The 57671-nt window shown below is 38.5% G+C and carries 53 protein-coding genes (1 of these 53 running past the window's edge); 31 read left to right on the forward strand and 22 right to left on the reverse strand.

The window, feature by feature from the left end:
* The first annotated feature begins 522 nt into the window (after positions 1–522).
* Both abc-f and LQ227_RS21885 read left to right on the forward strand, forming a co-directional pair.
* On the forward strand, positions 523–2109 hold the full coding sequence (gene abc-f / locus LQ227_RS21880) for a ribosomal protection-like ABC-F family protein (protein WP_230143182.1): 1587 nt from the start codon (positions 523–525) through the stop codon (positions 2107–2109).
* Positions 2110–2160: 51 nt separating this feature from the next.
* Positions 2161–3468: a leucine-rich repeat-containing protein kinase family protein gene (locus tag LQ227_RS21885; RefSeq protein ID WP_230151082.1), complete on the forward strand. Its 1308-nt coding sequence runs from the start codon at positions 2161–2163 to the stop codon at positions 3466–3468.
* A gap of 102 nt (positions 3469–3570) precedes the next feature.
* On the opposite strand, the gene LQ227_RS21890 is transcribed toward LQ227_RS21885, so the two are convergent.
* Positions 3571–4233: a DUF1349 domain-containing protein gene (locus LQ227_RS21890; protein ID WP_230151084.1), complete on the reverse strand. Its 663-nt coding sequence runs from the start codon at positions 4231–4233 to the stop codon at positions 3571–3573.
* Between the two features lie 162 nt (positions 4234–4395).
* On the opposite strand from LQ227_RS21890, the gene LQ227_RS21895 reads away from it, so the two are divergent.
* Complete coding sequence (locus LQ227_RS21895) at positions 4396–4962, forward strand: Crp/Fnr family transcriptional regulator (protein WP_230151087.1); 567 nt, start codon at positions 4396–4398, stop codon at positions 4960–4962.
* A 33-nt stretch (positions 4963–4995) separates the two neighbouring features.
* Here LQ227_RS21895 and LQ227_RS21900 read toward each other — a convergent pair whose 3' ends face one another.
* Both LQ227_RS21900 and LQ227_RS21905 read right to left on the reverse strand, forming a co-directional pair.
* The gene (locus tag LQ227_RS21900) at positions 4996–5421 is read right to left on the reverse strand and encodes a VOC family protein (protein ID WP_230151089.1); all 426 of its coding nucleotides are present in this window, start codon (positions 5419–5421) and stop codon (positions 4996–4998) included.
* 762 nt (positions 5422–6183) lie between these two features.
* The gene (locus LQ227_RS21905) at positions 6184–7050 is read right to left on the reverse strand and encodes an aldose 1-epimerase family protein (RefSeq protein ID WP_230151092.1); all 867 of its coding nucleotides are present in this window, start codon (positions 7048–7050) and stop codon (positions 6184–6186) included.
* A 152-nt stretch (positions 7051–7202) separates the two neighbouring features.
* Between LQ227_RS21905 and LQ227_RS21910 the strand changes: the two genes are divergently transcribed.
* Positions 7203–7532, forward strand: coding sequence for a hypothetical protein (locus tag LQ227_RS21910; protein ID WP_230151095.1), 330 nt, complete (start codon positions 7203–7205; stop codon positions 7530–7532).
* Positions 7533–7608: 76 nt separating this feature from the next.
* Here LQ227_RS21910 and pepT read toward each other — a convergent pair whose 3' ends face one another.
* Positions 7609–8862 carry a peptidase T gene (gene pepT, locus LQ227_RS21915; protein WP_230143193.1) on the reverse strand — a complete coding sequence of 418 codons (1254 nt, stop codon included), beginning with the start codon at positions 8860–8862 and terminating at the stop codon, positions 7609–7611.
* 59 nt (positions 8863–8921) lie between these two features.
* On the opposite strand from pepT, the gene LQ227_RS21920 reads away from it, so the two are divergent.
* Genes LQ227_RS21920 through LQ227_RS21930 form a run of 3 tightly spaced genes read left to right on the forward strand, consistent with a single transcriptional unit; the run spans position 8922 to position 12043 of the window.
* A complete protein-coding gene (locus LQ227_RS21920; RefSeq protein WP_230143195.1) occupies positions 8922–9653 on the forward strand; it encodes a hypothetical protein in 732 nt (243 codons plus the stop codon).
* A gap of 30 nt (positions 9654–9683) precedes the next feature.
* Positions 9684–11423, forward strand: a complete 1740-nt coding sequence (locus LQ227_RS21925; protein WP_230151097.1) for a M14 family zinc carboxypeptidase — start codon at positions 9684–9686, stop codon at positions 11421–11423.
* Between the two features lie 5 nt (positions 11424–11428).
* Entirely contained in the window at positions 11429–12043 is a 615-nt protein-coding gene (locus tag LQ227_RS21930) for a rhomboid family intramembrane serine protease (protein WP_230143199.1), read from the forward strand.
* Between the two features lie 114 nt (positions 12044–12157).
* On the opposite strand, the gene LQ227_RS21935 is transcribed toward LQ227_RS21930, so the two are convergent.
* Together LQ227_RS21935 and LQ227_RS21940 are read right to left on the reverse strand one after the other, a co-directional pair.
* Entirely contained in the window at positions 12158–13141 is a 984-nt protein-coding gene (locus LQ227_RS21935) for a hypothetical protein (protein ID WP_230151112.1), read from the reverse strand.
* Between the two features lie 161 nt (positions 13142–13302).
* Positions 13303–14439: a hypothetical protein gene (locus tag LQ227_RS21940; protein WP_230151114.1), complete on the reverse strand. Its 1137-nt coding sequence runs from the start codon at positions 14437–14439 to the stop codon at positions 13303–13305.
* A gap of 80 nt (positions 14440–14519) precedes the next feature.
* Here LQ227_RS21940 and LQ227_RS21945 point away from each other — a divergent pair, with 80 nt between their 5' ends.
* Positions 14520–15551, forward strand: a complete 1032-nt coding sequence (locus LQ227_RS21945; protein ID WP_230143205.1) for a dipeptide epimerase — start codon at positions 14520–14522, stop codon at positions 15549–15551.
* A 115-nt stretch (positions 15552–15666) separates the two neighbouring features.
* Here the strand turns inward: LQ227_RS21945 and LQ227_RS21950 are convergent, their stop codons facing one another.
* The gene (locus LQ227_RS21950; protein ID WP_230143207.1) at positions 15667–15864 is read right to left on the reverse strand and encodes a DUF6358 family protein; all 198 of its coding nucleotides are present in this window, start codon (positions 15862–15864) and stop codon (positions 15667–15669) included.
* Positions 15865–16000: 136 nt separating this feature from the next.
* Entirely contained in the window at positions 16001–16318 is a 318-nt protein-coding gene (locus LQ227_RS21955) for a rhodanese-like domain-containing protein (RefSeq protein WP_215165554.1), read from the reverse strand.
* 128 nt (positions 16319–16446) lie between these two features.
* Here LQ227_RS21955 and LQ227_RS21960 point away from each other — a divergent pair, with 128 nt between their 5' ends.
* The 3 genes from LQ227_RS21960 (at position 16447) to LQ227_RS21970 (ending at position 20925) form a co-directional block, all read left to right on the forward strand.
* Complete coding sequence (locus LQ227_RS21960; protein ID WP_230143208.1) at positions 16447–17574, forward strand: DUF4407 domain-containing protein; 1128 nt, start codon at positions 16447–16449, stop codon at positions 17572–17574.
* Positions 17575–17764: 190 nt separating this feature from the next.
* Entirely contained in the window at positions 17765–19594 is a 1830-nt protein-coding gene (locus LQ227_RS21965; RefSeq protein WP_230151116.1) for a M61 family metallopeptidase, read from the forward strand.
* Positions 19595–19617: 23 nt separating this feature from the next.
* Entirely contained in the window at positions 19618–20925 is a 1308-nt protein-coding gene (locus LQ227_RS21970) for a M20/M25/M40 family metallo-hydrolase (RefSeq protein WP_230151118.1), read from the forward strand.
* Positions 20926–21097: 172 nt separating this feature from the next.
* Here LQ227_RS21970 and carB read toward each other — a convergent pair whose 3' ends face one another.
* Both carB and LQ227_RS21980 read right to left on the reverse strand, forming a co-directional pair.
* Positions 21098–23935: a carbamoyl-phosphate synthase large subunit gene (gene carB, locus LQ227_RS21975; protein ID WP_230143214.1), complete on the reverse strand. Its 2838-nt coding sequence runs from the start codon at positions 23933–23935 to the stop codon at positions 21098–21100.
* A 210-nt stretch (positions 23936–24145) separates the two neighbouring features.
* The gene (locus LQ227_RS21980; protein ID WP_230143215.1) at positions 24146–24463 is read right to left on the reverse strand and encodes a carboxypeptidase-like regulatory domain-containing protein; all 318 of its coding nucleotides are present in this window, start codon (positions 24461–24463) and stop codon (positions 24146–24148) included.
* A 435-nt stretch (positions 24464–24898) separates the two neighbouring features.
* Between LQ227_RS21980 and LQ227_RS21985 the strand changes: the two genes are divergently transcribed.
* The 6 genes from LQ227_RS21985 to LQ227_RS22010 all read left to right on the forward strand — a co-directional run bounded on the left by LQ227_RS21985 (position 24899) and on the right by LQ227_RS22010 (position 32001).
* Positions 24899–25429 carry an AAA family ATPase gene (locus LQ227_RS21985; protein ID WP_230143217.1) on the forward strand — a complete coding sequence of 177 codons (531 nt, stop codon included), beginning with the start codon at positions 24899–24901 and terminating at the stop codon, positions 25427–25429.
* 900 nt (positions 25430–26329) lie between these two features.
* A complete protein-coding gene (locus tag LQ227_RS21990; protein ID WP_371824753.1) occupies positions 26330–28774 on the forward strand; it encodes a TonB-dependent receptor in 2445 nt (814 codons plus the stop codon).
* A 121-nt stretch (positions 28775–28895) separates the two neighbouring features.
* Positions 28896–29540, forward strand: a complete 645-nt coding sequence (locus LQ227_RS21995; RefSeq protein WP_230143219.1) for a thiamine phosphate synthase — start codon at positions 28896–28898, stop codon at positions 29538–29540.
* A 58-nt stretch (positions 29541–29598) separates the two neighbouring features.
* Positions 29599–30885: a hypothetical protein gene (locus tag LQ227_RS22000; RefSeq protein WP_230151121.1), complete on the forward strand. Its 1287-nt coding sequence runs from the start codon at positions 29599–29601 to the stop codon at positions 30883–30885.
* A 64-nt stretch (positions 30886–30949) separates the two neighbouring features.
* On the forward strand, positions 30950–31510 hold the full coding sequence (locus tag LQ227_RS22005; protein WP_230143223.1) for a thiamine pyrophosphokinase: 561 nt from the start codon (positions 30950–30952) through the stop codon (positions 31508–31510).
* Positions 31507–32001: a GNAT family N-acetyltransferase gene (locus LQ227_RS22010; protein WP_230143225.1), complete on the forward strand. Its 495-nt coding sequence runs from the start codon at positions 31507–31509 to the stop codon at positions 31999–32001. Before LQ227_RS22005 ends, LQ227_RS22010 begins: the two co-directional genes overlap by 4 nt.
* Here the strand turns inward: LQ227_RS22010 and LQ227_RS22015 are convergent.
* Both LQ227_RS22015 and LQ227_RS22020 read right to left on the reverse strand, forming a co-directional pair.
* Positions 31998–32750, reverse strand: coding sequence for a DNA alkylation repair protein (locus LQ227_RS22015; RefSeq protein ID WP_230143226.1), 753 nt, complete (start codon positions 32748–32750; stop codon positions 31998–32000). The two genes, LQ227_RS22010 and LQ227_RS22015, sit on opposite strands and share 4 nt — an antisense overlap.
* Before the next feature lie 90 nt (positions 32751–32840).
* A complete protein-coding gene (locus LQ227_RS22020) occupies positions 32841–35282 on the reverse strand; it encodes a TonB-dependent receptor (RefSeq protein ID WP_230143227.1) in 2442 nt (813 codons plus the stop codon).
* A 330-nt stretch (positions 35283–35612) separates the two neighbouring features.
* Between LQ227_RS22020 and LQ227_RS22025 the strand changes: the two genes are divergently transcribed.
* The gene (locus LQ227_RS22025) at positions 35613–37232 is read left to right on the forward strand and encodes a sensor histidine kinase (RefSeq protein WP_230151123.1); all 1620 of its coding nucleotides are present in this window, start codon (positions 35613–35615) and stop codon (positions 37230–37232) included.
* Positions 37233–37239: 7 nt separating this feature from the next.
* Positions 37240–37986, forward strand: coding sequence for a LytTR family DNA-binding domain-containing protein (locus LQ227_RS22030; RefSeq protein WP_230143229.1), 747 nt, complete (start codon positions 37240–37242; stop codon positions 37984–37986).
* 125 nt (positions 37987–38111) lie between these two features.
* Here LQ227_RS22030 and LQ227_RS22035 read toward each other — a convergent pair whose 3' ends face one another.
* Positions 38112–39791: a Zn-dependent hydrolase gene (locus tag LQ227_RS22035; RefSeq protein WP_230143230.1), complete on the reverse strand. Its 1680-nt coding sequence runs from the start codon at positions 39789–39791 to the stop codon at positions 38112–38114.
* A gap of 113 nt (positions 39792–39904) precedes the next feature.
* Between LQ227_RS22035 and LQ227_RS22040 the strand changes: the two genes are divergently transcribed.
* On the forward strand, positions 39905–40741 hold the full coding sequence (locus tag LQ227_RS22040; protein WP_230151133.1) for an N-acetylmuramoyl-L-alanine amidase: 837 nt from the start codon (positions 39905–39907) through the stop codon (positions 40739–40741).
* A 218-nt stretch (positions 40742–40959) separates the two neighbouring features.
* Here the strand turns inward: LQ227_RS22040 and LQ227_RS22045 are convergent, their stop codons facing one another.
* Positions 40960–42615 (reverse strand): glutamine--tRNA ligase/YqeY domain fusion protein, encoded by a 1656-nt coding sequence (locus LQ227_RS22045; RefSeq protein ID WP_230143232.1) that lies wholly within the window; start codon positions 42613–42615, stop codon positions 40960–40962.
* Between the two features lie 316 nt (positions 42616–42931).
* Here LQ227_RS22045 and LQ227_RS22050 point away from each other — a divergent pair, with 316 nt between their 5' ends.
* The 7 genes from LQ227_RS22050 (at position 42932) to LQ227_RS22080 (ending at position 48009) form a co-directional block, all read left to right on the forward strand.
* Complete coding sequence (locus tag LQ227_RS22050) at positions 42932–43351, forward strand: cobalamin B12-binding domain-containing protein (protein ID WP_230143234.1); 420 nt, start codon at positions 42932–42934, stop codon at positions 43349–43351.
* 3 nt (positions 43352–43354) lie between these two features.
* Positions 43355–44134 (forward strand): enoyl-CoA hydratase/isomerase family protein, encoded by a 780-nt coding sequence (locus tag LQ227_RS22055; protein ID WP_230151137.1) that lies wholly within the window; start codon positions 43355–43357, stop codon positions 44132–44134.
* 151 nt (positions 44135–44285) lie between these two features.
* The gene (locus tag LQ227_RS22060) at positions 44286–45701 is read left to right on the forward strand and encodes a sigma-54 dependent transcriptional regulator (RefSeq protein ID WP_230151139.1); all 1416 of its coding nucleotides are present in this window, start codon (positions 44286–44288) and stop codon (positions 45699–45701) included.
* Between the two features lie 65 nt (positions 45702–45766).
* Positions 45767–46816, forward strand: a complete 1050-nt coding sequence (locus tag LQ227_RS22065; RefSeq protein ID WP_057930801.1) for an AI-2E family transporter — start codon at positions 45767–45769, stop codon at positions 46814–46816.
* Between the two features lie 72 nt (positions 46817–46888).
* Positions 46889–47155 (forward strand): YtxH domain-containing protein, encoded by a 267-nt coding sequence (locus LQ227_RS22070; RefSeq protein WP_025142262.1) that lies wholly within the window; start codon positions 46889–46891, stop codon positions 47153–47155.
* Positions 47156–47207: 52 nt separating this feature from the next.
* Positions 47208–47585: a phage holin family protein gene (locus tag LQ227_RS22075; protein ID WP_215165634.1), complete on the forward strand. Its 378-nt coding sequence runs from the start codon at positions 47208–47210 to the stop codon at positions 47583–47585.
* Complete coding sequence (locus LQ227_RS22080) at positions 47572–48009, forward strand: hypothetical protein (RefSeq protein ID WP_230143240.1); 438 nt, start codon at positions 47572–47574, stop codon at positions 48007–48009. The genes LQ227_RS22075 and LQ227_RS22080 overlap by 14 nt, the downstream gene beginning before the upstream one ends.
* A 185-nt stretch (positions 48010–48194) precedes the next feature.
* Here LQ227_RS22080 and aspS read toward each other — a convergent pair whose 3' ends face one another.
* From aspS to LQ227_RS22115, 7 genes are all read right to left on the reverse strand, one after another.
* Positions 48195–49940: an aspartate--tRNA ligase gene (gene aspS / locus LQ227_RS22085; RefSeq protein WP_230143242.1), complete on the reverse strand. Its 1746-nt coding sequence runs from the start codon at positions 49938–49940 to the stop codon at positions 48195–48197.
* Between the two features lie 153 nt (positions 49941–50093).
* Positions 50094–50729: a DUF4272 domain-containing protein gene (locus LQ227_RS22090; RefSeq protein WP_230143244.1), complete on the reverse strand. Its 636-nt coding sequence runs from the start codon at positions 50727–50729 to the stop codon at positions 50094–50096.
* A 38-nt stretch (positions 50730–50767) separates the two neighbouring features.
* A complete protein-coding gene (locus LQ227_RS22095) occupies positions 50768–51337 on the reverse strand; it encodes a Crp/Fnr family transcriptional regulator (RefSeq protein WP_230143247.1) in 570 nt (189 codons plus the stop codon).
* A gap of 31 nt (positions 51338–51368) precedes the next feature.
* Entirely contained in the window at positions 51369–51593 is a 225-nt protein-coding gene (locus LQ227_RS22100; protein ID WP_057930794.1) for a DUF2798 domain-containing protein, read from the reverse strand.
* A gap of 88 nt (positions 51594–51681) precedes the next feature.
* Positions 51682–51951, reverse strand: a complete 270-nt coding sequence (locus LQ227_RS22105; protein ID WP_230143249.1) for a hypothetical protein — start codon at positions 51949–51951, stop codon at positions 51682–51684.
* A complete protein-coding gene (locus LQ227_RS22110; protein WP_230143251.1) occupies positions 51948–52415 on the reverse strand; it encodes a DUF4265 domain-containing protein in 468 nt (155 codons plus the stop codon). Before LQ227_RS22110 ends, LQ227_RS22105 begins: the two co-directional genes overlap by 4 nt.
* Positions 52415–52819, reverse strand: a complete 405-nt coding sequence (locus LQ227_RS22115) for a hypothetical protein (RefSeq protein WP_230143253.1) — start codon at positions 52817–52819, stop codon at positions 52415–52417. Before LQ227_RS22115 ends, LQ227_RS22110 begins: the two co-directional genes overlap by 1 nt.
* 1077 nt (positions 52820–53896) lie before the next feature.
* Between LQ227_RS22115 and LQ227_RS22120 the strand changes: the two genes are divergently transcribed.
* From LQ227_RS22120 to LQ227_RS22135, 4 genes are all read left to right on the forward strand, one after another.
* Positions 53897–54406, forward strand: a complete 510-nt coding sequence (locus tag LQ227_RS22120) for an RNA polymerase sigma factor (RefSeq protein ID WP_051691810.1) — start codon at positions 53897–53899, stop codon at positions 54404–54406.
* Entirely contained in the window at positions 54399–54926 is a 528-nt protein-coding gene (locus tag LQ227_RS22125) for a hypothetical protein (protein ID WP_230151142.1), read from the forward strand. Before LQ227_RS22120 ends, LQ227_RS22125 begins: the two co-directional genes overlap by 8 nt.
* A 160-nt stretch (positions 54927–55086) precedes the next feature.
* The gene (locus LQ227_RS22130; protein ID WP_230151144.1) at positions 55087–56376 is read left to right on the forward strand and encodes a hypothetical protein; all 1290 of its coding nucleotides are present in this window, start codon (positions 55087–55089) and stop codon (positions 56374–56376) included.
* A 68-nt stretch (positions 56377–56444) separates the two neighbouring features.
* On the forward strand, positions 56445–56987 hold the full coding sequence (locus LQ227_RS22135) for a TlpA disulfide reductase family protein (protein WP_230151146.1): 543 nt from the start codon (positions 56445–56447) through the stop codon (positions 56985–56987).
* A 173-nt stretch (positions 56988–57160) separates the two neighbouring features.
* Here the strand turns inward: LQ227_RS22135 and LQ227_RS22140 are convergent, their stop codons facing one another.
* Positions 57161–57671 carry the 3' portion of a bestrophin family protein gene (locus tag LQ227_RS22140; RefSeq protein ID WP_230143261.1) on the reverse strand. The gene runs 380 nt beyond the window's last position, so only the last 511 of its 891 coding nucleotides appear in the window; its start codon lies beyond the right edge, outside the window; it ends in the stop codon at positions 57161–57163.

The following is a 57671-nucleotide window of genomic DNA, read 5'->3' on the forward strand; positions in this document are numbered from 1 at the left end:
AAAGTATATTGTATATTATAACTGGGAAAGACCACACCAAGGAATTAATGGTAAAAAGCCTGTGGAAATGGTCAATATAAATAACAAAAAATAAACTAGTTCATTACCGAATTACTAAACCTTTACAATTGCGAGGCACGAAGCAATCTTAAAGCGCTCGCTACTAGCGATAGTTGTAAGATTGCTTCGTCGGCTGAAAAAGCCTTCTCGCAATGACGATAATCTGAGGAGATTTAATTTTTTAAATTCTCCTGTCATTAATATTGATTTTTATACAATAAATTACCCCTCAGGATGACAGATTAAGAGAAGTGAACGCCTAACTTTTGCTCACCGAGACTCAGACTTCGGACTAAAGACTAATGAATCCACGCCAACCGCCTTTCGCAAAACGCAAAAATTCCTTACCTTTGCAGCATTACCAAATCACCCCATACATGTAAGATTCATTTCTTTTCAGAAAATAGATAACCAGCAGAGCGGTTCCGTTCCTGCAATTATTTACCATAAAAAAAGAAATTTATGCTTATTCTACAAGGGGCTAACTATATCCATCCCAATGGAGATTTACTGTTTTCAGATTTAAATCTTACCATCAACAAATACGAAAAAATTGCACTCATTGGCCATAATGGGGCAGGGAAATCGACACTTTTAAAAATTTTGTCGGGTAAACTCAGGCCAACTGCCGGATATGTTAAAACGGAATCGGTGCCTTATTATGTGCCACAGCTTTTCGGTCAATTTAATGATTTTACCGTTGCGCAGGCCCTCGGGATTGAAGATAAACTAAAAGCGCTGAACGAAATCCTCAACGGAGAAGTAACAGACGAAAATTTGACTATACTCAACGATGACTGGACCATTGAGGAACGTTGCGTGGAAGCTTTGAGTTATTGGCGATTGGAGGGTTTAGACTTGAACCAAAAAATGGAAAGTTTAAGCGGGGGACAAAAAACCAGCGTATTTTTGGCTGGCATCACGATACACCATCCGGATATTGTTTTGATGGATGAACCGACCAATCATTTAGATCTCGAAGGCAGAAACAGGTTGTACGATTATATCCGATTGACCAGGAATACTTTGGTGGTGGTGAGTCACGACCGTACTTTATTGAACCAGATTGAGAAAGTTTGCGAGCTAAGTAAGCGGGGAATAACCATTTATGGCGGAAACTACGATTTCTATGCTGCGCAAAAGAAAATTGAAAATACTGCTTTGAACAATGATTTAAAAGCAAAGGAAAAAGCACTGCGCAAGGCTAAAGAAGTGGAGCGGGAATCGATAGAGCGGCAGCAGAAGCTTGATGCCAAAGGGAAGAAAAAACAGGAAAAAGCCGGATTGCCGACCATTTCGATGAATACGTTAAAAAATAATGCGGAAAAAAGTACGGCAAAATTAAAGGCTGTTCATACCGAAAAGCTCGATCATATTTCTGCTGAATTAAGCCAGCTCCGTTCTGCGCTGCCTGATGCAGACAAAATGAAGATCGGTTTTAACCAAGCCAGGCTGCACAAAGGGAAAAGTATTGTTGAAGCTAAGGAGGTCAATTTTGCTTTTCACGATCAGCTACTTTGGAAGGAGCCGCTTAGTTTTCAGATTTTTAGTGCTGAGCGTTACGTGATAAAGGGCAGGAACGGATCGGGCAAAACCACCTTGATCAAGCTTATTTTGGGGCAGTTCCAGCCCTCGACAGGAAGTTTAAACCAAGCAGACATTAGCTCCATGTATATTGATCAGGATTATTCGTTGATCGATAATCAACTTACAGTTTACGAACAGGCCCAGCAATACAACTCGGGTGCATTGCAGGAGCATGAAATAAAAATCCGTTTAAACCGGTTTTTGTTTGGTAAAGCCGATTGGGACAAACCTTGTTCGGCCTTAAGTGGCGGAGAGAAAATGCGGTTGATCCTTTGTTCGTTAACCATCAGCAACCAATCGCCCGACCTGATGATATTGGATGAACCTACCAATAACCTCGATATTCAGAATGTAGAAATTTTAACTGCAGCCATTAACGAATACCAGGGAACGCTTCTGGTCATATCGCACGATGAATATTTTCTTGACCAAATCTATGTGGAACACAGCATTGATCTTTAAAATAAATATATAGCCTTATCTTCGTTTTAAATTATTAAAGCCAGTATCCCTATGCAAAACCTGTTAGCATTACAAAGCGGCGAACTTAAAGGAGCAGTATCGTTAAAACTTTCTGAAAACCTAACCGAGTTTCCAAACGAAATATTCGAGTTGGCCGATACTTTGGAGGTGCTGGATTTATCTTTTAATAAATTAAGTGCATTACCGGCAGATTTTGGTCGTTTAAAGAAATTGAAGATTTTCTTCTGTTCAGAAAACCTTTTCACGGTTATGCCTGAGCAATTGGCCGACTGCCCTTCGCTGGATATTGCAGGTTTTAAATCTAACCAGATTAAAACGGTACCAGCAAAATCGCTGAATCCTAATCTTCGCTGGCTGATTTTAACAAACAATAACATTGCCGAATTGCCAAAAGAGATTGGGCTGTGTACGCGGATGCAAAAGCTGATGTTATCGGGTAACCGTTTGGTGCAATTACCCGATGAATTAAGTAATTGCCAGAATTTATCGTTACTGCGGATTGCTGCCAATAAACTACATGAGCTGCCCGAATGGATTGCTATGATGCCTAAACTTTCGTGGATTGCATTTTCGGGGAACAACTTTAGTAAAACTCCTGCTGTAGAAACACTTTCGTTAATTAATTGGCACGATTTAGAGATTAACCATTTGTTGGGTGAAGGTGCATCGGGTATTATTTCGAAAGCAAACCAGACTATTGGTGATGAAACCCAGGAGGTAGCCGTTAAAATATTTAAAGGCAATGTAACCAGCGATGGCTTGCCGGAAGATGAAATGACGGCCTACATTGCTGCGGGTTACCACCCTGGTTTGGTTAATTTAATCGGACAGATTGCCCTGCATCCAGAAGATAAAAAAGGACTGGTGATGGACCTCATTCCGCATCATTTTTATAACCTGGGTAATCCACCGAGTTTGGAAAGCTGCACCAGGGATGTTTTTCCCGAAGATATGCAGCTGTCAGAAAAACAGCTGCTGAGCATTGCCAAAACCATTGCCTCCTTAGCTGCGCAATTGCACGAGGCCGGGATTATGCATGGCGATTTATATGCGCACAATATCCTGATTGATGATGAGGGCAGTACTTTGTTCGGCGATTTTGGTGCCGCAAGTTTTTATGATCAGGCTGATATTACACTTGCCTCCGCGTTAGAGCGGATAGAAGTTAGTGCTTATGGTTACCTGCTCGATGATTTACTTTCTTTAAAAAATGAAACGGTAAGCAGCGCATGTTTGAATACTTTGACTGCCCTAAGAAATGCCTGTTTAGTTGCTTCGCCATTAAACAGGCCTGGTTTTCAGGATTTAGTTGAAGCTTTAGCGAAGATTTCATTATAACAAGTTGTTAATCTGAGTCCTTTGGAGGATAGAGCTGTGCGCTACACTTAATCATAGATTTCTCCGCTACGGTCGAAGTGACGACCACTTTATAAAAAAACATTAATTCTGCTGTTTTTTTGCCCAATCCAACCTGCGCTGATCTGGCGTGGGTGTAACCTTGAAATTTTCAAATGTGGCGTTAAAACCCTTGCCATCAGGACAGGCAGCCACAAGGCCCACCATTACAGGCGCATTATCCTTAAAATAACACGTACGGATCATGGTATATTTTTTATCATCCAAGGAGTAAAAAATCTCTACCGCATCAAGTTTTCTAACGGCTTTCATCCAGATAGATGCTGGTGCCTGTGCTAATTCAACTACGCTCCAGTCGCTTGTTTTATGCGTAACCACCGCACTTACATTTTGTTTGCCATTTACAAATTCTACTCCTGCCTTAATCCATTCTTCTTCATTAATTCGGAGCATAATACCCATCTGATCGAAGGTGGTTACATAGTTGCCTGTAATTTTTACTTTTACCTCAAATTCACCACCATAAGTGGCATAATAAAAAGGGGCATCATCCACAGTAAAGCCATAATGAGAGATCCGCCAGTAATCTGTTTTCGCGGGAACAAATAGGCTAAATGTATTTTTATTCTTGATTTCCCACTTTTCAGGTTCGTTAAACCAGTTCATTTTGGCAAGGCTCTGGGCAGCTGATTTTTGTGTGTTTAATATCGCCAGTAAGGCGATGGCGGTTAATAATTTAAGTTTCATTTGTGTGTTTGTGTATTGCAAACTTAAAGCAAGCATCAACTTTTGGAAAGGACATAGATCACTATTTTAATGTGATTATTGTCACGTTTACCGGATAAGGGCAATTGCCTCAGGTATATAAATCTTCAATAAACAGTACATTTGTACTGTTGTATCAGAAACATGGAAACAAATTTTTTAAGGGCGCATATTGATCAGATTGTTTGTTTAACAGATGAAGAATTTCAATATGCCGAATCTTTTTTTATCAAGCGGAAATATAAAAAACATCAATATATTATTCAGGCCGGTGATGCAGCCAGTTGCGAACATTTTGTACAGAAAGGAATTGTGAAGTCTTCTTATACCGACCATGAAGGCAAAGAATATATTTTACAGCTTGCCATGGAAGAATGGTGGTTCTCAGACCCGAACGCTTTTAACACCGGAGCGCCGGCAACCTTAAATGTAGATTGTATTGAAGATACCGAAACCCTTTCTATCTCTTTTGAGAACAAGGAAAAACTTTGTGCCTCTTCCCGGAAAATGGAATACTTTTTTAGGAAAAAATACACCACAGGCAACATGGCTTTGCAAAAACGGGTATTGGCGTTATTGAGTAATAATGCGGGCGAGCGTTACAAACAATGGCGCAATCAATACCCATCTTTACAAAAGAGGATTTCGAAAACCCTTATTGCGTCCTATTTGGGTGTTACCAGGGAAACTTTAAGCCGTTTATCGCTCTAGTTATGGTAAGGGGAAAACAATAAGGGCTTTGTTTTATTTGTGGCTGCTAAAATTAACCATCCATTGGATACCGAACCTGTCTTTAAAGCTACCGAAGTAATCGCCCCAGAACATATCATCCATTGGCATTTCGATATTACCGCCTGCTGAAAGGCCGTTAAATAGGCGATCGGCATCTTCGCGGCTCTCGGCATTGAGGTTAATGTACATATTGTTGCCTTCTTTAAGTACGTGCCCTGCAGAAGGTACACAGTCAGACGCCATTAAAACCGTATGCTCATTAATAGGTAAGGCTACGTGCATTACACGGTTTTTTTCCTCGTCGGTTAATTTATCCGATTCAGGTGCATCGCCCATTTTTGCAAAGAAGGTAAATTCTCCGCCAAAAACCGATTTATAAAAATTAAAAGCTTCTTCGGCCTTGCCGTCGAAGTTTAAGTAAGGGTGCATGGTTGCCATAATCTTATTTATTTTGTTTACAACTAAGTTACTGCACCTTTTAATGATAAAATGGGTGTACTTGAGACAAATGTAAGGGCGTTTTTGACATCGTCAAATTAATAATCTTGTACGGTTTCACCTTGTTGCGATGACCTTAACTCGGGTGCCGAGCTTGAGAAAATATTGTTTTTACATAGACTAAAATGTTTTATTCATTTTGCAATAACTTTTGGATAAGTTATTCTTTTACAGATGAATAAAACTGAACGAAAATAAATCCCTAATCTTTTTCATATTTGTAGCAGGGTATTAAACATTTAATGAAATAATTCTCGATCGTCCCAAAATAATTTTAGATTTGAGTAAACACGTCCTCTTTTTTGAGGGCGTGTTTTTTTTGCAAAAAAAAACCTTTCATTGCTGAAAGGTTTCGCGTTTTAATCTAAATCGTCCCGTTGATTTAATTTTAACATTATAAATATAGTTATCAACATGTTAACATCAAATTAAAAGGTAAAAATACCCCTTTATGGGTAGTGGTTTCCACTACACCGCGATAACAGAAATTTTAATGTGGATAATTATTTGTTTGCTTCAATACGCCATTTATAAGCCGGCAATGTTGCCAATAACAAACTGGAGGCAATATTACGAAAACAGAATACTTAAAAGGGCACCTGTAATTTGCAAAGAAAAAAATAAAGAGGCCAAAGGCAAATGTTAGCAAAAAACTGCCGGTAGCCAACTTAATTATGCATCCAGCAATAAGCAATAACCCATCTAGAAACACTCTACTTCCCAAAACCGCGACCAGTTTTCGCCTACACCAAGTTTTACTATACCCTCTTTGCGTGTTAATTCCTGATCGTGGTTAACGCCATCGGCCACTCCGCACCATGGCTCTAAACAAATAAAAGGGGCATCCGTAGCAGCCCAAATGCCAAAGAAAGGGAAATCATCGAAATGGAAATGTAATCCATAATCGTTTTTGTTGTTGAGCAAGCTGATGCAGTTGCTTTGAAGGGTTTTAAAAACCAGTGCATCGTTATAAAACAAATCATGTTTAAGGTTTAACCTGTGGCCACCCAGTTCAATGAGCTCCGTTTCGTCGGCTACCAAGCCGTCTTCCAGTTTCCAGAAAGTTAATTTCTCATCGCTATTAAAAGCAAGATAATAATCTTCGTAAACGGTATTGGGGGTATTGGGTACCGCAAATGCCGGGTGCGCACCAATTGAAAATAAAAGCTCGGCAGTACCGGTGTTCTCTACCTCGTAAGTTAAGCTCAGCTTTCTATCTATTAATTGATACCTCAGTTTCAGTTCGAAATAAAAAGGATATACTTTTAAGGTATCTTCATTTTGGGTTAAAGTAAAAACAGCTTCAGTTTCACTTATTTTTTCGAAATTAAAAACATGATCACGGGCGAAACCATGGCGTGGTAGCTCATAGCTTTTACCTTGGTAAGTAAAACGGTTGTTTTTTAATGAGCCAACAATAGGAAATAAAACAGGACTGTGTTTTGCCCAATATTTAGGATTGGCATTCCATAAATATTCCAACTTGGTTTCTTTACTAAATAAGCCTTGAAGTTCTGCGCCTTTAGCCGCCAGGCTAACTTTTATATAGTCGTTCTCGAGAGTTATCATTTGCAATCTAAATTAACAAAAAGATGTACTTTAAAAATATCTTTTTTATTAATTTTGATTACTACTTAAAGCTTAAGCAAATGAAAAGCTAAAAGCACTGTTTATTTTATTACCCGCGCATTTACTTTCGCTTAAAATAAAATCAGAAACCCATGGCGATAGATTTAACAAAATTATCAAATGCAAAAGTGAAGGCCGCTATTACCGCATTGCAAAAAGGCGATGAAAAAACGTGGTTTCCTTTATTTGCTATCGATGTTACCTTTTACGACGACGGAAACCAGATGAAATTTAATAACTTCTTTAAGAAAGCGCTGGGACATGAGCGTTTTACCAGTATAGATAAAGTTGAAAACAACGGATTGGAGGTATATGGCCATTTCCACTCCGACCAATGGGGTGATTTTAAAACCTGCTTTAAATTTAAGGTAAACAAAGAGGGGAAAATAGCAAGATTGGATATTGGACAAGCCTCCTATTGAGTTTGGGGGCTGGAGTTGGGCGTTTGGAGTTGGATACGGCTCCGAACTCAAAACTGCCAACTCCGAACTGTTTCAACTACCCACGCTCTTCCCAAATACAGGCAATATTAATAATGGTTTGTACCGCTTTTTCCATGTCCTGCACACTTACCCATTCTTGTTTGCTATGAAAAGCGTGTTCTCCGGCAAAAATATTGGGGCAAGGTAAGCCCATGTAAGAAAGTCGTGAGCCATCGGTTCCACCACGGATACTTTGTTGTTTTGCCACCACACCTGCCCGTTCAATGGCTTCAATTCCGTATTGTACAATTTTAGGATGCTGATCCAACACCTGTTTCATGTTGCGGTACTGTGCTTTAATATTAATTTTATAGGTAGACTTTGGGTATTTAGCCATCACATTTTTTACGGTTTCTTCTAAAAACTGCCCATGTGCGGCTAGTTTTTCATCGGTAAAATCTCTGATGATAAACTGTGCTTCTGCTTCTTCTACCTGTCCGTTCATACTCACCGGGTGGATAAATCCTTCTTTTTGATGTGTAGCTTCTGGTGTGAGTGTATCTTTTGGCAGCGAATCTAAAATTTCAGCAAGGATCTTAATGGCGCTTTCCATTTTTCCTTTGGCAAAGCCCGGATGAGTGCTTACGCCATAAATTTTAAGGGTGGCGCCATCGGCAGAAAAAGTTTCATCTTCGATTGAACCCAACGTTTCCCCATCTATGGTATAGCCAAAATCGGCACCCAGTTTCTTTAAATCGGCTTTATCTACGCCACGGCCTATTTCTTCATCAGGGGTGAAAAGTAGCTTTATGGTTCCGTGTTTTACATCAGGATTGCGCATTAAAAAGGCAGCCGCTTCCATAATTTCTGCTAACCCTGCTTTATTATCGGCACCTAATAAAGTTGTTCCGCTTGCGGTGATAATAATGTTGCCAATCTGGTGCTTTAAGTCTTTGTGCTCAGACAATTTTATGATAATATTGTTGTCATCTGGCAGAATTAAGTCTTGTCCTTGATAATTGTCATGAATAATCGGTTTAACATTTTCACCGCTACAATCGGGCGAGGTATCCATGTGCGAACAGAAGAAAATTACGGGCAACTGCTTGTTTGTAGTGGATGGGATTGTGCCATACACATAGCCATTATCATCCATTTCGGCATCAATAACGCCAATTTCTAACAGTTCCTGAACCAATTCTTTACCTAAGTTTTTTTGTTTTAAGGTTGATGGGCAAGTTGGAGAATTTGGATCAGATTGGGTATCAATCTTCGCATATTTTATAAACCGCTGCTCCAGAGATTTGTTAAAGTTGGTGTATGTGCTCATAATTCAAAGGTAAAAGTTATAGATATTCGATAAACATATTATTTTTGTAAAAAAACGATATGATTTTTAATTTGCTGAAAGCTACTTACATAACCCTTCTGCTTGTTTTTATAGGAAGTTTTTCTTTTGCCCAATCTAATTACTTTAAAATGTCGTATGGTTTTGGTGGAGGAATAAACAAATCTTATACCGATGTATACAAAGGAAGTTTTGGTTACACGGCCTATGGCGTAATCGATTATCATATCACGCCGTTTGTAACACTGGGTTTAGAAGGGCAGTATGGTAGGATTCAAGGTGGAGACATTGAAACCGATCCGCACAACCGTCAGTTTATAAATCAATATACCGCCATTACAGCCAATGTAAAGTTAATGCTTGGTGAGGTGGCGAACTACGATAAAAGCGAGTTTTTATACAATTTGAGGGGTTTGTATGTGGGTTTGGGTATTGGGGTAATTAACAACAAGATTACCGATATTGTGCGGTATAAACCAAGTTGGGCTGCATACGATCCTGGCTATGGCCCTTTCCCTGGAAAAGATAAAAGCCTTAATATGGCGGTACCTTTAAACTTCGGTTTTAACTATTACATTAACGATGGTTATGGCTACATGAGGTATGTTATCAATATTAATGCACAATCGAACTATACTTTTGGTGAAGGTTTGGATGGTTATAACGATTCGAGCGCCAAGTTTGAGAACTATTCGCCGGATGTTTACAACGTTTACACCATAGGTTTTAGATATATGTTTGGAACGATTAAATCTTATCGTAAAACCCTTTAATAACATCATTTCATTTCTTAGATTTAAGGCATGAAAAAATTCTTTGTGTTTTGTTTGCTTTCGATGAGATTAAAAGCTGCGGCACAAAAAACACCTTTCGAGCTGAGCGGAAAAATTGAAACCTCAACTTACAATGCTGCTATAACCTATTACGAAAACCTAACTAAGACCTATCCACAGGCCAAATTGTTCACCTATGGACGTACAGATTTTGGTAAGCCTTTACATGTATTGGTTTTGTCGCGCGATCGGGTTTTTGATCCTTCTGAGATTAGAAAACAGAATAAAAGGATTTTGTTGATCAACAACGGCATTCATCCGGGCGAACCAGAGGGGGTGGATGCATCGATGATGCTTGCCCGCGATCTGCTTAAGGCAGGTAAACTGCCAAAAGATGTGGTGATCTGCATTATTCCACTTTACAATATAGATGGCAGTTTTAACCGTAGCGGAACATCAAGGGCCAACCAGAACGGACCGGTTGCTTATGGTTTTAGGGGCAATAGCAAGAACCTCGATCTGAACCGTGATTTCATTAAAACCGATTCGAAAAATTCAGCAGCGTTTCAACTCATTTTTAATACCTGGCAGCCCGAAATATTTGTAGATACGCACACCAGCAATGGTGCCGATTATCAATATGTAATGACGCTTATCCCTACACAAAAAGATAAGCTGAACCCGATTCTTTCGGGTTATTTAACTAAAACATTGGTACCTGATCTATATAAGGGAATGGAGAAGATGGGTTACCCGATGATTCCCTATGTAAATTCGATAGGCGAAACGCCTGAAAGCGGAATAACCGGATTTATAGATCCCCCACGTTATTCTACCGGATATACCACGCTGCACAACACCATCGGTTTTATGCCCGAAACGCATATGCTAAAGGCATACGATTTGCGTGTGGATGCTACTTACAAGCTTTTGCAAACCTATATTCAGCTTGTAGAACGCGATGCCAAGGTTATTGGAGGGAATAAGCGGAAGGCCGATGAACTTGTTGCTGCACAACAGGAATTTCCTTTAGAATGGAAACTGAACAAAACCGAGGTAAACGATCTGACCTTTAAAGGCTTTGAGGCTGGCCAAAAACCCAGTATGGTAAGCGGTGCCGATCGTTTATATTACGACCGCAGTAAACCTTACACCAAAACCATTAAAGAATGGAACAAGTTCGAACCCGCGGTGTCTATTCAAAAACCGGTTGCCTACATTATTCCGCAAGCCTGGGACCGCGTAATTGACCTGCTTAAACTGAATAATGTTAAAATCAGGGAGCTAAAAAACGATCAGAAAATTGAAGTAGAAAGTTATTATATCGGCGATTTTAAAACCGGAACAAGGCCCTATGAAGGGCACTATCTGCACTCAGCCGTAAAATTGAATACGATAAAACAGAACCTCCAGTATTATGCAGGCGATTTTGTGGTTTATGTTAACCAGCCTGTTAACCGGTATATTGTAGAAACACTGGAGCCACAGGCTACTGATTCTTATTTCAACTGGAACTTTTTCGATTCAATTCTGGATATGAAAGAACATTATTCTGCATATGTTTTTGAAGATACCGCAACAGCATTGCTAAAAAATAATCCAGAACTACAGCATAAACTGGAGGCGAAAAAAGCTTCAGATGCCGAATTTGCGAAGAATGCGGCCGCACAACTTGATTTTGTATATAAAAATTCTGATTATTACGAAAAAACACACAATCGATATCCGGTAGCCCGTTTGGTTACAGACGTAAAACTTGATTTAAAATAACCCCCATGGAATACTTCAATATTGCACCAGTTGCCTCCGTAATTTTCGTTTTTACCATTATTACCAGCTTATATGCTTTTTACGATCACTCCATTTACGGAAAGTTTATGCTGCATCCGTATAGTGTTTCGAAAGGACAGAATGTATATACTTTGATTACCAGCGGGCTTGTACATGCAGATTGGATGCACCTGTTTTTTAATATGTTTACCTTTTATGCTTTTGCCTTTACGCTGGAAAGATTAATGGGGAGCTGGCAGTTTGGATTACTTTATTTTTTAGGACTGGTGCTGAGTGATCTACCCACCGTTATTAAACATAAAGACCATTTTAACTACAATAGCCTTGGTGCATCCGGAGCGATTAGTGCAGTGCTTTTTAGCTATATTTTATTCAATCCAATGTCTAAAATTTACATCATGTTTATCCCGATTGGAATTCCTGCTGTAGTTTTTGGGATTTTGTATTTAATTTATTGTGCTTATGCTTCCCGCAATTCGAGAGACCACATCAATCATGACGCTCACTTTTTTGGTGCCTTAACCGGATTGATTTTTACGATCATTTTTGTTCCTGGCATTTTGCAGAACTTTATTACCATGTTAACAGGAGGGAGATAGTATCCTTTGGGAAGAATCGTCTTTCCCGTGAAAACGGGAATCCTAATGCAAGAAGTTATATGTTTTTTGGCTTTAAGATACCCAGTCAAGCGGGGTATGACGAAACACCAAAAACTACCCCGCCGTTGGCAAATAGGGTTTCTCGAAGAAACTCATCGGTTCATCAGGGTTTTTTATAATCTCGAATACCACATAACCCCAGGGTTTCCAGAAGTTTTCCAACACCTGGGCATATACTTTATGTTGCCAAACATCAAAAAGCGGTTTGGTCATGTTGCCGCGTAAAGGCATAGCCTCGATATAAGTGGTGCCTTCTACTGGCATAAAAGTATATTCGGGTAAACGGTTAAACAGATAGGCAGAGTAATAAAAACGCGCACTAAGCTCTTCAAACTGTTCGGCTGTTAAAGCTTTTCCTTTTATTTCATTAATGATATCCTGATGATAGCGTTTATTGGTACCATTATCCTGTAAACAGGCGATAATCCCAAAATCTTTCATTTTTAACGAGAAGGTTAAAGTGTTTATCTCATCACGGAAACTGAACGGGGTTTCTCCGTTTTCTAATTTCACTACTGTGATAGACCATGGCGAAAAATCTTCAAACTCCAGACTGGTATACAGGTTCTGCATCATGAAATTCAGATTGGCAAATTTCATCATTAACGATTGCGACATATTTAAGCCATCTGCAGTCATTTCCTTGCGTAAAGCCGAATGCATTTCGATGTATACAAAGCCATATAAAAACTTGCCGATCCAGTTAAAAAGATCCAGTTCGGGCAATGCGGAAATGGCATCGTACCCTGTTGCAAATGCTGCTTCGATTTTGTGTTCAAGCGGGCTTAAAAACTGCTCGTTTACCTCACTGTTCACCGGGATAACCAAGGTGTTGTAGGAACGGATACTCTCATCCAAAAACTGGATCTGCTCTTCGCCACTTAAACCAGCCTGTGCTAATAACCATTTGGGGATTAACGGCACCTGAACAACAGGCGAATTAAAAGTTTTGCCACTTAGGAAGCAGATTTTGTATAAAAAATCGAAGTTTTGGAAAGGATTGTATAAGCCGGTATTCATCACTGCAATATTAGCCATTATATTTTTAGGGCTTTGCAACGATATTTTATTTTAACGCAGGGATTACAACCACCTCACCATGTTAGCAGTGGTAGTATAGCAATGTCCATCGTTTCCCTCTCCTGCAGGAGAGGGATGCACAGGTAGTGCGTAAAGCAGTTCCTCAAATAGGGTGAGGTTTAGTAATTATTATAATAATAACTGATATCATCAACCAGTTGGCTGTAAATGGGTTTGGTAAATTCTAAAAACAAAGCACTTGGTGGTGGAGGCAGTTGCTCCCTCCTTCTGGTAATGGCCAATTGCTGTTTACTCAGCGCCCTATCATCGCCTTTATAGGTTGCCCAATTATCTCTCCATACATAAGTTCCAGGAAATTTCTGCTGGCGTACCAGTTTTTTTGTACTCCAATCGGTAATGCTCATATCCAATAATCCCGATGAAGAGATGTTCTTTTCGAAAATACTTAAGGTGGCTTTTACTGTACCGTAAATTGGTTTTTTCTCACGGGTTTCGCCAATTACCACACTGTCGCGTTTCAACTTTTCTACCCTTTCTTTTACATAGGTCTGGCCTACCACGAAATCGTCAAAGTTTAAACTCAATACCTGATCCGGAACAATTTTTTGATCTGTTGCCTGTGTTTCGCCATAAAAAATCACAAACTTATTTCTCGAGTAATTTCCAATAAACTGATCGATCTGCTGCTGAAAATAATCAGCGCTTAATTTGTACATGCCGCTGTTAACAATAATCGGCTGAACAACAACCCTGGTTACCGCTGCCCAATAAGCATCCTCCATTTTGGCTTTGGCATCTTTATAATTTGGCTGAAGATTCTGTGTTTTCTCAAATTCGTAATATGCCTTTTTAGCCGATTGGCGGTTGTTTTCTCTCAAATAGCCTAAGCCTGAGTTATACCTTGCGGCAGCTGCATTGTATTTACTATCAGCAAGTTCATTGATGTATTTTTTCGGACCTGGAACAATGGTTAAGCAAGCTGGGCAACTGTTAATATCATCGGCCAATTGATTGATTTTTTGATAATCGTACATCACCGATTCCCACCTGAATAAATCGTTAGACATTTTAGCTTCTTCAATTTTTCGCAGATGGTCCTGCAGCGCTAAATCGTATGCTGTTTTTAGCACTTCCATAGCCTCACTATTTTTTGGCGAGTTTTGCAGCCTGCTTACTGCTTTGGCAACCGAAGCATCGTAATCACCTTTTTGTAAGGCTTTTTTTCCTGTGGTACATCCCCCAATAATTATTAAGGATAAATAAATAAAATACCGTAATCTTGAAATGTTTTTCATGGCAGTGGTAGTTGCGTTAATAAAAACAAAGATAATTTGCAAATCGATAATTACCTTATTTATTTAGAAGACGATTGATAATGAAGATTAGTTGCAGACAATTTGAATTAGAATTAAAACATCCTTTTTCGATCTCGAAATTTACCCGTACCAGCACCCCCTTAATGCTGTTAAAGATCGAACATGAAGGTGTTACAGGTTATGGTGAGGCTTCTATGGTACCTTATATGGGCGAGAGCTACGAAAGCGCAGCGGCTTTTCTTAGCCTTGTAGATTGGGATAAAATCCAGTATCCATTCGATTTCAAAGAAATGATTAGCTATCTGGATAGCCTTGCTCCAGGCCAGCCAGCCATTAAAGCAGCTATTGATATTGCCCTTAACGATATTAATGGAAAGCTGTTAAATAAACCCTGTTATGAAATTTACGGCGCAGATCCTGCTAATATGCCGGTAACTTCTTATACCATTGGGATTGATACACCTGAAGTAATCCGCGAAAAACTGAAAGATGCTGAAGCTTTTAAAGTGATCAAAGTTAAACTGGGGAGGGATAACGATCAGGAAATTATCGAAACGATCAGGAGCATGACCAATGTACCCTTATATGTGGATGCGAACCAGGGCTGGGCAGATAAAATTAAAGCAATTGATTTAATTTATTGGCTGCATAACCAGGGCGTGGTGTTAATCGAACAGCCTATGGATAAAAATAACCTCGATGGGAATGCCTGGCTAACCGAGCGCAGTCCGATTCCTTTGTTGGCTGATGAAGCCGTACAGCGTTTAGCCGACATGGACGACCTGAAAGGCGCTTACCATGGCATTAACGTAAAACTGATGAAAAGCTGTGGCATGTACGAAGGGCATCAGATGATTTTGAAAGCCCGTTCTTTTGGAATGAAAGTGCTGATTGGCTGTATGAGCGAAACCAGTTGTGCCACTTTGGCTGCAGCTGCTTTGGCTCCTCTATGTAACTGGGCCGATTTGGATGGGCCATGGCTCACCAAGAATAACCCCTTTACTGATCCAGCTTTCGAAAATGGTAAGTATATTTTAAAAGATCTGCCTGGTTTAGGCTTAACAGGCATTACTTCTGATCTTTTTCTTTAAAGTAGAGTAGGAATGATTTGAAGAGTCTGAGCGAGGCAATGATAGTAGCATTTTGAATAAGCGTTATATCATCATATTCACTCATTCAAGACTCACTAATTCTAACATTAAATTGCTACTTCTGATCTTTTTCTTTAAAGCTCTTTTTGATGTCTTTGGTAAGTTGATACTTAAAGTAGAACAAACAAGCCGTTGTGCCTACCAAAAAGCCAGCTGGAAGATATTTAGCATTGTTATAACACCAAACCAATCCGAAAATAGAAAGGATAATGGCCAGGTTATAGAAGATATTTAAAGCAAATTTTTTAGCCACGGTAGAAATGATTGAATGACGAAATTAGAGAGTGATTGAGTTAGAGAATTTAGAATGATTAGATTATTGAATGAAAGAATGAATTTTGAATAAGCGATAATAACATTCACTCATTCAAAACTCACTCATTCTATCATTAGTAAACCGGCATGTTCGGATCAAAAGCTTCTTGCCAAGCTAAAATACCGCCTTTTAAGTTATAAAGATTATCAAATCCGTATTGTTGCTCCAACTGCATTACTGCTGCTGCGCTTCTTTTTCCACTGCGGCACTGAATAATTACCGGCTTATCTTTCGCAACCTTATCAGCCTCAATTAAAATTCCACCTAAAGGGATATTCTCGCCTTCAAGATTGGAAACCTCATATTCGAATGTTTCACGAACATCAATCAATTGAAAATCTTCTTTGTTATCGATTTTCTCTTTTAGTTCTTGTACCGATATTTCTTTCATTTTATTAAATGTATTTATGCAAATATAGGAAAATCAACTTTACGCTCCCCATCAAAAAAATGCCATAAAATTTTGCGTAAAACTGTAACAACTTTAACCCTTAGGCGTTTAATTATAAATAGTTACAAATGGACAAACTGAACCGTTTCTTTTGGTTTTGCTCTGGCGCTCATATCCCTACACTGGAAAAGTATCCTTCAGAACAAAATAAATATACTGGCATTGGCGCCACCATATTTTTTACCGGCTTATTTGCTGCCCTTTCTGGGGGCTATGCCATGTATTTTGTTTTTAAGGGGGACGATCTGGCCGTAATTTTTGCCATTGTTTTCGGCTTTTTATGGGGGGCGGCCATCTTTAATATGGACCGCTATATCGTATCGAGCATTAACAAAAGCGCCAGTACCAATAAACAGTTGTTACAGGCTACACCGCGTATTCTGTTGGCCATTATGATTGGTATGGTAATTTCGAGACCAATAGAACTTAAAATTTTCGACAAGGAAATTAAAGAACGCCTAAAGGTAAGTTACCTAAACGGCCAGCGTTCTAAAATTGATACCCTGAACAAAGCTTTTGAGAAAAAATATCAGGTAGAATTCGGTAGGTTAAATCAACAGAAGGCCACACGCGATTCGCTTGAAAAAGGAATTAAAACGGATAGACAAAAGCTTAATTTCGAGATTTTTGGAAACAAAACCACCGAAACATCCGGCGTAATGGGCTACGGGCCGTATGCCAAGCGTAAGGAAGCTGAAATAGTACAACGCACAGCTGAATTAGATTCACTAAAAGCCGCCATCAATAAATCGGAAGGTTTTGTAGATAAACGCAAAGAATTTGATGGGCTGTTTACCGAAAAGCTGTACACTAAAAAACAGTTAGACAGTTTATCGGATATTGCTGGTTTTGCCGACCGCAACTGGGCATTAGGGCAACTTAAATTTAATGTTGATGGCACACGGGATAACAATACGGCAATTGCTGTTACTTTTATCGGGCTGCTGTTTATCTTTTTTGAATGTTTGCCGGTGTTTGTAAAACTGATGAGTGCAAGAGGACCTTATGATTATGCTATAGCGGATGGGGATGAAGTATCGATTTATCATTCTAAAAAAGATAAGGATTTCCATTTTGAAGTAGCCGATAATATTCATGAAACTAGGGTCGATTCCGAATCATCTAAAAAGAAGGAAATTATAAAAGGAAAAGCTTACCGCGATCTCGAAAAACACGATTGGGATAGCGAGGGCTAAGGGAAAATGTAAGAAGGGAGTTGGGAGCGGATGGTTCATAGATCATGGCTTAAACTATTAAACCGAAAAAAATCTACTGTGAACAATAGGCTATCAGTTATTGACTATCAGACCATCAACTATTATCCATCGTACATTTTACCTCAAACATCTTCCATTTTTATTAAATTGCCCTTATAATCCCGATTTTATGAAGAAATTTTTAGGTGCTGCGGTATTTGGTCTATTATCGTTTCAGGCTTTTGCCCAAAATGAGATCAGTTATACGGTTTCCTTTCCAAATGTTATCCATCATGAAGCTGAAATCAGCATGGTTATCCCAAATGTTCCTGCGGGTACGCTAAAGGTTAGAATGAGCAGGTCATCTCCGGGCCGTTACGCTACACATGAGTTTGGAAAAAATATATATCACCTGAAAGCTTTCGATGCATCAGGAAAACAGCTGGCCATTAAACAAACAGCAGGCGATGTTTATGAAATTCCCAATCATGGTTCCAGCGTAAAAGTAAACTATACACTTTTTGGAAACTGGATTGACGGAACCTATGCTGGTTTTGACGAAACCCATGCACACATGAATATGCCGGCAACTTTTGCTTTTCCGGTAGGCATGGATACCAGGCCGCGACTGGTGAAATTTAATTATGCCGAAAAACCGGACTGGAAAGTAGCTACACAGCTTAAGCCAATGGCCAATGGGACTTATTTCGCGCCAAATCTTCAATATTTTATGGATAGTCCTATCGAAATTGCCAATTATAAAACGGCAAGCTGGCAGGTTAAAAATACCGATGGTAAAGTACAGACCATCCATTTAATTACGCACGCTAACGACGATCAGAAAACCATCAATAATTATGCTGAAATGCTTAAAAAAATGGTTGTTGAACATTTTGCCGTTTGGGGCGAATTCCCCACTTACGATTACGGTAATTATTATTTTCTGGATGATGTGTATCCGGAGAATGCGGGCGATGGAATGGAGCATAGAAACTCCACTTCGATTGTGCAGCGCACACCAAAAATTGCGGGTTATGAATCAAACCTCCTGGGTACTTTTTCGCACGAATATTTTCACAGCTGGAATGTAGAACGTTTAAGGCCAAAAACCTTAGAACCCTTCAATTTCGAGCATGCCAATATGAGTGATGAACTTTGGCTGGCTGAAGGCTTTACCCAATATTATGGCAATCTGCTATTAACCAGGGCGGGTTTAAAAACTACCGACAATGCCATACAAACTTTTAATGGCTTGGTAAATGCTGTTTTACTCTCGCCGGGTGCAAAAAACTTTTCGCCAATTGAGGCCAGTAGGTATGCGGTGTTTGCCGATGCTGGTGTGGCTATCGATCAGACCAATAAAGGCAACATATTCACCTCGTATTACACCTATGGTGCTGCAACTGCCCTGGCTTTAGATCTTCGTTTAAGAACCGAATTTAAGCTCAGCCTTGATGATTATATGCGTGCGCTTTGGAAAGCCTATGGCAAGCCAGAAATTGCATACACTGTACCTGATTTAGAGAAAACCCTCGCGACGCTGACTAAAGATCCTGCTTTCGCTGCCGGTTTCTTTAAAAATTATATTTACGGCACCGAAAAGAACGATTATGCCAAGCTGCTTTTAAATGCAGGCCTTGTTTTGCGCAAAGCAAATCCTGCTAAAGCTTTTGCTGGCTTTGGCAAGATTAATGAGTTGGATGGAAAATTAATTTTAGGGCAAACGCTAATGTGTACGCCTGCATATGAGGCAGGTTTAGATGTTGATAATGCATTGTTGGCCATCGATGGTGTGACGGTAAAAGATGTAGCTGCGGTTGCGGCCATTACTGATGCCCACAAACCCGGCGATGTGCTGAAGGTTACTTATCTTTATCGTGGGGCGCAGAAAACGACACAATTAACCTTGATTGAAGATCCGGCTTTAGAAATTGTTCCCATTGAAAAAACAGGAGGAGATTTAACACCGGCCATGCAGACTTTTAGAGATAAATGGTTAACATCACAGGTAAAAATCTAAATCGCAAAACTAATACTTATTATATGAAGAAAATATTCTTTTTTACGCTTGTCGGGATGGCAAGCCTACAGCTTAAGGCGCAAAACATAGATAAAATCATTACCCGCGAATACACCGATCACCTGATTAAAACCTTAAGTGCCGATGATATGCAAGGGCGTGCAACCTTTACGCCCGGTATTGATAAAGCAGCTACTTTTATCGAATCTGAATTTAAAAAGATCGGTTTAAAGCCTTTAACAGGTGAGAAAACTTTCCGCCAAACCTTTAACAAATACCAGGTTACCAACCTAAGTACAAGTGTTAAGATTGATGGACAGGAAGTTACCGCAGAAAATTTAATCGTTTCAGGCGTAACTTCAGAAAGTGTTACACTAGATAAATCGAACACTACTGTTGTTAAATTAGATCCAGAAAAAGCATTTGTGCCTCAGCTAAGGGCAATGATGGGTGCTCAAAAAAATCAGATTATTCTGGTTGACAATAAATTTGCTGATCTGTTTAACCGTTATAGAAGTTACTTCGGTAAACCGGCAACCGTTGATGAGAAAGACGTTAAAGCAACTACAAGCGCTGTGCAGGTTTTTGTTTTGGGTAAAGATGCCGCAACAGATTTTTCGGCAACATTTAAAAGTAAGGTAGATAAAATGCCTTTATTTAATGTTGCAGGGGTAATTCCAGGTAAATCAAAAGCAAAAGAAATTGTGGTTTTCTCTGGCCATTATGATCATTTAGGCTTTTTAAAAAGTGTTGATGGCGATAGTATTGCCAATGGTGCAGATGATGATGCTTCAGGCACGACGGCTATGATTGCCCTTGCCAAATATTACAAAGCGCAGAAAAACAATGAACGTACTTTAATCTTTGTTGCCTTTACTGCCGAAGAAATCGGTGGTTTCGGCGCAAAATATTTCTCAGAAAAACTAAATCCTGATGATGTAGTAGCCATGTTCAATATTGAGATGATTGGTAAGGATTCGAAATTTGGCAAGAATACCGCATTTATTACCGGTTATGAGAGATCTGATTTTGGGAAGATTTTGCAGAAAAATTTAGCTGGGACTGAATTTACTTTCCATCCAGACCCATACCCAGATCAAAACTTATTCTATAGAAGTGATAATGCAACTTTAGCTGCTTTGGGCGTTCCGGCACATACCATTAGTACCGATAAAATTGATATCGATAAATTGTACCATAGTGTGAAAGACGAATATAGTTCTTTGGATGTAGAAAATATCCTTTCTACCATCAAAGCGATCGCAAAGAGCGCAATTACCATTGTAAACGGAACGGATACACCAACGAGGATTCCGAAGTTGAAGCAATAATAGCGGCAGTTATAAAACGGTCGTCATTCCCGCGCAGGCGGGAATCGTAATGCAGTAGGCTTTAAGATTCCCAATCAAGTTGGGAATGACGAGCCGCCCAATACAACTACAAAAAAAATGGCCAGTGAAATCATCACTGGCCATTGCTATTTTATAAGTATTCGTAAGCGAATTACTTACTCAAATACATTGATTTGTCTTTGTAAAGCTTGCGGAAGTAAGGATCTTCCAAATCCTTGATGAAACGGATCGCCTCACCTGTAGATTTCATTTCAGGACCTAACTCTTTCGCTACCTCAGGGAATTTCTCGTAAGAGAAAACGGGTTCTTTAATGGCGTAACCTTTAAGTTTACGAACAATCGTAAAATCTTTCAGCTTCGCTACACCCAGCATAATTTTAGCTGCGATGTTAATGTATGGAACATCGTAAGCTTTTGCGATGAAAGGAACCGTACGTGATGCCCTTGGGTTTGCCTCGATTACATAAACCTTCTCATCCTTAATGGCGAACTGAATGTTTAATAGACCACGTACATCTAATGCTTTTGCAATTTTGATCGAGTATTCTTCCATCGCTTTAGTTACCGTTTCTGATAAGCTGAATGTAGGTAATACGGCAAATGAATCTCCTGAGTGGATACCTGCAGGCTCGATGTGCTCCATCATACCCACAATGTGTACATCCTCGCCGTCAGAGATTGAATCAGATTCTGCCTCTTCTGCCCTGTCTAAAAAGTGATCGATCAATACACGGTTGCCTGGTAAATCGCCCAATAATTTTACTACTGCTTTTTCTAGGTCTTCATCGTTGATTACGATGCTCATGCCTTGTCCACCCAGTACATAACTCGGACGAACCAATACAGGATAACCTACTTCGTTTGCTACAACGATTGCTTCTTCAGCATTCTCTGCAACACCATATTTTGGATAAGGAATATCTAATTCTTTCAACAGGTCTGAGAAACGGCCACGGTCTTCAGCGATATCCATATTCTCAAAAGATGTTCCGATAATCTTGATGCCTCTTTCGGTTAATTTCTCAGCCATTTTCAAAGCTGTTTGTCCACCCAATTGAACGATAACGCCCACTGGTTTTTCCAGCTCGATAATTTCGCGAACATGTTCCCAGAAAACCGGCTCGAAATATAATTTATCGGCCATGTTAAAGTCTGTTGAAACCGTTTCAGGGTTACAGTTAATCATGATGGCCTCAAAACCTGATTCTTTTGCTGCCAATAATCCGTGCACACAAGAGTAATCGAATTCGATACCCTGACCGATACGGTTAGGGCCTGAACCCAATACAATTACCTTTTTCTTATCGGATGGAACAGATTCGTTTTCCTCTTCGAAAGTAGAGTAGTAGTATGGTGTTTTGGCCGGGAATTCTGCAGCGCAGGTATCAACCATTTTATATACCCTGTTTATACCTAAAGCTTTACGGCGATCGTAAACTTCATCTTCTGTAACATTGCCTAACAACCAGGCGATCTGGATATCAGAGAACCCTTTTTGTTTAAGTGTTACGAAGAAATCTTGAGGGATATTGTTTAGTGAATATCTCTTCAGTTCAGTTTCAAGCAATACAAGCTCCTGAATCTGGTTTAAGAACCATTTGTCGATTTTGGTTACCTTACGGATCGACTCCAAAGGTACGCCCATTGCCATGGCATCTTTTATTAAGAACAGACGGTTCCATGAAGCGTGCTCCAAACCGTCCATAATTTCTTCAATATTGCGCACCTGTCTGCCATCTGCACCTAAACCAGCGCGGTTGATCTCTAAACTCTGACAAGCTTTTTGTAGTGCTTCGATAAAAGTACGACCAATTGCCATTACCTCTCCAACCGATTTCATCTGTAGGCCAAGCTCTTTATTAGCGCCTTTAAATTTATCGAAGTTCCAGCGGGGTATCTTAACGATTACGTAATCTAAAGTAGGTTCGAAATATGCTGAAGTGGTTTTGGTAATCTGATTTTCAATTTCATCCAGGTTGTAACCGATTGCCAGTTTTGCTGCAATTTTTGCAATTGGATAACCAGTTGCTTTACTTGCCAAAGCTGATGAACGTGATACACGTGGGTTAATTTCGATGGCGATAATTTCATCGTTTGCCGGGTTAACCGAAAACTGAACATTACAGCCACCAGCGAAGTTGCCGATTGCACGCATCATTTTGATCGCCTGGTTACGCATATCCTGGTAACAACGATCAGATAAGGTCATTGCCGGAGCAACAGTGATCGAATCTCCTGTGTGGATACCCATCGGATCGAAGTTTTCGATCGAACAGATAATGATTACGTTATCATTGCTGTCTCTTAACAACTCTAACTCATATTCTTTCCAGCCTAAAACAGCTTTCTCTACTAATACTTCATGTGTTGGCGAAGCCTCTAAACCACGTTTTAAAGCAGCATCGAACTCTTCTTTTTTGTGTACGAAGCCACCACCTGAGCCACCTAAGGTGTATGAAGGGCGGATTACCAATGGGTAACCGATTTCTTGTGCTGCTTCTTTACCTTCTAAAAATGAGTTGGCAATTCTCGATTCTGCAACACCTACACCGATATCAACCATTAACTGGCGGAAAGCTTCGCGGTTTTCGGTTTTTTCGATTGCAGCAACATCTACACCAACTACTTTTACACCATATTTTTCCCAAACACCACGTTCTTCAGCTTCCTTACAGAGGTTTAATGCAGTTTGGCCTCCCATGGTAGGAAGTACCGCATCAATTCTAGGTAAATCTGCAGAGTCGATGTGCTCTTGTAAAATAACCTCTATTGAATCAACAGTTAACGGGCGCAAATAAACATGGTCGCCGATAACCTTGTCCGTCATAATTGTAGCCGGATTAGAGTTGATAATGGAAACGGTAATCCCTTCTTCTTTTAAAGAAAGAGCCGCTTGCGAACCCGAGTAATCAAATTCACAGGCTTGGCCAATAATAATTGGTCCAGATCCGATAATCAGTACTGAGCGTATGGAAGTGTCTTTAGGCATGATAAAGCTTAAACAATAATTAAAATTCTAAAGTATTGGTTCTTTTGAAACCCTGAAAGCAACGAGATTTTGTGCTTGTAAGAAGAAAAATCCCAACTGTTCTGTCGGGATGCAAAGATACATCTTTAGCATGATTTTTAGGCGTTTTTTTTAAAATAAAAAAGAGCACTATTTAAGTGCTCTTTTTAGATTTTTCTTTTGCAAAATGAACTATTGCTGTAATTTAATTTCGCCTAAATCTGTAGTGGCGCTATCTTTCACGGCAACCTTTTCTATAACAGCATCTTTGTATGGTGCATTGGCTTTTACAACGACAGTGTAAACGCCTTCTTTGAGGTTAGTGAAAGTAAAAACACCTTGACTAATCTGCGCTTTTAGCGTGTCTGTCGCCGCTACAAGCGAAACAGCAGAAGCCGCATCACCCGGTGTAATTTTTCCGATTATTCCACCCAATTTAATATTTGTAAAGGCAATTGAACCTAAAGCAAATATAATAAGCAGAGATAATACAACACATAACTTTTTCATGGTATAACGTTTTAGTTGTTGATGTCTTAAATAAATAACACCATTTAGTACAAATAGTTTTAAATAATGAACACTAATTTTTAGATTGTACTATAAATTATACATGGCTGTCAAAATCAAATGTACGGTTTTATTGCAAATGTTAATTAGTGTTAAAAGAATTTCGTAAAAGTGGCGCTACACGTCAGAATTAAGTCACGAAGTTGTGATATTGGAAATATTGGCAATAATGTTGTAATAAGCAGAACATATATGCGTTTTGTATATACTTTAGACAATGATCTAAAGCTTCCTCCGCGGATTAGTTACCCGCCATGAGGATTTCTTCATAAATAGTTTGTTTGGTTTATTATCCGGTTAGAGGAGCCCTCCTCAACCGGATTTTTTCTTTTAAGGCTTTTTCCATTACATTTGACCCTATTCAGAAAACATATCGTGAATAAAAATATTAAAAAGATCGCTATTGTTGGCCCGGAAAGTACGGGAAAATCTACTATATCTCAATTGCTGGCAAAATATTATAAAGTTTCGTGGGTGCCAGAATACGCCCGCTATTACTGCGAAAACCTGGTTGCCGATTATACGCTGCAAGATGAAGTGAACATGTATTACGGGCAGGTAGCTTTAGAGGATGCTATTTTAGTAACTACCGAAAGCGATTTTATTATTTGTGATACGACTTTTATTACGGTAAAGATCTGGAGCGATGAAGTATTAGGCGAAACACCACAGGTAGTGCTGGATGCACTGCCTGAGCGACCGTACGACCTGTATCTGTTAATGGACATCGATTTGCCCTGGCAAGATGATCCGCTGCGCGATTTCCCCGATAAGCGCGAATATTTTATGCAGGTTTGGCATAAGGAACTGAAAGCACTAAATGCGAATTATAAGGTAATTGGTGGATTGGGTGATGAAAGGTTCGAAAATGCAATTAAGGCAGTAAACGATTTTCTTGGTGTATAAGAAAATAGATGTTTCTTGACTAAATTCATGACTTTGTTTTGAAATTTGCCAAAAGCTCAGGGCGCTCATTTCCCATTAATATAAATGATTTTTTTTAGGAAATGAAAGGTTAGTATTTCATAGGTACTGTAGTCCCGCCATTCGCTAATTCCGATGAAGGATCGGAACCGCTGCTGTCGGGTTTAGTTAACAGGGGTTTGCTACCGTGGTGCCTAAAACACAAAACGTTCCTACGGAACGAAAAATAAAACATTTTTTTTCTACCTAGGAGTCGTCCCGATGGGACGGGAAAGGTAAAATAACCACAGGCCGTCCCATCGGGACGACTCCTAGGTAGCCGATTGTATAATTGGCGTTTTCGTTCCGTAGGAACGTTTGGTGGTCATCCATTAATATTTATACCTGCCTGGCCATTTAAACCCAATCAATGCGGGATGCTGCCAATTTAAGCACCAGTTTTGTATTATATTTTGGTAAGCTTGCTTGTTTCACAGGTTTCATCGGAAGCAGAAGCGGGACTGAAATCCCCTAGCACAGAGAACCACTCATTTCCTCGATCTAAAAATAACAGATCTTTCCATTGTACTGTCAATTTTTGTTCAATTAACCTAGAAAGCATCAAAAAATACGGTTATTGTTAAATATTTTCTACATTTGCACCATCATTAGGGGTGCCTTGTTTAAATAAACACAAAAACAGGCTGAGATCATACCCATTTTGAGGTGAAAGGTAGAAGGTAAAAAGGTAGAGGGGTAATGCCATCAACCTTAAAACCCTCCAGCCATCAACCTCGAATGCACCTGATCCGGGTAATGCCGGCGTAGGGATTGGAGTTATGGAAGTTTAACTGAAAATCGGCAATGCCCCTTTTCCGATGGGTTTAACTAAAAACAATAAAATTGAAAAATTTACTTTTTGCAGCGCTTGTTGCAATGTTGCCTTTCTTTGCATCGGCACAAATTACTGTTACCGGTAAAGTAACAGATCAAAACCAGCAGCCACTTCCCGGCGCTACAGTTAAATTAAGAAGTCAAAAAACGGCAGTTGTTAGTGATGCCTCCGGAAATTACAGCATCACTAACCTCGTTAACGGAAAATACACTATTGTGGTAAGTTATGTAGGCTATAAAACAATCGAAAAAGCTGTAGAACTTAAACAGCATGCTACGCTGGATTTTAGTCTCTCACCACAAAATTTCCTGGCAGATGAGGTGATTGTCCGCGCTATACGGGCGACAGAAAAATCAGCCACTACTTATAAGAACATTAGCAAGGAGGAAATCCAACAGAATAACTTCGGACAAGATCTGCCTTTTATCCTTCAGAACACACCGGGAGTTGTGGTTAATTCTGATGCTGGTGCCGGCGTAGGCTACACAGGTATCCGTATCCGCGGTAGCGATAATAGCAGGATCAACGTAACAGTTAACGGTATTCCGATAAACGATAGCGAAAGCCAAGGCACGTTTTATGTAAACATGCCCGATTTTGCTTCTTCGGTAGATAACATACAGATTCAGCGCGGTGTAGGTACTTCAACCAATGGTGCAGGTGCATTCGGTGCGAGTTTAAATATCCAGACAACTGCCAGCGAAACGGAGCCCTATGCGGAAGTAAACAGCACTTATGGTAGTTTCAACACCTGGAAAAACACCGTTAAGGTTGGAACTGGTTTGATTAACAACCGCTTTAGCTTTGATGGCCGTTTATCAAGAATCAGTTCTGATGGTTATGTAGACCGTGGTTCATCACTGCTTAAATCATATTTTCTCTCAGGTGCTTACCACGGCAATAAAGACCTGCTGCGCGTAAATGTTTTTTCAGGGAATGAGAAAACCTATCAATCATGGAACGGTATTCCACAATCACGTTTGGAAAATGATGTGATTGGAATGAATGCCTATATTGCCAGAAACGGATTAGGAGCAGAAGATGCCGCAAATCTTTTAAACTCGGGAAGAACTTACAACAGTTTCTTGTACAATAACCAAACGGATAACTATACACAGAACCATTACCAGTTAATTTATGCCAGACAGTTTTCTGATGCGTTTTCTTTTAACGGCGCTTTACACTACACTAAAGGCGAAGGCTATTATGAAGAATATAGGGCACAGGATGAACTTAAAAATTATGGCTTAAATCCGGTTGTTATTCCTGGAGGAACACCGGTTACTGAAACGGACTTAATCCGTAGACGGTGGTTAGATAACGATTTTTATGGCGTTACCTACGCCTTTAACTACGTGCCTCAAAAGAATTTAAATTTTACTTTGGGCGGTGCATATAATGAATATAAAGGCGCCCACTTCGGGCAGGTAATTTGGGCCCAATATGCTTCAAATGGAAATATAGACAGGCATTATTATGATAACGATGGTTTCAAAACCGATTTTAACGTTTATGGTAAAGTAAATTATAGCCCGGTAGAATCGTTAAGCTTATTTGCCGACTTACAGTACCGCCGGGTATATTTCGATGTTGCCGGAACGGAAAACAAACTAAACACTTTGGCCGTTAACGAAACCTTGAATTTCTTTAACCCGAAATTTGGTGCAACTTATTTTATCAATCCACAGAGCAATGTTTATGCCTCATTTAGTGTGGCCAACAAAGAGCCCAACCGTGATGACTATACAGATGCTGCTGTAGGTATTTCTCCAAAACCTGAGCGTTTGAATGACGTAGAGTTAGGTTACCGTTTTAAAAACGATAAATTTAATGTCGGTGCAAATGCTTATGGCATGTTTTATAAAAACCAACTGGTAGTTACTGGGAAAATAAATGATGTTGGCGGAAATTTCCGTCAGAATGTAGATAGAAGCTACCGTTTAGGGATTGAGGTAGATGGTTCTTATACCATCTCTTCCCAATTTGTATTAAACGCCAATGCCGCATTGAGCAGAAACAAAATCAAGAACTTTACTGAATATTATGATGACTATGATAACGGTGGACAGGTGGTAAACAACTATAAATTAACCGACATCTCCTATTCTCCAAATGCTGTTCTTTTTGGGGAGTTGGTTTACAAACCTGTTAGTGGTTTTGCTGTAGCCTTACAGAGCAAATATGTAAGCAAACAATACCTGGATAACACGCAAAACAACGATAGGACCATTAACGGTTATTGGGTAAGCAATGCACGTTTGGACTACGACTTTAAATTTGCAGGTGTTAAAAACGTAAACCTTGGTTTATTGGTTAACAATATTTTCGATAAGAAATATGAAAGCAATGGTTATACCTATGGCTACCAGGCAGGTGGTAGCAGGGTAACCGAAAACTTCTTTTACCCACAAGCGGGAACTAACTTTTTACTAAGCCTGAACGTTAAGTTTTAGAAAAGCTTAACATTCAAAAAACAGGATCGTCATTGCGGAATATACTTGCAATGGCGATTTTGTTTATATATTGCCCTCCTGATCTTAAAATCAAATCAGCTTAAAATCCTGTTCACCAAGTATGAAATACATAGAGAAGCTTCATTATATTACGCACGATATTCCCCATTTAAGCCATATCGAACAGGTGCAACAGGCTTGTGAGGCCGGGGCAAAATGGGTCCAATACCGTTGCCTGAGCAAAAGTGATGAAGAACTCTTACAGGATATTAATGCGATAGCCGAAATCTGTGATGATTGGGGCACCACCTTAATCGTTACCGATCATGTTCATTTAAATGGAAAGGCCGATATACAGGGTTTTCATATAGAAAATATGGATGCCAATTTTATTGCCCTGCGCAAATTGGTTGGCAATGATATTACCCTTGGGGGATCGGCAAATACAATAGAAAATTTAATCAGACTTGCCCAGGAAGGAGCCGATTATGTTGGTTATGGTCCATTTGCAGAAACTGAAACCAAGCCCAATAATTATGCACTTCTAGGTACAGAAGGCTATCAACAGATAATAAAAGAATTAAAGACTCAATCCGTCAACATTCCGGTATTGGCTGTGGGTGGAATAAAAACCTACGATGTAGAAGCTTTAATGCAAACCGGTATTTATGGTATAGCCGTCTCCGGCGCTATTAATTTTGCAGATGATTTTATTGAAGCCTATCAGGATTTTTACACAGTTGTTAAAGAAAGCGCTGTTAATTAACATTTTATAATTTGAAGCCCATAGGATAATTTTTAGTTTTGGATAAAACCCAGCTAATATGTCTGAAAACGCTCTTCAAACCAATGCATCTTGGAACATTTATAAAAAAATCTCTTTCAGGTTCTTTTTCCTCTTCCTGTCTCTTTTCATCATCCTGTATAACAATGGCGCTTTTCCATTTTTCTACTATGTAATGCATTACCCAGCCATGATGCTAGAAAGTTTAATCCCATGGTTATCTGAGCATATTTTTCAAAGCGATTTAAAAATTCATGCGAGCGGAAGTGGCGATACTTCCTATAAATGGGCGTTGTTGCTCTTTATGTTTTTGGTATCGGTAGTGGGCTGCATCCTTTGGTCGGTTTTCGACCGTAAACGCAAGAGTTACAATGCTGCCTATTACTGGCTTATCGTTCTGGTACGCTTTTATCTGGCTTTTACGCTTGTAATGTATGGGGCTATTAAAGTGATTAAGCTCCAGTTTTACGATTCATCTTTAGATAGGTTGCTCACTCCTTTTGGTGATGCCTCGCCAATGGGGCTGGCCTGGAGATTTCTCGGATTTTCTAAAGGTTACAATATTTTTATGGGGGTTATCGAAATTTCTGCAATTTTATTGTTATTCCGCAGAACGGTAATTGTTGGCGCATTTCTGGCGCTGGCTGCGACAGCACACGTAATGTCAATGAACTATTTTTTCGATGTTCCGGTAAAACTGCTGTCTACAGCACTGGTGGTGATGTGCCTGTTTATTTTAGCCCCCCATTTTTTTAAGTTATATAAATTTTTTGTTAAATATGAAAGCCAGCAGCTCGAAAGAATGTATCGTCCAAGGTATAAAAAACGATGGCACTTTATTTTGGTATATATATGTAAATATCTGTATATAGCTGCTTCAATGCTTTTCTTATTCCCGTCATTAATGACGCGATATAAAACTTACGGCGATGGTGCACCCAAACCATTTATGTATGGTATTTATAATGTTGAAAGTATGAAAGTTAAAGGTGAAACCTTAGCACCTTTAACTACCGATAGTACGCGATGGAAACAGATGATTATTAATTATTCAGGGTATGTAAGGATAAAGAAGATGAACGATAGTTCCGCTAATTTCACTACTGCTTTTGATCAGAAGAAAAAAGAATTGTTGCTAAAATCAACAGATAAAGACTCCACTAAATATGTTTTAAACTATAATGTTATTGGAAAAGATAGACTGATTCTTTCAGGCTTAACAGACAAAGATTCCATATCGGTAAGTTTTAAGCGAAAAGATCTTAAAGATTTTAACCTCATCAACAGGGGCTTCCATTGGGTGAGTGAATATCCGTACAATCGTTAATCATTTTTACCCCTAACTGATTCTTCCTATACCGTACTTAAAGCGAAATTTCTATATTCGCAATATGTCTTCACACCATATTGTAAAAGAAAAACAAGAGCCGGCTTTATACATCGATGAGCTTGGGAATTTTAATGAAGAGCTTTTGGGGCAACTGCTCGAATGGAGCCCTACGCTTTTGGTTAACGGAGAAAATTACGATAAAATTTTTTCTTTAGGTTTAAAGGTAGATGTGCTTGTAAACGGGAGTGGACAGGAAACACAAGAGGATACAAAAGTTATTCAAGGCCCTGTTGATGCTTTAATGGTGGCGGTAAATTATCTGTACGAAGAGAAATATCCCGCGGTAAATGTAATTGCGAAGAAATTTGATCTGGAGAAGTTTGCCGGATTTGAAGACAAAATTAATCTGGTGGTATTTACCGAAAGGGCAAAACATTATGCAATAAAATCAGGTTTTTCTGTTTGGAAACCTGCAGGAGGTGAATTCCTGATTCATGGCAACCGATATATCGAAGTAACTAACCTGGTGCAGAATGAAGAAGAAATTTTTACTGTAGTTAAAGATGGCTTTGTAGAATTTACTTTTTCAGGACAACCAATTTTTATTAGCGAACCAATATGATTACCCTCAGAAAAGCAAAAGAAGAAGATATAGAAATTATCAGGGCTATTGCCGCGGCAACCTGGCCATCAACGTACCTCGATATTATCGGGCAGGAACAGATTGATTACATGTTGGATAAAATGTACAATAAAGGAGAACTCCTGAAGCAATTTATGGAAGGGCATATTTTCCTGATTGCAGAGGAAGGCGAAAATCAGTTCGGTTTTGCAGGATATTCTATTGTTGGACACGAAGCGCGTATTTACAAACTGCACAAGCTTTATGTGCTGCCCTCTGCACATGGCAAAGGTGTTGGGAAAATCTTAATTAATGAGGTTTTTAACCAGGTAAAAGATGCCGGGGGAAGTGCTTTACAATTGAATGTGAACAAACATAATAAAGCCAAAGATTTTTACTTAAAAGGAGGTTTTACCATTAAAGAATCGGTAAAACTTGATATAGGTGAAGGTTACTTTATGGACGATTATGTAATGGAATATAAATTCTAATCTATTCTTTTAAGGTTCAAATAATATTCGCGTTCGTTCTTTTCAAAATGTTCTATGGCGTAGCGCAGCATGGTACGGGGCATTGTTGCAGCATGTTTTGCCAAGAAAGCCATTAGCTGAGGTTTATTTTTTGTACCTGCCTGCCTGATCCAGCCGCCAACTGCTTTATGGATCAAGTCTTCTCGATCATTTAAAAGGATTTGTGCAATGCCAAAAGTGTCGGTCAAATCGCCTTTACGGATAAAATAAGAGGTGCTCACTATTGATGTCCGGCGCTGCCACATATTTTCAGAAACGGCTAATTGATATAAAATATCCCTTGGTTTATCAAATAAATAACTGCCCACTACAAAACATGCGGCACGGTCTACCAGGTCCCAATTGTTAATCCGGTCGTGCCGGTTAAGGTAAAGTTCAAAAAGGGCTTTCTTTACATCTTCAGGTGTTTTTTTATCCCTTGCCCTAAAATCCATTATGCTTACCGCGCCTGCCCGGTGTTCATGAACCGGACTTTCTAAAAGCTTTTCTATTTCCTGAACAGGCATGGCCACAAAAGCCTTGGCCACTTCGAAAACCTGCCCCATCCGAACGCCAACAAAGCGGTCTCCCGCCCCGTAATCACCTTCCTCAGTTTTAAAATAACGGGTAATCTTTTCCAGTTCTGCGTTAGATTGGTAGGTGCCTAATTTTTCAATAAAAGCAGCAGCTGTTAAATTTGTGGTTCGTTTAGAGATTTTCTCGACAGACATTTTGTTCAGGTTTCCAGTTTAAATATACAAAAAACAGAAAACCCGACCAGCATAACGTTGATCGGGTTTTCACAATTGAATGGGTGAGTGTTAATTTTTCATACGGCCTTGTTCTGCTTCGGTACCCGTTGCACGGCGGCGGGCGGGTTTAATTTCGTTTTTACCGAAGCGGTAGGTAAAACTGATTCTACCAATTTGAGTTTCATTTTTTTGATGTACGGAGTAAGTTAAACCAGGATATGCACTTGATAAATTGTTTTCAGATATATTAAATACATCTGATAAGGCGAGCTTCAAACTTGCTTTTTTGTTGAACAGTGATTTGCTCAAACCAGCATCGACATAATAACGGGCTTTTAAACTTAGGGTTCCATAATCAAGCGGAGATTCGTAACTGCCATTTATTTCTGCTGTAAAACCATCCGTAATGGTAAAGGTTTGTTGCGATTTAAACTGGAAAGATGTTTTTCCGGTTTTTAAAGCGCTCCCGGCTAAATCTGGCGATTTGAAACTGAGGTAAAAAACATTTAAGTTATTATTGGTCTGCCACCATTTCGTAATTTGAACAGGTACGTTTAAATTGGCATTGTAGCTAATGTTGGTGGCAATATTTGCATTCGTTTGATATAACGATTGATTCGCTGCATCTGGCAAAATTACCTCTGCAATTACATCGTTAACCCTGCTATAGCCAATTGAGAGCATATATTTTTGCAATAGTGTATAACTAAGCTCAAAATTGTGTGTATACTGTGGATTTAAAAATGGATTTCCTTTGCTATAGGTAAATTCGTCTAAGTAATAAATAAAGGGATTTAAAGCATCGTAACTTGGGCGGTCTATTCTTCTGCTATAAGAAAAACCTAACTGATTGTTTTTTGAAAGCGTTTGCTGAACAAATAACGTTGGAAAAAAATCCCAGTAATTTCGTTCTACAACAGTATTTTTGGTAATCAGATTTCCTTTCGAATTGGTTTGCTCAACCCTTAAGCCGATCTGTACACTGGTATTTTTAAACTGCTTGTTTATATTGGTATAAGCCGCATTTACATTTTCATCGTATACAAATTGATTGCTTCGTTTAACATCGTTCTGCCAGGTATTGTTCACCAACATTTCTGCCTGCAAATCATTGTCGGTTTTAACCCAGCTGCTTTTAACCCCGGCTTCGAGTTTAACGGTTTTGTTTAGTGAAACATTATAGTCGACTTTAAATGCTTTAATATCAATTATCGATGGAGTATTGTTCCGGGTATACCTGATAGGACGGATTCTATCTCCATTTTGGAACCGGTAATCGTTCTCATAATTAGAACCATCGTTTCCTTTGTACTTGGAATAATCCACATCTGCAGAGATTTCTGAACCCGCGGTATCCAGAACAGATTTATAATTTAAGTTATAAGAAACATTATTGTATTTGTTTGCCTGCAATGAGTTGGTTATCAGGCTAGAATCTACCTGGTTAAAAGATGGGCCAATTAAAGTATTGTTTACCGCAGTTTCATTTCCATGGTTAAAGTAGCCGTTTACCAATAAACCAATCGTATTCTTCTTATCAATAAAGTAATCTATACCTGCTTTAAAGTTATTGTTCTGTTGCTTTCTATGACTGGTACCCACCTGCATAAAATAAGTATCTGGTGTTCCGTTCGAAATACGGTCGATGGCAATAAGGTTGTCGCGCTCATTTCTTCCATAATTGTAGTTTCCGAAAAGGTTCAGTTTTTGTGTTCTATGGTTTAGGTTTAAACCGGCATTTCCCCTAAAGTTTTTGCCATAACCGGCTGTTCCGCTTACACTGCCATTGCTTCCGCCATTTTTGTTTTTCTTCGTTTTGATGTTGATAATTCCCGAGTTGCCGGAGGCATCGTATTTTGAAGACGGATTGGTAATCAGTTCAATGCTCTCAATCTCCGAGCTCTGCATGTTACGCAGTAGGTTCGCCACATCAGCACTGCTCATGTAGGTCTGTTTTCCATCCAGTTGAATCAGTACACCTTGTTTCCCCATCATCGAGATCTTATCATTCTGATCTACCGTTACGCCTGGTGCTTTTTGCAAAACCTCCAGCGCAGTAGAACCTGTCATAACCGAGCTATTGGAAACATTCATCACAATCTTATCCATTTTTCTTTCAATTAATGGTTTAGTTACAGCTACATTCACTTCTTTTAAGTTTTGAGCGTTTGCGGTGAGCTGCGCCGTTCCGAAATCTACCTTTTGATTATCTTCTGTTAAAACGATGGTTTTACTTTTAAGTGTTTTGTAACCCATGTTACTGGCTTTATAAAAATAACTCCCCTTGCCCGAAACATTAAAATTAAATGCTCCGTTTGGATCAGTAAATGCCGTTTTAACCACACTCGAATCGGATGCTTTAAAGAGCACAACAGTAATATAATCTGCAGGTTTTTTGGTTTCATCTAAAATTACCCCGCTAATGTTCGGTTTTGGATTTGTTTGCGCAAAAGCAACTGTAACGGTAAAAAGGAAAGTAACGATAAGTGATATTCTGTATAATGTTTTCATTTTTAGGTATTTATTCTTAAAAAAATAGGCAAAAAGATTTCTATACCGCATGTGCATGCGCTTTCAATTTAATTGCTTGCTTATTTTAAAGTTTAGCCCGGAAACGAAAGGTTTCCGCTTGTTTAGTTATAGGTAAGACGACCGTTTTTTAAAAAGGTTACAGGGATTTTAAAAAAGTTGGGAGCCGCGTTATTTAACAGAGTCTCCATTGATCATATTCGAATACTGCGTTAAACAATACATCTACTATTTCAAACACTGCCTTTCCTGTTTTATGGTTTTAGTTTTGCTATTATTGCTACAAGTTTGATGAAAATTAAACTTAACCTTATGAAAAAGATCATCTTTATATTTCTCAGCTTCATTGTTGCGGTATCTACCGTTAATGCACAAAAAGGCATCAATTTTAATCACATATATGCTGCGGGAGGAAAACTGCTCATGTGTGTAGATAGTTCAGCTAAAAATGTTTTTTATGCAATTGGCTTTCCCAATCAGCCCCGCACAACCCTAAGTTATTTACCTGAAGTAAACAATTTAAGTATCTCGATTAATTTTAGAAAGAATATCAATATACGGCACTATCGGTACACTATTTTAATAGATAGTAAACCAATCGTGCTAAATAAGCCGATCGACATGACGCAACTGAAAGATACCCATGCAGGAGGGGATGAAGAAATATTCAGTTCGACAACACTTGGCATTTTTCCTGTAAAAGGCAAAATCATTACAACACTTATTTATAGCATAGACAAACCGCAAGATATCGATAAGGCTGTTTTTTACGTAAAGCCTATTCCAAGAGCAAAGATCTTATCTTTTAGAAAGCGTTTCAAAACTAATCAAGGTGTTGATTACAAGTGGATTACCGATATAAAAGACAGAACAAGAATTGCTTTAACTGAAAAAGAAGATGAGCTAACCATTGTGAAAGACAAATCAGATATTGATTATCTCTACTATACATCAATAAAAGACAAAAAAACGAATAAAATAATCTTCAAATCAACTACTTGGGATTATGGCGGCATAATAAGTGAGGATCACGAGGCTTTACCTAGTATAAATATTGATAAAAATATTTTCAAAAAGTCGGGGGAGTATGAAATTATTATTCAGCCCTCGATTAAATGGACCAATTGCCTTGATTGTGATATTTCACCAAAAGAAACCGAAAAATACATAACCAGACATACGCTTGTTATCACTTTAGCCGAAGAAAGCTACACCAAAAAAGAACTTTACAGTTATGCTTTAATGGCAGCATTTGTTATTGGTTTAAATTTTTTGCTTATACTTCACGCTATAAAAAAAAGAAATAAAAAAAAGGTTGTAGAACAAGAGCAGCAAAAAAACACGGCAAAGCTTCAACTTAACTCCATCCGTGCGCAATTAAACCCTCATTTTCTATTTAATGCACTCTCTGGCATTCAAAATTTAATGAACAAAAACGAAATAGACAATGCCAATAAATACCTGTCTAAGTTTGCCCGCTTAACCCGTAATGTGCTTGATGATAAAGAACTGATTAGTTTATCGCAAGAAAAAACTTTACTAGACGATTACCTGCAAATGGAGCAATTGCGGTTTGGATTTAAGTACGAGATTAACCGTTCCGAAAACTTAGATTTGGATAACGTAGAAATACCCAGCATGCTGCTACAACCTTTTGTAGAAAATGCGGTGAAGCACGGCATATCGAAAAAAGCTACTAACGGAAAAATTGTAATCACATTTACTAAGCAGGCAAATGATTTAGTGTTAACTATTAGCGATAATGGAAACGGATTTGACACAGAAAAAAAGAACAATGGCTTAGGTCTTCAATTAAGTGCCAGTAGAATAGCACTCTTAAATAGTATTTATAAAGAAAATCGCTTTACTTTAGCCATACAACCAAGTACTAACGGCACAAAAATAAGCTTAACATTAACCGATTGGCTATAATATTATAATGAAGGCAATTTTAATAGATGACGAAATTTCCAACTTAGAAAACCTGCGGACTTTGTTAGAAAAGCACTGTCCGCAGGTAAGTATAATGGCAACAGCGCAAAATATTAATGATGCGGTTGATATTATTGAAAAATATTCACCTGATTTAGTGTTTCTGGATATTCAAATGGGCGAGCAAACAGGTTTCGATGTACTAAAGCTGCTTCCAACTCGTAATTTCGAAGTTATTTTTGTTACCGCATACGATCAATATGGGATACAAGCAGTAAAATTTGCAGCCTTAGATTATCTTTTAAAACCCATTGATATTGAAGAATTAATAAACGCAGTAAATAAAGCCGAACATAAACTGGCAACACAAATACAAAATCTACAGCTTGATTTTTTACTGCAGCAACTAAAAAAGCCCGAAACCAATATTAGCAAGATTGCCCTACAGATGCAAAGCGAAATAAGGTATGTAGCTTTATCAGAAATTATACGTTGCGAGGCAGACAATACTTATACCCGGTTCTTCCTTTCAAGTAATGAAAAAATATTGGTTTCTAAATCACTTAAAGAATATGCAGATTTACTGCGCCCCAGCGGATTTTTAAGAACTCACCAAAGCCATTTAGTAAATCCAAAATATGTAAAAAGCTGGTTAAAGGAAGACGGCGGTATCTTACTCTTAACCTCTGGAGAAAAGATACCCGTTTCTAAGCCCAACAAAGACACTGTAAAACAAGCCTTGCAACAGCTCTAGGAGAATAAAAGCCTTTATTATTAACCAGTTTCAATAGTAAACCTAATTTATAAACAAAAAGGCCACAGACAGACAAGCTTACGCCTGCATATCTATGGCCTTTAATTCCTGGGTAAAGAAATCTTTTATTTTACCCCAAGTACGTCAACACCTTGTTCAAAAACAACATCAACCGGAATATTCTTTTTGGTTAATCGATCCAGATCTGTTTGAAGTTCGGTATGGATAATCGCTTTATCTTTTTGTGCTTTTTCTACTGCAGCTTTGTCGCCGTTACCCTGAAGGGTGAGAATGAATGCGCTTAAATCGTTCATGGCAGTTGCAAATTTTTCGAAGTTTACTTTATAAGTTCCTTTAGCGGTACGCTCAAAAGCACCTTTCTCCTGAAAATAATTAAAGCATTGCATATTGGCTTTTCCATGCGCCTCAGAAACGCCGAAGCGAACAGAACGTAAAATACCAGCCATAAATGTGGTGTAATAATCTTTTATGTCACCTTTCAGCTCACCTTTTTTAAGTAAGCCTGTTACCATATACAAGCCTAAAATATCGGCTTTGCCTTCTTCTAACCAGCTATACTGTTCTTTCAATGCTGCGCGTACAAAGCCTTTTCCGGTAATGGTTTTTTTTATGCCTAAACCATGAGCTACCTCGTGAAACATGACGTTTGCAAAAAAAGCATCAAACTTAATGTATTGTTGCTGATCGGCTTCAATTAATTCTTTTGAAATCGGTACCAGAATCCTATCAAATTTCGCTTGCATTGCATTTTTCAGCTGCGAACGGCGTGTTCCTTTTTCCTGTTGGATTTTTTCATCGTTCGGAAGATTAACCGCAATGGTTTTAGATCCGGCATTACAGTCTCCTGCATAATAAACCACATCATATGCATTTAACTCAGAGTCGGTTCCAGGTGTTTCGGTTTTGTATTTCGCCGCAACAGGTAAGTTTTTCTGTAATTCAGGAAGCATTTTTACGTACTTCGCCAAACGCTTGCTCCACTCTTTATCTTTGATTAAAACATAAGCTTCGTAACTGGTACGGGCATTAAACAGTTTATCCTCGTAATTTTCGATCGGGCCGATAATAATATCCAAACCATTGGTTTTCATATCTAACCAGGCATAATCACTTGCGGTAAAATTATCCGTTACCAAAGCATCGGCCCTTAAGTTTAAATATTTTTTTAAACCGGCATCTTCAGCAATTAAAGCGGCCTGTTTTAGTAACGAACTTGCTTTTTGTAATTCTGAAGCAAATAACACATGATAAGGTACAGTTGATAATTTGCCTGTACTATCTTTTTGAATAACCGAATATGCACCAAACTTATCAGCAAGATCCGATTTCTCGATGGCTTCTTTTGTAATACCGTATGGATAAAAAGATGCGCCCTCTGGTTTGGTACCAACACCTTCAACAAAAGGTTTATCATTATTTAATCTGTCCCAAGGGCCATAATTGATGTTAACAAAATCGCGTGTTTTTTCATCTTTAATAGTTGCCAGCAAGCTATCTCTTTGTGGATAGGCTTGTTTCCAATATAATTGATCCATAATTTCTGCTGCCTGAATTAATAAAGGCAAAATTTTACGGTCGTTAACACTTAACTCGTTTATATTGGTGGTTAATTTTACCCTTTCGTAAATAGGCAGGCGTTGTGCAACATAATTGGTCAGACTATCTTTTTGTACTACTACAGCCTTTTCATCTTTAGATTTATTATTGCCGGTACAAGACGATAAGGCGCCTATAGAAACAGCTACTGCCGATAAAAACAGGGTTGATTTGTATAAATTCTTCATATTAAAGTATATGGCTGCTAAATTAGTAAATTTTAAAAGCTTTGTATAAAGTTTGATGCATTGGGTGAAGTTTAAGATAACTTTGTAACTTCAACCTGCTAACAATTCATACCATGTTATTTTCAAGGTCATCAAAATCATTATCTATTTCCGCTTTTTCTCTTGTACTTATTTTATCTGCCTGCGGAAGCAGCAAATATGCTGCAACAGAAAAAATCTATAAGGAAAAGGCAAAGGACTTTTCGAAAATAATCAATACCACGCCACCAGTTGGTCAACTTTACGATTCATTAGGAGCAACAAACCAGGAATGGATTGGTTCTGTAAATTTTGGGATACGTAAGCCAAATTTTGTGGTGATCCACCATACCGCCCAGGATAGTTTGGCACAGACCATAAAAACATTTTTCTCCACTAAGGCAGGTACAAGCGCCCATTATGTGATCAGCCGCGATGGTAAAGTAGTGCATATGGTAAATGACTATTTACGCGCAAACCATGCTGGTGTGAGTAAATGGGGTAAAGATACCGACTTAAACTCTTCATCGATAGGAATTGAATTGGATAACAATGGACTAACTGACCCATGGCCTGATGCTCAGATGAATAGCTTGCTAAAGCTGTTGGCCACTCTAAAGAAAACCTATGGAATCCCGACAGCGAATTTTATCGGTCATGCCGATATAGCACCTAAACGGAAAAATGACCCTAAAAATTTCCCCTGGAAAAAACTGGCAGATAAAGGCTTTGGCTATTGGTATGATGATGTGCTGAAAAACCCTCCCGTAGATTTTAATACCGAAATGGCCTTAAAATATATTGGTTACGATACCAGTAACCTCCCTGCAGCAATCACCGCTTTTAAAATCCATTTTATTCAGAGTGATATTACACCAACTTTAACACCAGTAGACATATTGGTTCTGTATAATGTGTATACGAAGTATTAAGTGGAGGGATTTGGCGTAGATTACACTCATGCCGTCATCCTGAACTGGTTTCAGGATCTTTAAAAGTGGAATAAGCCCGAAGTTTATGGCGCAAAAAACAAATGCTAATATTTGCTAGCCCATATTCTCTCCGCCAGGCATTGGAATCCAAATTCTAGCAAAAAAAACACGGATAAATCTGTGTTCATCCGTGTTTATCTGTGGTTTAAAAAAGCTAATTAATTTGGCTTCTTAAACGTATCTTTTAGTGTAACTGTACGGTTAAAAACCAATTTATCTGCAGTAGAATCTCTATCTAAACAGAAATAACCTTTACGGATAAACTGATAACGGCTTTCAAGATCTGCATCTGCCAGGGCTGGCTCGATATAAACATTAGGTAACACCGTTAGGCTTTCAGGGTTTAGGTAATCTTTAAAATCTCCTTCCTCAGCATCTGGTGTTTCAGAAGTAAACAACCGGTCGTACAAACGGATTTCTGCAGTTTTGGCATGCGGAGCACTTACCCAATGGATAGTTCCTTTAACATTTATGCCGCTGGTATCATTTCCACTTTTCGATTCCGGGATGTAAGTACAATGAATTTCAGTAACGTTTCCATTTTCATCTTTCACAAAATCTTCGCATTTAACAATGTAAGCGAATTTTAAGCGTACCATTGCACCGGGCGCCAGGCGGAACCATTTTTTTGCGGGTACTTCCATAAAATCGTCACGTTCTATCCAAAGTTCGTTGCTGAAAGGGATCACACGTGTGCCACCACCATCTTCAGCCTCTGGATTGTTTTCGCCGGTTAAATCTTCTGTTCCTTTTTCGTAATTAGTAATCACCAGTTTAATCGGATCTAAAACCGCCATTACACGGTTAGCCGTTTTATTTAAATCTTCGCGGATGCAAAATTCCAATAAACTTAGCTCAATTAAATTTTCGCGTTTGGCAATACCAATACGTTCGCAAAATTCGCGTACGCTCTTCGGTGTAAAACCTCTCCTACGCAAACCACTAATTGTAGGCATGCGCGGATCGTCCCATCCATTTACTAAGTTTTCGTTAACCAGTTGAAGTAACTTACGTTTACTCATTACCGTACTGGTAAGGTTTAAACGGGCAAATTCATATTGTTTCGAAGGAAAAATCTCTAGTTTTTCGATAAACCAATCGTACAGTTCACGGTGCGAAACATATTCCAATGTACAGATAGAGTGCGTGATGTTTTCGATACTGTCGCTTTGGCCGTGAGCAAAATCGTACATCGGATAAATGCACCATTTGTTACCGGTACGGTGATGTTCGGCATGTTTGATGCGATAGATAATCGGATCGCGCATTAACATATTCGGACTGGCCATGTCGATTTTTGCTCTCAAAATATAAGCGCCATCGGCAAATTCGCCATTTTTCATTTTCGTGAAAATGTCTAAATTTTCTTCAATGCTGCGGTTACGGTATGGGCTATCCTGTCCTGGTTCTGTTGGCGTGCCTTTTAAAGCTGCAATTTCATCTGCAGAGCTCTCGTCAACATAAGCCAAACCTTTTTCGATCAGTTTAACAGCAAAACCATACAGCTCATCAAAATAATCTGAGGCATATAATTCATTTTTCCAGTTAAAACCCAACCATCTGATATCTTCTTGCTGACTGTTTACATATTCTGTTTTTTCTGTTACCGGATTGGTATCATCAAAACGCAGATTGGTATAGCCGCCGTATTTTTGTGTTAGTCCGAAATTTAAGCATATTGCTTTCGCGTGGCCGATGTGTAAATAACCATTAGGTTCGGGCGGGAAACGCGTAACCAAAGTTTCATACTTACCACTATTTAAGTCGTTCTCAACAATTTCTTCAATAAAGTTCAATGACTTCTCTTCACTCATAAAAACCTGTAAATTAGGAATGCAAATGTAAAAAGATTGAGCGGATTTATACAATGATTATAGGTTTATTAGCCCATAGTTGATAGCCGATAGCTTAAGCCTGCATTAATTACGATTAAAATACAGATAAACAGTGATTGAATAGTAAAATGACTGAATTATTGAATGGAAGAATTGGCTCATTCAGTAAAAATAGCTGTGGCTAATATCAATACTTTGCATTAATTAGCAAAGGCAGGCTCATTACATGTTCCATCAACTATTACTTACATTACTTAATAAATTCTATACATTTACGTCAACTTAATATTCATTTATGAGCAAAGTATTAAATCGGCCTATCCGCGTTTTAGTAGCTAAAGTTGGATTGGATGGCCACGACAGAGGGGCCAAAGTAATCGCAACTTCCTTACGGGATGCTGGCATGGAAGTAATTTATACCGGCTTACGCCAAACACCAGAAATGGTGGTAAACACAGCGCTTCAGGAGGATGTTGATGCCATCGGAATTTCCATCCTATCGGGCGCACACATGACGGTTTTTCCAAAGGTTATTCATTTTATGAAAGAAAAACAGTTAGATGATGTGTTATTAACCGGCGGAGGGATTATCCCGGAAGCTGATCGGTTAAAACTAGCAGATATGGGTGTTGGGGAGCTATTTCCTCCAGGTACAACAATGGCAAGTATTGTAGAATATATTCAGAATTGGGTTACAGAAAATAGAAATTTTTAAGTTATGGCATACCAGAATTTAATCTCAGAGATAAAAGAAAACATTTTATACGTTACCATCAACAGTGAAAAAGCGCTGAATGCTTTAAACAAAGATACTTTGGCTGAACTAGCGGATGTAATTGCTTTCGCAGGCAAAACCGATGAAGTAAGAGGTGTTATCTTAACAGGAGCAGGCGAAAAAGCCTTTGTTGCAGGAGCTGACATTAAAGAGTTTTCTGATTATAGTGGTAAACAGGGAGAAGAATTAGCAAAACGTGGTCATGATCTGGTCTTTAATGCCATTGAAAATTCTTCAAAGCCATTTATTGCAGCAATTAATGGATTTGCTTTGGGTGGAGGACTGGAGTTGGCCATGGCCTGCCACATACGCATCGCATCAGATCATGCGAAATTAGGTTTACCTGAAGTTACGTTAGGTTTAATTCCCGGTTATGGCGGTACCCAGCGCCTTACACAGTTGGTTGGAAAAGGTAAAGCAATAGAAATGATTACTACTGCTAATATGATTACAGCTTCGGATGCAGAAAAAATAGGACTTGTAAACTATGTTGTTCCACAGCCAGATCTAATTAGCAAGGCTGAAGAGCTGCTGAATGTTATTAAGCAACGCGCACCGCTAGCTGTTTCGGCAGCAATAAAATCTGTAATTGCAGCCGTAAATAACAGCAATGGCTACGCTATCGAAATTGAAGAATTTGGCAAATGTTTCGAAACTGCCGATTTTAAAGAGGGAGTGACTGCATTTGTTGAAAAGAGAAAAGCAAATTTTTCTGGAAAATAGCATGCCTGTGTAGTATTAATCTGATGTATGGTGTAATGAAAGTGTTGCAAAAATTTTTCAATGCAATTTATTTTGAGTAATTATGTTAATTAATTATTAACCCTCGTGTGTTTAACACTACATATGGGTTTTTATAATAATAACGCTACTCATGAAAAAGATACTCATTGTTGACGATGAAATTAGCATCGGTTTATTGCTCTGCAAGTTTTTAACTAAAAATGGATTTGAAGTTTCGAATGTAACAACTGGTAGAACGGTTTTACAAATTCTTGAAAAAGAGAGATTCGATTTGGTATTATGCGATTATCGTTTGGATGATACAGATGGGAAGGAGATTTTAATCCACGTTAAGGAAAACTATCCGGCTACCAGTGTGATTATTATTACAGGTTATTCGGATATTAAGCTTGCCGTAGAATTGATAAAACTAGGGGCTTACGATTATATTGTTAAACCGCTCTACCCAGATGAAATTTTAAATACCATAAATAAAGCCCTTGAAACGCAAGAGGCTTTAAAATCACCTAAAAATTTTGAACGCGCCGATCATAATGTTGTTTCCGGTTTTCTAAATGATCCGGAATATATAAATGGGGAAAGCGATGCTTCAGCACTTTTACTGAAACAAATCCAACTCATAGCACGAACAGGGTACACCGTCATTTTAACGGGGCAAAGTGGAACAGGGAAAGAATGTGTTGCTAAAACCATTCACCAAAATAGTTCGCGTAGCAGAGAACCTTTCATCGCCATGGATTGTGGTTCTTTAACAAAAGAATTAGCCGCCAGTGAATTTTTTGGACACGAGAAAGGGGCATTTACTGGAGCAGCCTTCACTAAAATCGGTCACTTTGAGCAAGCTAATGGCGGTACATTATTTCTTGATGAGATTGGTAATTTATCCTATGAGATCCAGGCAACTTTACTCAGGGCCGTTCAAGAACGGAAAATTAAGCGGATTGGAAGTACGAAGGAGATTGATCTGGATGTGCGGCTTATTGTAGCTACAAATGAAAATTTACTAGAAGGGATTCAAAAGGGGGTATTCAGGGAAGATTTATATCACCGCTTTAATGAATTTTCGATACATGTTCCATCATTGAAACACCGGGACAATGATATCCTTATCTTTGCTGAACGTTTTCTGGCCGCAGTAAACAAAGAATTGAACAAAAAGATTAAAGGCTTTTCTGATGAAGTGATGAAATGTTTATTAGCATACAATTGGCCAGGTAATGTACGTGAGCTGAAGAATGTTATCAGGCGGATTGCTTTATTAACCGATGGTGATCGCATAGAAACTCATGTTTTACCATTGGAGCTTAGAATGACTGATTATCCTAAGACACAGCACGAAAAAAAAGCGCTTCTTTTGCCGCTAAAATTAAATGATGATAAATCACTTAATTTGCGAAATACTGCTAAGGAAGCCGAATATACGGCTATTTTAGAAGTGCTAAAAGCGGTTAATTTCAACAAGACCAAGGCGGCAAAAATATTAAATATCGACAGAAAAACACTTTACAATAAAATCAAATTCATTGAGGTTGATGATGAGATATAAATTTTAAATCTAAAAAAACAAAATCAGCCATTTTAGCATTTAAAGAATACCCTTATGATCTAAATATGTCAGTATTCTCTTATAAGCAACGCAATAACATTAACCTGGTCATTATTATTGCGCTTGGGGTGTTAATTGCGTATTCTTTACAAAGTATTTTTAGTGCTATTTTAAGTACTTTGGTGCTTTACACGATAATGCGGCCGGCGTATATTCATTTGGCAGAAAATAAGGGCTGGAATAAAAGAGTAACGGCTATTTTCCTGATCACCATCAGCATCATACTCATTGTAATGCCTTTTTATGCATTAAGTAGTATGGTTATCAGTAAAATTTCGGAATTGAAGAACAATGAAGTGTTTTTCAGGAATCTGCTGGTTAAATTACAGCATCTTATTCCGGTTAAAATTAATCAGGATCTTATCCAGGAAGGATTAAACCGCTTAGGGAATTGGGCCACTCAGCTTTTCCCATCCTTAATATCGAGTGCAGTAAATATTATATTAAGTTTATTGGTGATGTACTTTTTACTCTACTTTATGTTAATAGAGCGAAGAAAATTCGAATTTTCATTGATTAAATATGCACCTTTCAGAGAACAGAATGCACTTCGTTTTGGAGATGAAATGCGAAATACAACCTATGCAAATGTATTAGGACAAGGGCTGATCTGCCTCGTTCAAGGTTCGCTTTTAAGTCTTTCTTTTTATGTTTTGGGTTATAAAGATCCTGTATTTTGGGGGGTAATTACAACATTTATTTCTTTTGTGCCCGTTTTGGGGCCACCAGTTGTTTTTGTTCCAGCTGCGATTTTGCAGATTGCGAACGGGAATAATTTTGCTGGCTGGGCCATGCTTATTTTTGGTTTTGTAGTCATTATCAATATCGATAATGTGCTGAGGTTTATCATTGCAAAAAAAGTTGGCAATATTCACCCCATAATTACAGTAATTGGCGTAATTATTGGTATCCCTTTATTTGGAATATTGGGCCTTGTTTTTGGCCCGCTACTGTTATCTTATTTTATATTGCTCGTTAAGATTTACGAAACCAGTACGCTTGCATCAGAAAGATTGGAAAGAATTAAAACAAATAACGAGCATACGGAGTTATAAATATAGCTTAACAATAAATAATGTAGTAGTTTTATATTGTACATAATTGTTAAACCCTTAAATACATTAATTATGAATGATAACTCAAAAGTTGTAGTTGCGCTTTTAGCAGGATTAGCTGCTGGTGCGGCGCTAGGAATTTTATTCGCACCAGATAAAGGTGATGAAACCCGCGATAAATTAAGCCAGTCTCTAAAAGACCTCGGCGATTCTATCAAAGATAAAGCTGCTGATGAAATTAACAACCTTGCCAGCTTAAAGGATAAAGTGGTAAGCTCCATCAAAACGAAATTAAGAAGCGTAGAAGAAGAATATAGTGACGACGTAGAGCACGCGTAATAAATAAATATTGCATAGCCGGGCAAAGCCCGGTTAAATATCAATCTGAATTATGCAGGAAAATAAAGATAAAAGCATTGAAGATCTTGTAGACGATGCCAAAGGGTTTTTAGAGGCCAGGGTTGAGTATACAAGACTTTACCTGGTAGAAAAAGTCTCTAAAGTTTTTGCCGATTTAGTAACCAGTACGGTAGTTATTGTTTGTTTTATATTGGCCTTTTTATTTGGCTCGGTAACTTTGGCGCTTTATCTGTCTGATCTTTTGGGTAGCTATGCCGGAGGCTTTGGTTGCGTTTCCTTGTTCTATATTCTATTGGCACTGGGTGTTTATTTAACTAAAGATAAGTATATCGAAAAGGCAATTATTAATGTAGCCATCAGAAGATACTTTGATAAACTTGCAGATAAGGAGGAAGATGAAAAGGTATAAAGACATCCGTAACCTAGAAGACCTGCAGGCTAGAAAATTAGAACTTAAGGTTGAGTACACCCTTAAGCAGAATATGCTTAAATCGGATACGAGAGCTTATTTTAAACAATTTACCTTAGGCGCGCTAATAAAGCGGTACGCTACACCAAGTAACCTGTTTAAAGCTGACGAAAAATTAAATATTAGTGGAACCGCCATGTCGTTGCTTTTGCCGATGTTTATGAATAAAACCCTATTTAGAGGTGCTGGTTTTTTAACCAAAGCGGCTGTAGGTCTGGTTTCAGGAAAAATCGGTAAATCGCTTGATGCGGAACATTTGTCGGCAATTTTTAATTCTGTGAAGAGCTGGTTGGGAAAAAAGAAAGAGAAAAAAGAAAAGAAATTTGTGGACTACGGCATCCCGCCCGATAGCGAAACTTACTAGTTAAATGGGTCATCAGTCATTTGTTCATTAGTGTGCAATTGCCAAAATGATATTAAATCGAAAGCCTCAGGATGCTAAATTCTGAGGCTTTCTTGATTAAAAACTCAGCCGTTGTAAGCCTTGTTTTATGACGATGCTATTTCTGCTCCCAGCCCAATGAACCAATGACCAGTGAACTAATGAACCTATAAATCTGTTTTAATCTTTAATTCTTTCAATTGCTTCTCGTCAATAGTGCTTGGACTATCGATCATTACATCTCTGCCTGAGTTATTTTTAGGGAAAGCAATCACATCACGGATTGAATCTAAACCTGCGAAAATTGAAGTTAAACGATCGAAACCAAAGGCAATACCGCCATGAGGTGGTGCGCCAAACTCGAAGGCATCCATTAAGAAACCAAATTGTTTTTGTGCTTCTTCTGCACTAAAACCTAAATGTTTGAACATTAAAGCCTGTAATGCTCTGTCGTGAATACGGATCGATCCGCCACCAACTTCAGTTCCGTTGATTACCATATCGTAAGCATTGGCACGTACGTTTTTAGGATCGGTATCCAATAAGGCAATATCTTCAGGTTTCGGCGAAGTGAAGGGGTGGTGCATGGCGTGGTAACGCTCTGTTTCCTCATCCCACTCCAACAATGGAAAATCCAATACCCATAGGGCAGAAAATGTGTTTTTATCGCGTAAACCTAAGCGGTTACCCATTTCTAAACGAAGCTCATTTAACTGTTTGCGCACTTTATCGGTAGAGCCAGCTAAAATCAATAATAAATCGCCTTTTTCTGTTTCAAAAACCTCGCTCCATTGTTTAAGGTCTTCTTCGTTGAAGAATTTATCTACTGAAGATTTAATGGTTCCATCTTCGTTATGACGCGCATAAATCAAACCTGTAGCACCAATCTGCGGGCGTTTGATAAAATCTGTTAATTCATCTAACTGCTTACGTGTATAGCCTGCTGCGCCTTTTGCATTGATACCTACTACCAATTCTGCATTATCAAAAACCGGGAAGCCCTTACCTTTTACCAAGTGGTTAAGCTCTACAAACTGCATCGCAAAACGGGTGTCAGGTTTATCAGAACCGTATAAACGCATCGCATCTGCATATTGCATACGCGGTACTTCCGGTAAGTCGTAATTGCGTACTTCTTTAAATAAAGTACGGATCAGACCTTCAAAAGTATTTAATATATCTTCTTGTTCGATGAAAGACATTTCGCAATCAATCTGGGTAAACTCAGGCTGACGGTCGGCTCTTAAATCTTCATCTCTAAAACATTTTACAATCTGGAAATAACGGTCGAAGCCCGAAACCATCAACAATTGTTTGAAGGTTTGCGGCGATTGAGGCAAAGCATAAAACTCGCCTTCGTTCATGCGGCTAGGCACCACGAAATCTCTTGCACCTTCTGGTGTAGATTTAATTAAAACAGGTGTTTCTACCTCGATAAAATCTAAAGCATCTAAATAACGGCGAACCGATTGTGCCATTTTATGACGCAAAACCAGGTTATTACGAACCGGATTACGGCGTAAATCTAAATAGCGGTATTTCATGCGCAACTCATCGCCACCATCAGTTTCGTCATCGATCATGAATGGAGGTAATTTTGCTGCATTTAAAATTTCCAAAGCAGAAATTTTAATCTCCACATCACCAGTTGCCATTTTTGGGTTTTTGTTGCTTCTTTCTACAACGGTACCAATTGCTTTAATTACAAATTCGCGGCCTAATGAACGTGCTGCTTCGCAAAGTTCACGATTATCGTCCATGTTAAAAACCAACTGAGTAATACCATAACGATCTCGGATGTCGATAAAAGTCATACCGCCTAAATCTCTTGATTTTTGTACCCAACCACATAGCGTAACACTTTCGCCTAAGTTATTTAGGTTTAATGCACCACAAGTTACTGTTCTTAACATATATTGTAATCTAAATTGAGCGGCAAAAATACCGATTTTGTTTTAAAGTTTAGCGTAGTAGATTTAAGGAAATTTTGTGCTTCCTAATTTGTTGTTTTAGACCACAAATACGCTAAGCACACAAAGAGAAATGATGGACACCCTTAGACCTTCTTAGGTGTCTGTTGTGATGTCGTCCCACCTATCTTCGTAAAATGTAATCCAATTAATTGCCTGATGCCATTCCTGAACAACATCAGGATTAATATTTGGAATTTCTGTATTATCTATTCTGGCTTGTTTTACTGCCCAATGTATTCTATAAATTAAATCAGAAGCATCAAGGATTTCGGTAGTATCCCTGATCACCGCTCCATTTATAAACTCTTCACTTGACTCCATATATCCGGGGATCAAATTGAATATTTCAGAAGCTTCATCAATAGGTAGCCCCAGATCATCTATTTTGTTTATTGACCATAGCAAAACCTTGATACATTCAACACGCCAGGAGAGATTCCTTGCTTCTTTCTCACTTAATGTCTCTTTATTAAAAAGAGCCTGCTCTCTTCTAGAAACATGGCCCCATAATTTTTCTGTTTTAAGATAAGCGATGATGTCCTGCTTATCATCGTCATTATGAATTGTTGTATATAAATAGGCAAGAATCAATATACGTTTAGCAATATCTGCCGCAGTTCTAATTACAGCTTCACGTTCCTCTTCTATTAGTGGCAAATATAGATTTATGGGGATGTTATTTTCCTTTAAAATTATTTCAGTTTGGTCCTTACGTTGTTGAGCGGTCATATTTTAATGATAATATAATTTAGAATTACATCCTAAATTTATGCTTTTGACTTTAATCTGCTTAAAGTTTCTTGTGAGATATTTAAATAAGAGGCAACCATTTTGTTCGGCATGCGCATGACCACGCCTGGATTTTGCGCAAGCAACTGGCGGTAACGCTCTGTGGCATCAAGCGTTATAAACGACATCAAGCGATTGGTATTGGTTACGTAGGCATATTCCAAATAATGGCGGTAAAGTTTCTCCCACTGGGGGATGATTTTAAGCAGATGATAGAAGTCCTTTTGCGAAATGTAATACAGGTCGGTATCTTCTATAGCCTGCACAAACTCCTTTGAAATTTCGTTGGTAATAAAACTGACCAAAGCCGTGGCGAACTGCTTTTCGAAAGCAAAATGCCTGGTAGCTTCAGTCCCACCTTCTGTTAGGAAAAAAATCCGTAAGCAGCCTTTGTCAACAAAATAAATGCGTTGACTCGTTTCGCCAGGGCTGATCATGAATTCGTTTTTCTTTACCTGCATCGCCTTGAAAAAAGACAATACCTGCGCCAGATCCTCATCACTGATGGTAATTTTTTCTCTGATATAACTGGAAAGCTGTTCGTGCATTTAATTTAGTCTTAACCAAATGTAATAATGTTTAGGCTTTAGACGTGATCTTTTCGGCCAGTTTCCGTGCGTTGGGAATAATGATAAAAGCCGCAAAATAGGCTACAGGTAACATAATACTCCATGCTTTTAAGAATTTGATAAACCAATCTTCGCCAAAACCATAGTTGCGCATTAACCCCACAAAGGCCATAATTAATGTCATAGGGATAACCACGAAAAGTGTGTTGATGTATTTGAAATGTTCTTTTTTCATTTTTTGATCTGTTTAATTTATAATGTTACAAAGGTGCAGCCATTAAAAATCTTAAACTTTGATGTAGGTCAAAAAGGAATGAGGCTAATTATTTAGGAGATGGTGTTTTTTGTATCAATATTCTTCTTTTAAAAATTATGAGAATTGCCATAAGGATTACAGCAATAATAAAGTAAACTTTCATATTGCTGATACTTTCACAAAGATTATCTCCCGAAATTACTGAAATACAGTCGCCAGCCTTGTCCGTTTCATATTTCAGGCTTACCATGGTATTTAGTATTCCATAAGGAAATAAGAAGATACCGGTTATTGCCATCATTAAAATGATGTAATATGCTATTCTTTTTAATTTCATGTTATTTGAAATTGATGCTTATCGTCTAAGCAGCTTTCGGCGTAATCAATAATCTCTTTTTCTGCCAAATTCTTTAATTCATTATTTATGGGTTTGTAATTTAGGCTGGGCGGGATATCGATTACGAAATAACCATCCTTAAATTTTTCGATTTTAACCCCTAAAGTTTCGAGCATGGTAATAATTTCATTTGTTGAATTTGCGCTGTCCATTAACACCACCTGGATAGTAGAATGGCCGGAATAAGCAATAGTTTCGCGATAGGTTAACATCCCTTCATCTTCATCATATTCTGCAAATACGAGGTCGTTATAGGCAAAGGGTGCATAAAAAGGAATGTTTTCGAGCTTATAATGGCCTTTTTCCTGATCTACAGTTTCGCACCACATGGTTTCTATTGTCCATTCCTCCAGGGCATCGCTATGAAAAGCAAAGAGGACTTTTACCAGTTTATCTTCAGTCATTAGTATTTCTCTTCTAGCACAATTTCAATAGCGATTACTTTCCATCCGCCTTTAATGTTTTTCCAATGGTAAATTTCCTCAGTTTGGATAGTTTGTTTTTTAGAAAAAATAAGCAAATTCGGCTTTAAAATGACTGATTTTCGGGCTATTTTTTCGGTAAAAACTTCGTTTTCAAAAGAAGATTTAATGCGGTAATAACTGGTATGGATTTCTTTAATATGACCAAAATACTCTTTTAAATCGATTGTATAATCGCGTTTATTAAGCGCTATACCTTCTGCAGGGGTATAAGTTAAGCTATCATCAAACATCGCAGTATAGGCAGTTACATCCTTACTTTCTAAAGCCTGATCTGCTTTTTTGTGTATCTCGTTTATTGCTGAAATGATCAAATCGGTTTCCATGGCATGAAGTTAATTGTTTGTATCAGGGATTTCAAATTTATGATGATTCTATAAATGATTTTCCACAATACCAAGGGTATAGAAGTAATCATTTCCTAATGTTTATAAAAGGCTTTTAGGTTTTGGAAATGAAAGGTTAGTATTCCATAGGTACTGTAGCCCCGCCATTCGCTTTACTTCGTTGCACTACGTGTTCGCTGCTGTCGGGTTTAGGTACAGCGGTTTGTTTTTCAAGCACTGGCCTAAGTGAAATAAACCCGATTGTCGGGAAGAGCTTCCGATCCTTCATCGGAACTCGTACCAGAAAGCGGTACTGAAATTGCAAAAAGCTCAGAGCTGCTCATTTCCCATTAATTATAAATGTTTTTTCTTTTTAGAAAATGAAAGGTTAGCATTTCATAGGTGCTGTAGCCCCGCCATTCGCTTTACTTCGTTGCACTACGTGTTCGCTGCTGTCGGGTTTAGTTAACAGCGGTTTGTTTTCCAGGCACCGGCCTAAGTGAAGTAAACCCGATTGCCAGGAAGAGCTTCTGATCCTTCATCGGAACTCGTACCAGAAAGCGGGACTGAAAATGCCAAAAGCACAGAACCGCTCATTTCCTAATATTATTCAAGACTTTTACATTTTGGAAACGAAAGGGCAGCATTTCATTGGGTGCTGTAGCCCCGCCATCCGCTTTACTTCGTTGCACTGCGTGTTCGCTGCTGTCGGGTTTAGGTACAGTGGTTTGCTTCTGGGCGCCAAACTTTGTTAAATAAACCTGATTGTCGGGAAGAGCTTCCGATCCTTCATCGGAACTCGTACCAAAAAGCGGGACTGAAAATGCCAAAAGCACAGAACCAACCGTTTCCTATTAAATATAAAACATTTTTTACCGGAATGAAGAAGTCATTTTGTGCTTTGCTCCTGAGCATAACAGTGCATTTAATTCTATCTTAATACTGTATTAACATATTTCTAAACTTTTTTTCTACCTTGATGCAACGTTTTAAAATCCCTTATGTCTTATAATCAGAATATTCGAAATTTTGGAAGCCGTATACATCGATAAGAACCTAGAGCTAGTAAAAAAATGCATGCAGGGCAGCCGCGCAGCACAGTTTGAATTGTACAAGCTGTATGCAAAGGCCATGTATAATGTGGCGCTGCGCATTTTAAATTACGAAGAAGAGGCAGAAGATGTTTTACAGGAAGCATTTTTAGATGCTTTTACCAGAATTGTAGATTTTAGGCAGGAAACCACTTTCGGACTTTGGTTAAAGCAGATCGTGATCAACAAATCCATCAATTATTTACGTAAACGTAAAATGGAGTTTGTAAGTACCGATGAGCTATCGGAAGTGCCTGATGAGGATAGTTTTGATGACAGTGAAGTACGGTTGCAAGCTGATGAAATTAGAACAGCCATTACCGAATTGCCAGATGGCTATAGAGTGGTATTGAGTTTATACCTTTTAGAGGGTTACGACCATGAGGAAATTGCACACATTTTAAAAATAAGTGAAAATACAAGCCGCACACAGTACATGAGGGCGAAAAAGAAGTTAAAAAGTATTTTAGAACAGAAAGGGATGAGAGATGAATAACAGATTAGAAACCTTTGTAAAGGAAAACCGTAAAGCTTTCGATGTAATGGAGCCATCGGCAGGACTTTGGGCAAAGATTGAACAAGAATTAGATAACAAGAAGAAAAAAAAGCCGGTAAAGCTGTATTTATGGATGAGTGCAGCAGCAGCTATCGTGGTGGTTTTCGGTTTAGCCTGGTTATACGTAGGAAAATTACAAAACAAAGATTTAGAAATAGCCGACGTTAGTGCTTCATATGCCAAAAAAGAAGTCCACTTCGCAGGTTTAATTACCGAAAAAAGAGATAGTTTGGCCATTTTCGCTTCCGCTAATCCAGAGTTGTATAAAAAATTTACTGCCGATCTGAAGAAGCTTGATGAAGATTACGAAAGATTAAAAGCAGAGCTGCCAACCTCGCCCAACCAAACTTTTGTGGTAAAGGCCATGGTTAAAAACCGCGAAATACAATTGCAGTTATTAAAACAACAATTATTAATTATTAACCAGGTTGACGATTACAAAAGGGTTAACCAGATTTAATTTAAGCGAAATTAACGCCTAAAAGCACAATAAATAGTAGTCAATCAGTCTTGATACCTGATTCAACATACTTTATACAAATTAGGGAACGCTCACCACATTAAATTGCTTATTGCCGGCCGGCAGGTTTTGAGCTATTAAATGTTTAACAATTAACAACATGAAAACAATAAAAATATTTTTAGCCTTTATGGCTTTAATCGCCGTAAAAACCAATGCGCAAGAAGTTGCGGTAAATAGTCCATCAGAGCAGGTAATTGTCGAAAGTGCAGCGAAATCTTCAACACTGGCGATGGTCGTAAATCACGTAAAACACAATCAAACAGGAAGCGATGCCGAACGTTCTAAATCTTTTAGCAAGAGTTTTAGTGTAGATAATAACGACAAAATTAATTTAAACAATCAATACGGATCGATGACCATTAAAACCTGGGATAAAAAAGAAGTACGTGTTGATGTAGATATTAAAGCTTATAGCAGTTCGGACAATGATGCGCAAAAACTGATTGATGGGATAAGTATTGATGCGAATAAAAACGGTGATGTAGTTACTTTCAGAACGAACATGGGCGATAGAAACGGGCGTTATGGCCGTGGGATGAAAAATGGAGTAACCACCTGGCGGAGGGAAGTGAAAGTAAATTATGTGGTGTATATGCCAGCAGTAAACCCATTAACGGTTTCACAAGAATATGGCAACGTAGAATTGGGTAATTTTTCTGGTCCAACTTCTTTAAAGGTAGAATATGGCAATCTGGTTGCTGGCAATTTAAGCAATGTAAATAACTACATCAATGTTCAATATGGTAAATGTGATATCCAGGATCTGAATGCTGCAGTGGTAAAACATGAATATAATGGCCCGGTAACCATTGGGGCTGTGGGTACTTTACAGCTTGATGCCGAGTATGTGGCGGTAAACATCAACACCATCAGGAGATCAGCCGATATTAAGGTAGAATATGGTAAAGGTTTAACCATCGGCACTATTGGCGGCAATCTACTTTTAAATGCAGAATATGCCAAAGTAAACATCAACACGGTTAAAGGAAATACGGTTGTTAAACAGGCTTATGGTGATTTAAATATTGCATCAGCTGGTAAAATTGCAGTAAATGCAGAATATTCTAACGTTACTTTGGGTGCGTTAAATGGTGATGCCAACATCAACATGGATTACAACCGCCTTAGCGTAAACGAAATTACTCCAGCTTGTAAAAACTTCAGCTTTGGTGGTGAATATGTAAGCGTTGGATTGGGCTTTGCCGACCGTTATAATGCCAATTTTAATGTTTCTACTTCGTATGCCGGCTTTAAATATGGCTCAAACGTAACATCAAACCTGGTAAGTAAAGATGATGAAATCAAAAAATATACTGGTAAAATTGGTAGTGGCGGTGCTGCAAACGTTTCCATTAAAACAGAATACGGTTCTGTTACCTTTAAATAAGATTTTCTAAACCAAACAAATCTTGAAGTCCTGCCATATTGGTAGGACTTTTTTTATATTTAGCGCTGATGAAAATTTACCTTATTCTCCTGTTTTCTGTTTTTTCTTTCACAGCATTGGCTCAAAATGTTCCTGTTAAATGGGCTACGCAGGAAACTTTTTTTGAAGATTTAATAGGTAAAGATTTACCTCCCTTTAACGGTTTAACCATCAATAAAAAACAACTTTCCAATACCGATTTAAAAAACGAGGTAGTGGTAATTAACTTCTGGTTCGAAAAATGCCCGCCTTGTATAGCCGAAATGCCAGAATTAAATAATCTGGTGGCTAAATATGGCAAAAAAGCTGTAAGGTTTATCGGGATTACCCATGATAGCCCCGCCAGTGCCAGGCGATTTCAGAAACGGAACGGTTACAAATACGAAATTGTATCGTTGAGCAAAGACGAGATCCGAAAACTGAATATTAATCACGGCTTTCCTTCAAATATTTTGGTGGGAAAAGATGGAAAGATTATTTATGCTACTGCTAATATTTCCTTTTCTGACCCACAGTTTAAAGCAAAATCGGTACTTTTTGAGGAGAAGTTAAAATTTGCATTAAACAATTAGTCAGAATATGTAAGGTTACAAATCGTGGGTTGAAGGGAGTGCAATATTCTAGAGCGGTCGTCATCTCGACTGAAGTGCAACGGAATGGAGAGATCTTTGCCCTCTTCGATATAAAAGTTCAAAGATTTCTCCACTACGGTCGAAATGACGGATTCCCTCAAGCTGTTAACAGCTTAGAGCACATATTCGTCATTAATCGGCTTAACTGGTTCCGGGATCTCGTCTTCTTCGAGCATCTGCAATAGATTAATCTCTATCGTTCTCGTAATCTGGTTAAGCGGAACACCTGCTGAATTGTTCTCGAAAGGATTAACCAGGCTCATTCCATTAATCTGTGTAGATACAAATACGAAACCTATTAACCAACCCAAAAATATGGCTGCAGGCCCTGCATCCTGACTGATTACCAAAGTAAATGTTACCACAAATAACCAGATAAATACTTTAGTAAGGTAGGAATAGGTAGTAGGAAATATGGTGTTTTTAATGCGTTCACTCATGCCCATAGAATCGGAAAATCGTGTAAGCATCTCATTGATCTCAATAAAACGGAAACCATCAATGGCATTGGCTTTTGATAATTTCTGTAAATCTCTTGATTGTATATTTAAAAGCGCATTATGCACATTGTTATGTTTTTTTATTTCATTTAAATCAGCTTCGGATAAATATTTGGTGTAAATT

This window comes from Pedobacter sp. Bi27 (genome assembly GCF_918698255.1).
Lineage (GTDB): Bacteria > Bacteroidota > Bacteroidia > Sphingobacteriales > Sphingobacteriaceae > Pedobacter.

Coding starts and splice junctions, on each gene's coding strand:
- abc-f (WP_230143182.1), top strand. CDS start 523: ATGCTTATTCTACAAGGGGCTAACTATATCCATCCCAATGGAGATTTA.
- LQ227_RS21885 (WP_230151082.1), top strand. CDS start 2,161: ATGCAAAACCTGTTAGCATTACAAAGCGGCGAACTTAAAGGAGCAGTA.
- LQ227_RS21890 (WP_230151084.1), bottom strand. CDS start 4,233: ATGAAACTTAAATTATTAACCGCCATCGCCTTACTGGCGATATTAAAC.
- LQ227_RS21895 (WP_230151087.1), top strand. CDS start 4,396: ATGGAAACAAATTTTTTAAGGGCGCATATTGATCAGATTGTTTGTTTA.
- LQ227_RS21900 (WP_230151089.1), bottom strand. CDS start 5,421: ATGGCAACCATGCACCCTTACTTAAACTTCGACGGCAAGGCCGAAGAA.
- LQ227_RS21905 (WP_230151092.1), bottom strand. CDS start 7,050: ATGATAACTCTCGAGAACGACTATATAAAAGTTAGCCTGGCGGCTAAA.
- LQ227_RS21910 (WP_230151095.1), top strand. CDS start 7,203: ATGGCGATAGATTTAACAAAATTATCAAATGCAAAAGTGAAGGCCGCT.
- pepT (WP_230143193.1), bottom strand. CDS start 8,862: ATGAGCACATACACCAACTTTAACAAATCTCTGGAGCAGCGGTTTATA.
- LQ227_RS21920 (WP_230143195.1), top strand. CDS start 8,922: ATGATTTTTAATTTGCTGAAAGCTACTTACATAACCCTTCTGCTTGTT.
- LQ227_RS21925 (WP_230151097.1), top strand. CDS start 9,684: ATGAAAAAATTCTTTGTGTTTTGTTTGCTTTCGATGAGATTAAAAGCT.
- LQ227_RS21930 (WP_230143199.1), top strand. CDS start 11,429: ATGGAATACTTCAATATTGCACCAGTTGCCTCCGTAATTTTCGTTTTT.
- LQ227_RS21935 (WP_230151112.1), bottom strand. CDS start 13,141: ATGGCTAATATTGCAGTGATGAATACCGGCTTATACAATCCTTTCCAA.
- LQ227_RS21940 (WP_230151114.1), bottom strand. CDS start 14,439: ATGAAAAACATTTCAAGATTACGGTATTTTATTTATTTATCCTTAATA.
- LQ227_RS21945 (WP_230143205.1), top strand. CDS start 14,520: ATGAAGATTAGTTGCAGACAATTTGAATTAGAATTAAAACATCCTTTT.
- LQ227_RS21955 (WP_215165554.1), bottom strand. CDS start 16,318: ATGAAAGAAATATCGGTACAAGAACTAAAAGAGAAAATCGATAACAAA.
- LQ227_RS21960 (WP_230143208.1), top strand. CDS start 16,447: ATGGACAAACTGAACCGTTTCTTTTGGTTTTGCTCTGGCGCTCATATC.
- LQ227_RS21965 (WP_230151116.1), top strand. CDS start 17,765: ATGAAGAAATTTTTAGGTGCTGCGGTATTTGGTCTATTATCGTTTCAG.
- LQ227_RS21970 (WP_230151118.1), top strand. CDS start 19,618: ATGAAGAAAATATTCTTTTTTACGCTTGTCGGGATGGCAAGCCTACAG.
- carB (WP_230143214.1), bottom strand. CDS start 23,935: ATGCCTAAAGACACTTCCATACGCTCAGTACTGATTATCGGATCTGGA.
- LQ227_RS21980 (WP_230143215.1), bottom strand. CDS start 24,463: ATGAAAAAGTTATGTGTTGTATTATCTCTGCTTATTATATTTGCTTTA.
- LQ227_RS21995 (WP_230143219.1), top strand. CDS start 28,896: ATGAAATACATAGAGAAGCTTCATTATATTACGCACGATATTCCCCAT.
- LQ227_RS22000 (WP_230151121.1), top strand. CDS start 29,599: ATGTCTGAAAACGCTCTTCAAACCAATGCATCTTGGAACATTTATAAA.
- LQ227_RS22005 (WP_230143223.1), top strand. CDS start 30,950: ATGTCTTCACACCATATTGTAAAAGAAAAACAAGAGCCGGCTTTATAC.
- LQ227_RS22010 (WP_230143225.1), top strand. CDS start 31,507: ATGATTACCCTCAGAAAAGCAAAAGAAGAAGATATAGAAATTATCAGG.
- LQ227_RS22015 (WP_230143226.1), bottom strand. CDS start 32,750: ATGTCTGTCGAGAAAATCTCTAAACGAACCACAAATTTAACAGCTGCT.
- LQ227_RS22020 (WP_230143227.1), bottom strand. CDS start 35,282: ATGAAAACATTATACAGAATATCACTTATCGTTACTTTCCTTTTTACC.
- LQ227_RS22025 (WP_230151123.1), top strand. CDS start 35,613: ATGAAAAAGATCATCTTTATATTTCTCAGCTTCATTGTTGCGGTATCT.
- LQ227_RS22030 (WP_230143229.1), top strand. CDS start 37,240: ATGAAGGCAATTTTAATAGATGACGAAATTTCCAACTTAGAAAACCTG.
- LQ227_RS22035 (WP_230143230.1), bottom strand. CDS start 39,791: ATGAAGAATTTATACAAATCAACCCTGTTTTTATCGGCAGTAGCTGTT.
- LQ227_RS22040 (WP_230151133.1), top strand. CDS start 39,905: ATGTTATTTTCAAGGTCATCAAAATCATTATCTATTTCCGCTTTTTCT.
- LQ227_RS22045 (WP_230143232.1), bottom strand. CDS start 42,615: ATGAGTGAAGAGAAGTCATTGAACTTTATTGAAGAAATTGTTGAGAAC.
- LQ227_RS22050 (WP_230143234.1), top strand. CDS start 42,932: ATGAGCAAAGTATTAAATCGGCCTATCCGCGTTTTAGTAGCTAAAGTT.
- LQ227_RS22055 (WP_230151137.1), top strand. CDS start 43,355: ATGGCATACCAGAATTTAATCTCAGAGATAAAAGAAAACATTTTATAC.
- LQ227_RS22060 (WP_230151139.1), top strand. CDS start 44,286: ATGAAAAAGATACTCATTGTTGACGATGAAATTAGCATCGGTTTATTG.
- LQ227_RS22065 (WP_057930801.1), top strand. CDS start 45,767: ATGTCAGTATTCTCTTATAAGCAACGCAATAACATTAACCTGGTCATT.
- LQ227_RS22070 (WP_025142262.1), top strand. CDS start 46,889: ATGAATGATAACTCAAAAGTTGTAGTTGCGCTTTTAGCAGGATTAGCT.
- LQ227_RS22075 (WP_215165634.1), top strand. CDS start 47,208: ATGCAGGAAAATAAAGATAAAAGCATTGAAGATCTTGTAGACGATGCC.
- LQ227_RS22080 (WP_230143240.1), top strand. CDS start 47,572: ATGAAAAGGTATAAAGACATCCGTAACCTAGAAGACCTGCAGGCTAGA.
- aspS (WP_230143242.1), bottom strand. CDS start 49,940: ATGTTAAGAACAGTAACTTGTGGTGCATTAAACCTAAATAACTTAGGC.
- LQ227_RS22090 (WP_230143244.1), bottom strand. CDS start 50,729: ATGACCGCTCAACAACGTAAGGACCAAACTGAAATAATTTTAAAGGAA.
- LQ227_RS22095 (WP_230143247.1), bottom strand. CDS start 51,337: ATGCACGAACAGCTTTCCAGTTATATCAGAGAAAAAATTACCATCAGT.
- LQ227_RS22100 (WP_057930794.1), bottom strand. CDS start 51,593: ATGAAAAAAGAACATTTCAAATACATCAACACACTTTTCGTGGTTATC.
- LQ227_RS22105 (WP_230143249.1), bottom strand. CDS start 51,951: ATGAAATTAAAAAGAATAGCATATTACATCATTTTAATGATGGCAATA.
- LQ227_RS22110 (WP_230143251.1), bottom strand. CDS start 52,415: ATGACTGAAGATAAACTGGTAAAAGTCCTCTTTGCTTTTCATAGCGAT.
- LQ227_RS22115 (WP_230143253.1), bottom strand. CDS start 52,819: ATGGAAACCGATTTGATCATTTCAGCAATAAACGAGATACACAAAAAA.
- LQ227_RS22120 (WP_051691810.1), top strand. CDS start 53,897: ATGCAGGGCAGCCGCGCAGCACAGTTTGAATTGTACAAGCTGTATGCA.
- LQ227_RS22125 (WP_230151142.1), top strand. CDS start 54,399: ATGAATAACAGATTAGAAACCTTTGTAAAGGAAAACCGTAAAGCTTTC.
- LQ227_RS22130 (WP_230151144.1), top strand. CDS start 55,087: ATGAAAACAATAAAAATATTTTTAGCCTTTATGGCTTTAATCGCCGTA.
- LQ227_RS22135 (WP_230151146.1), top strand. CDS start 56,445: ATGAAAATTTACCTTATTCTCCTGTTTTCTGTTTTTTCTTTCACAGCA.